The sequence below is a fragment of the Paraburkholderia phenazinium genome, assembly GCF_900141745.1.
GTDB classification, from domain to species: Bacteria; Pseudomonadota; Gammaproteobacteria; order Burkholderiales; family Burkholderiaceae; genus Paraburkholderia; species Paraburkholderia phenazinium_B.
Window position 1 is genome coordinate 4075114 of sequence record NZ_FSRM01000001.1, and the last position, 57671, is coordinate 4132784.

Here is a 57671-nt window from a genome sequence, read left to right on the forward strand (position 1 = left end):
GCGACGACCGCGTGCGCGCCGCCGCGCAGGCCGGCATCGACGAGCTCGATGCGATCCAGCGCCGCAGCGCAATCGCCGGCACGTTGTTCGCGGGCCTGTCGCTCGGCAGCGTGCTGCTGCTTGCGGCGCTCGGGCTTGCTATCACATACGGGCTGATCGGCGTCATCAACATGGCGCACGGTGAGTTCCTGATGATCGGCGCGTATGCAACTTACGTCGTGCAGAACCTGTTCCAGCGCTACGCGCCGGGCGCTTTCGACTGGTATCCACTGCTCGCCGTGCCCGCCTCGTTCGTCGCCGCAGCGGTGGTAGGCATGGTGCTCGAGCGGCTTGTTCTGAAGCACCTGTATGGCCGCCCGCTCGAAACACTGCTGACTACGTTTGGCGTCAGCCTGATCCTGATCCAGGCCACCCGGATGATCTTCGGCGCGCAGAACGTGCAGGTGAGCAACCCGGCATGGATGAGCGGCGGCGTCACAGTGCTGCCGAGCCTGATCCTGCCGTACAACCGGCTCGCCATCCTGGCGTTTTCGCTGATCGTGGTCGGCATCGCCTGGGCGGTGCTGACGAAGACGCGTCTTGGCCTCTTCGTACGGGCCGTCACACAGAATCGCCGCATGGCGGCGTGCGTGGGCGTGAAGACCGCACGGGTCGACTCATACGCATTTGCCTTCGGTGCGGGCATTGCAGGACTGGGCGGCTGCGCGCTGTCGCAGATCGGCAATGTCGGACCGGATCTGGGCCAGAGCTACATCATCGATTCATTCATGGCGGTGGTGCTGGGCGGTGTCGGGCAGCTCGCCGGTACGGTGATCGGCGGCTTCGGGCTCGGCCTCATCAGCAAGGCGATCGAACCGTTCTGGGGCGCCGTGCTCGCCAAAATTGCGGTGCTCGTCCTGATCGTGCTGTTCATCCAGAAGCGGCCGCAGGGCATGTTCGCCCTCAAGGGCCGCAGCGCGGAGGCATGAGATGACATCTGCAACCTCCCCTGCTTCGGTCACGCCCCCCGGCACCGCGCCGGGCACCGGGCGCTCCACGCAAAGCGGCTTTGCGCTCGGCCTGCCGCCGCGTCCGGCGCTGCTTACGCGGCCTGCGTGGATCGCGCTGATTGCGCTGATCATCGCGATCGGTCTTGGCGTGCCGCTCTCGGCGCTGGTACTGCCCGAAACGAGCGCTTTCCACCTGTCCGCGTACATGATGACGCTGATGGGCAAGTTCATGTGCTACGCGATCGGCGCACTGGCGCTGGATCTCGTGTGGGGATACTGCGGCATCCTAAGCTTGGGCCACGCCCTGTTCTTTGCGCTGGGCGGCTACGCGATCGGCATGTACCTGATGCGCTCGATCGGCCATCAGGGTGTCTATCAGAGCGATCTGCCCGACTTCATGGTGTTCCTTAACTGGCACGCGCTGCCGTGGTACTGGGAGGGCACGCAGCATCTCTGGTACGCGCTGCTGCTAGTGGTGCTGGTACCGGCCGTGATTGCGTGGGTGTTTGGTTTCTTCACGTTCCGCTCGCGGGTGAAGGGCGTGTATCTCTCGATCATCACGCAGGCCATGACATTTGCCGCGATGCTGCTGTTTTACCGCAACGAGACCGGCTTTGGCGGCAACAACGGCTTCACGGATTTCAAGCGGATCGGCAACTTTCCTATCACCCATCCGGGCACGCGCACAGCGCTCTTCCTGATCACATTTGCCGTGCTGGTGCTGGCGTTTCTGGGTGCGCGAGCGATTGTGACCTCGAAACTCGGACGCGTCGTGACCGGCGTGCGCGATGGCGAGACACGACTGATGTTCCTTGGCTACAGCCCACTTGGCTACAAGCTGTTTATCTGGACCGTCTCGGCGATCCTGTGCGGGATTGCAGGGGCGTTGTACGTACCGCAGGTGGGGATTATCAATCCGGGTGAGATGTCGCCGGGCAACTCGATCGAGATGGCGATCTGGGTGGCGGTGGGTGGACGCGGCACGTTGATCGGACCGATCATCGGTGCATTTGCGGTGAATGGAGCGAAGAGCTTTTTTACGGCGAACTTCCCTGAATACTGGCTGTTCTTTCTGGGCCTGATTTTCGTGCTGGTGCCGCTGCTGCTGCCACACGGGATCATGGGCCTGATCGACATGGCGATGCACCGGAGGAAGCGCTCATGAACGAAAACCCGATGGTGCCGGACCTGGCATTGCCGGAGGAGCCGGCCGAACACTCGCTGAGCGGCGTGGCGGATTTCGGGCGGGTGGTGACACCGGGCGAGATCGATGTATCGCACGGGACGATTCTCTATCTTGAGGACGTGACGGTCAGCTTCGACGGCTTTCGGGCGCTGAATGCGTTGACGCTATCGATTGATGTCGGCGAATTGCGCTGCATCATCGGACCGAACGGCGCCGGCAAGACGACGATGATGGATGTGATTACTGGAAAGACTGAGCCCGATTCCGGCAAGGTGTTTTTGGGGCAAACGATCGACCTGACGCGAATGAATGAGCCTTCGATTGCGCGCGCGGGAATTGGACGCAAGTTTCAGAAGCCGACGGTGTTTGAGCAGCATCCGGTGTGGGAGAACCTTGAACTGGCGATGAAGGCTGACAAGGGGTGGTGGGCTTCGTTGCGAGCACGGCTTGACCGGAATGCGCAGGCGCGAATCGAGGAAACGCTGGAACTCATTCATCTGGAGAGTGAAGCTCGCAGGCTCGCTGGGGAGCTTTCGCATGGGCAGAAGCAGCGGCTCGAGATTGGGATGTTGCTTATGCAGCAACCGGCGCTACTTCTGCTTGATGAGCCAGCGGCTGGGATGACTGATGACGAGACTATGCAGTTGGCTGAGCTTCTTAATCGTCTTCGTGGGACTTGTTCCATGATGGTGGTTGAGCATGATATGGAATTCGTGGCTGCTCTTTCTGGCGAGGCGGGGAAAGTGACTGTTATGGCCGAAGGGCGCGTTCTCGCCCATGGCACGCTTGATGAGGTCAAGAAGGATGAGACTGTGATCGAGTCTTATCTGGGGAGGTGAAGTTTGTCCACCGCGGGCCCCCGAAGCTAAGAAAGCACAGAAAGAGGAACGGAGCAAAATGCTAGAAGTAGAAAACCTGAACCAGTACTACGGCGGCAGCCACATCCTCCGAGATGTAAAGCTAACGGTGCCAGACGGCAAACTCACGGTACTACTGGGCCGCAACGGCGTGGGCAAAACCACGCTCCTGCGTTGCCTGATGGGCGTCGTCCCAACCCGCAGTGGCGCGATCGCCTGGCGCGGCACGCCACTCACCAAACTTCCAACCTACGCCCGTGTCGCGAATGGCCTCGCCTACGTCCCTCAGGGACGCGATATCTTCCCGCGCCTGACCGTCGAAGAAAACCTGATGGTAGGCGCCGCCAGCAAACAGGCACCGTCGAAAATCCCCGATCGCATCTACGAACTGTTTCCCGTCCTCAAAGATATGCGCAGCCGCCGCGGTGGCGACCTGTCCGGTGGTCAGCAGCAACAACTCGCTATCGGCCGCGCCCTCATGAGCGAGCCGCAACTGCTCATCCTCGATGAACCCACCGAAGGCATCCAACCGTCGATCATCCAGGACATCGGCCGCACCCTGCGTCAACTCGTCGAGGAAATGGGCCTTACCGTGCTGCTCGTCGAGCAGTACTACGACTTCGCCAAAGCCATCGCCGATCGATACTGGGTCATGAGCCGCGGTGAAATCGTCGCCGGCGGTGAAGGCGCCGACATGGACGCCAACGGTGTGCGCGAACTCATCGCAGTCTGAATGTTGACGGGCCACCGGGACTGGAACGCCTCATCTGCCAGCGTACGCGAGCTATCTCCGAGTGACGGCCAAAGACATGCAGAAGCACAGGCGTCCCGTGCGGCGAACGGCCCATGCTATCCTCGCCGCATCCATCCGGCGCGCTCATGTCGCTGCGAACCGGGTCACGTAGATCGCTCAGATCGTGCGTTGCCTGGCGTCGACGAGCAGCCGCCGGGCAGTCGCCACGCAAAGTCCAACTACATCGACCCGCATGTCGCTTCACGAAAACCATGCCACGCTCGCCTCGGCGGATTCCGCCGCGCACACCCAGTGGCAAGCTCGCCTCGAACTCGGCTTCGCCAGACACGCTGAACGCACGACGCTCGTCCATCGCCTGCACGATGGTCCGTTACGCGTCCAACGCCCCCTCTATCCCGAAGGCCACGCGATCTGCCACGCGGTGATCGTGCATCCTCCGGGCGGTGTCGCCGGTGGCGATCAGCTTCACATCGACGTAGCGCTTGGGGCGAGCACACATGCAGTGCTCACGACTCCCGGCGCCACCAAGTGGTACAAGTCCAACGATCGCGCGGCGCGGCAGCAGATTGATGTGCGCGTGGGCGCGAACGCCAGACTCGACTGGCTGCCGCAGAACAACATCGTCTTCGATCACGCCAACGCGACCCTCGACTTCACGCTGTCGATGGCCGAAGGCGCCACCGCGCTCGGCTGGGACGCCACGCAACTCGGCCGCCAGGCCGCCGGCGAACGATGGTCGGCGGGCACGCTACGCGCGGTCTCGCGCATCGTCGGCCCAGACGGCCAATTGCTGTGGCTTGAGCGCGCCAATCTCGCCGCCACCGATCCGCTGCGCGATGCCCCTCAAGGCCTCGCGGGATTCCCCGCCTACGGCACGTTGTGGGCCGTAGGGCCCGCTTGCGACGACACGCTCGCCGAACAGCTAACCGGGCAACTCCCGTTCACCGACACGCTACGCGCTGCCGCCTCGTGCGTAACTCCAGGCGTGGTACTTGTACGGGCCGTGGCGCGGTCAATGGAATCGCTGCAACGCGCGCTAACGCAATGCTGGCTACAGCTGCGCCCGATCGTTCACGGCGTCGAAGCGGTACCGCTGCGGATCTGGACGACCTGAGAGAGCGAAACAAACCAAACGTGCGCTGGTGCAATGCTGGCCGGATCTGCGCCGAATTAAACGCGGCGTAGATAAAGGAACAGTACGAGCCTGCACAACCTGAGCGGACCCGTTCAGGGGCGATGCAAGCAGACTAAAGCACACAGCATTAGCACCATCGCAGCGCATCGAAAAGCCCCACCAAGGTGCATCACCTGTAGAACCTCCCCGCCCATCCCCGCTGCACCGCATTGGCACACACCTTGCTCGCCAAACCCCTCACGATGCCCCCGCACCCGACGGAGGCCACCCGCTTTGCCCACCACCGCTGACCAACATGACCGAACTGTCTTCCCGCCAGTCACGCCGCACGTGGCTCGCCGCCCTGCTGCTCTCACCGATCCTTGCGTTGACAACGCCAGCAGCCCACGCTGACGCCCTCGACAACATCACCAAATCCGGTGTCCTAAAGGTCGCGGTCCCCGAGGACTATCCGCCGTTCGGCTCAGTCGGCCCCGACATGCAGCCGCAAGGCTATGACATCGACACAGCAGCCGTGCTCGCCAAGTCGATGAACGTCAAACTGCAACTCGTGCCGGTTAACAGCGCAAACCGTATCCCGTACCTTCAGACCGGCAAGGTCGACCTGGTGATCTCATCGCTCGGCAAGACGCCCGATCGCGAGAAGGTAATCGACTTCTCCACCGCCTACGCCCCTTACTACCAGGGCGTGTTCGGCCCCGCCGACATCAAGGTCAGCAGCCCCGCCGATCTCACCGGCATCACGGTCGGCGCGACGCGCGGCGCGCTCGAAGAAATCGCCCTCACGCAGATGGCGCCGAACGCCACCATCAAACGCTTCGAAGACAACAACGCCACCATCGCCGCCTTCCTGTCCGGCCAGGTGCAACTGATCGCTGCGGGCAATATCGTGGCCGCCGCGATCAATGCGAAGAATCCGCCGCGCCGTCCAGAACCTAAGTTCGTTATAAAGGATTCACCATGCTTCGTCGGCATGAATAAAAATGAAAGCCGGTTGCAGGAGAAGGTCAACGCCGCTATCGCCCAAGCCAAGGCCGACGGCACGTTCGACGCCATGTCGAAGAAGTGGTTCGGCGCGCCCTTGCCGAAGACGCTGTAATAAATCTGTTAGTTAGCCTTGATATCTTTGTAAGCTGATCTGGCGTTAAGCTTGTCGCGGTTTGTAGCGTACCCCTCAAGCGTTCGCGACAACGCGCGACCCCGATGGCATCCGACGCCTGTCCCGGCTGGGACGGGCGCAACCCAACCAGACATCCGATGAAGCTGACACCCCGCGAGAAGGACAAGCTGCTGATCTTCACGGCCGCGCTACTGGCCGAACGTCGCCGCGCACGCGGCCTCAAACTGAATTACCCGGAGGCGATCGCATTCATCTCGGCAGCGCTGATGGAAGCGGCTCGCGATGGCAAGACAGTCGCCGAAGTCATGCACTACGGCACCACGCTGCTCACGCGCGACGACGTGATGGAAGGCGTACCGGAGATGATTCCGGACATTCAGGTCGAAGCCACTTTCCCCGACGGCACGAAGCTCGTGACCGTCCACCATCCGATTCCCTGACCCGCCCCGGAGCCCCTGATGATTCCCGGCGAACTTCTCACCGACGACGGTGAGCACGAACTCAATGCGGGCCGCGCAACGGTCTCGGTCACGGTGTCGAACACCGGTGACCGTCCCGTGCAAATTGGTTCGCACTACCATTTTTATGAAGTGAATCCAGCGCTGTCGTTCGACCGCGAGGTGGCACGCGGCTTCCGTCTGAACATTGCAGCGGGTACCGCCGTGCGTTTCGAGCCCGGCCAGGAGCGCACGGTCGAGCTGGTCGAACTGGCGGGCAACCGCGTCGTCTACGGCTTCAACGGCAAGGTGATGGGACCGCTCTGACGCGTGGCATGAGCCCCGTCGTCGAACGTCACGAATACCCGCCCTGCCCTTTTCCGGACTTCACATCATGACATTACGTATTGGCCGCCGCGCGTACGCGGAAATGTTCGGCCCCACGACCGGCGATCGCGTGCGACTTGCCGACACCGAATTGCTGATCGAAATCGAGCGCGACTACACCACCTACGGCGAAGAAGTGAAATTCGGCGGCGGCAAGGTGATTCGCGACGGCATGGGCCAGTCGCAGCGCGTCGCGGCCGATGTCGTCGATACGGTCGTCACCAACGCGGTGATCCTCGATCACTGGGGCATCGTGAAGGCCGATATCGGCATCAAGAACGGCCGTATTGCCGCGATTGGCAAAGCGGGTAATCCCGACATCCAGCCGGGCGTGACGATTCCGATTGGTGCGGCCACCGAGGTGATCGCCGGCGAAGGCCTGATCGTAACGGCGGGCGGCATCGATACACACATCCACTTCATCAGCCCGCAGCAGATCGACGAAGCGCTGGCAAGCGGCGTGACGACGATGATCGGCGGCGGCACGGGTCCGGCTACCGGCACCAATGCCACCACCTGCACGCCTGGACCGTGGCACCTCGAACGCATGCTGCAGGCCGCCGATGGCTATCCGATGAATCTCGGCTTTCTCGGCAAGGGCAACGTGAGCCTGCCGGAGCCGGCCACCGAGCAGATCGCCGCGGGCGCGATCGGCCTGAAGCTGCACGAGGACTGGGGCTCGACGCCCGCGGCCATCGACAACTGCCTGTCCGTTGCCGACGACACCGACACCCAGGTCGCGATCCACACCGATACGCTGAACGAAGCAGGCTTCGTCGAAGCGACCGTGGCCGCGTTCAAGGGCCGCACGATCCACACGTATCACACCGAAGGCGCGGGCGGCGGCCACGCACCGGACATCATCAAGGTCTGCGGCGAGGCGAACGTGCTGCCGTCGTCGACCAATCCGACCCGCCCGTACACAGTCAATACGCTCGACGAGCACCTCGACATGCTGATGGTGTGCCACCACCTGGACCCGTCGATTGCAGAGGACATCGCGTTTGCCGAATCGCGGATTCGTCGCGAGACGATTGCCGCCGAAGACATCCTGCACGACCTTGGCGCGCTGTCGATGCTGTCTTCCGATTCGCAAGCGATGGGCCGCGTGGGCGAAGTGATCATCCGCACGTGGCAGACCGCGCACAAGATGAAGGTGCAACGCGGTGCGCTGCCGGAAGATAACGCTCGCGCCGACAACTTCCGCGCCAAACGCTATGTGGCGAAATACACGATCAATCCGGCTATCACGCATGGTATTGCGCACGAAGTCGGCTCGATAGAACCGGGCAAGTGGGCTGATCTGGTGTTCTGGGAACCGGCGTTTTTCGGCATCAAGCCGTCGCTGATTCTCAAGGGCGGCATGATCGCGATGGCGCAGATGGGCGATCCGAACGCGTCGATCCCGACGCCGCAGCCGGTGCACTACCGCGACATGTTCGCCACACGCGGAGGCGCTTTGGCGCGTACCTCGCTGACCTTCGTGTCGCAGATGGGCGCGGATGCGGGCATCGCCGAGCGGTATGGTTTGACCAAGCGTATCGTGCCGGTGAAGAACTGCCGCAACATCAGCAAGGCCGACATGATTCACAACGCGTGGCGTCCGGCCATCAGCGTCGATCCGGAAACGTATCAGGTGATCGCGGACGGCCAGTTGCTGACCTGCGAACCGGCCACCGTGCTGCCGATGGCGCAACGTTACTTCCTGTTCTAATCATGCGCACTATCGACAAACTGATCGATCCGAAGATCAAGCTCGCAGCGGTGCTGGTCAAGCGTGCACCGACGCTGACGCTCGACTTCGATGCGCGTCGCAAGAGCCGTCTGGCGGCGACGCTTGATAATGGCAAAGAGGTGGCGCTAGTGTTGCCGCGTGGCACGGTGCTGCGCGATGGTGACGTGCTGGTCGCGCAGGATGGTGCGCTGGTGCGGGTGGTCGCGGCGCCTGAGGCCGTTTTGATGGTCACCGCGCGGGATGCGCTGACGCTTACGCGCGCGGCTTATCACCTTGGCAACCGGCATACGCCGGTTGAAGTTGGGGCCGATTATCTGAAGCTCGAATATGATCGGGTGCTCGCTGATATGCTCAAGCGGATCGGCGCGATGGTCGAGCAGGTGACGTTGCCGTTTCAGCCGGAGTCCGGCGCTTATGGCGGTGGGCATAAGCATGGACATGACGAGACGTTTGCCGAGGACTATGCGCTGGCGCAGCAGGTTTACGGCGAGCATCATGGGCATGATCACAGCCATGGACATGACCATGGTCACGCGCACGATCACGGCACCGGGCATGCGCACGCACATGGCGAGAATCACAGCCACGAACATGATCATGATCATGATCACGAGCACGGTCACAGCCACGACCACACCGACTGCGACGCGTCCTGCGACCACGATCACGACCACACCAAACATGCGCATCGCTGAACTCACAGCCTTGCTGCATCTCGCATCGCCGGCGTTGCCGATCGGTGCGTTCAGCTATTCGCAGGGACTCGAAGCGGCCATCGAAGCGCAATTCATCACCGACGCCGATAGCGCCCGCGACTGGATCGCCAGTGGCCTCACTGAAGTCCTGGGGCTCGGCGAGCTACCGTTTCTCGCGCATCAGATTGAACGCTGGCATGCCCATGACGCGGCGGGCCTCGCCCTCGCCAACAGCGAATTCCTCGCAAGCCGCGAATCCGCGGAACTGCGCCGCGAAACCGAGCAAATGGGCTGGTCGCTGCGGCAGTTGTGCGTCTCGCTCGAATGGGGCGATGCGGAGCGCCGCACGACGCTCGCGGCACTCACACCGTTGGCACAACCGACAGCCTTTGCATTTGCTGCCTTCGCCCACGACGTCTCCGCAGACGCCGCGCTCGCCGCGTACGCATTCAGCTGGGTCGAGAACCAGGCCGCAGCCGCACTGAAGGCCGTCCCACTTGGGCAACTCGCAGGACAACGCATCATCGTGGCGCTGCGTGCGCCGATAGACGCTGCCGTCCAGCGCGCACTCGCCACAACTCCCGACGACATCAACACCTTCGCGCCGCAGCTGGGCATTTTGTCGGCGCGTCACGAGTCGCAATACTCGCGGCTCTTCCGCTCATAGAAAAGATCGATCATGAAAGCACCTCAGCACCACACCGCTCATCGCACCAAGAAACTGCCGCCGCTGCGCGTAGGCGTCGGCGGCCCGGTCGGCTCCGGCAAGACCACGCTGCTCGAAATGCTCTGCAAGGCGATGCGCGACCGCTACGACCTCGTCGCCATTACCAACGACATCTATACGAAGGAAGACCAGCGTCTGCTGACGGTAGCGGGCGCGTTGCCGGCCGAACGGATCATGGGCGTGGAAACGGGCGGCTGCCCGCACACCGCGATCCGCGAAGACGCCTCGATCAACCTGGAAGCGGTCGATCGCATGCTGACGCGCTTTCCCGATGCGGACATCGTGTTCATCGAATCGGGCGGCGACAATCTGGCGGCGACGTTTAGCCCCGAGTTGTCGGACCTGACGATCTACGTGATCGACGTCGCCGGTGGCGAGAAGATTCCGCGTAAAGGCGGCCCGGGAATTACGAAGTCGGACATTCTGGTGATCAACAAGACGGACCTCGCACCGATGGTCGGCGCGAACCTCGACGTAATGGCGTCCGATGCGAAGAAAATGCGCGGCGAGCGGCCGTTCGTGATGTGCAATCTGAAGAAGCTCGATGGCCTCGATGAAGTGATCGCGTTTATCGAGAAGAAGGGGTTGCTGACGGTTTGATCTGCCGCGCGCATCGCAACGCGGCCCGCCTCATCAAGTTTCCGGATGGCATTCCGCCAGGAATGCCATCATCTCCGTCGCGTTCTTCGACGTATAAAAACCCACCATCTTTTCGTTGAATTCGCCGGCGCGCTGAGCCGGTACGCTGATAGCATCAATGCCGTTCGACATCAGCACGCCGTTCATCATGAAGCGCGACGTGCGCTTGTTGCCGTCAAAGAAGAACTGTTGCAACGCTCCGAAGAGAAAAAAGGCGCAACCTCGCTCGAAGACGTTGTCGACCTGATCGACGAGTGCGGTTGTGCCAGCAGCAAAGACGCGATTCAGTTCAGGAGCACCAGCAATGGTAGCCAACGGCGTATAGCGTCCCTTCTCGCCCAACGCTACATCCGGCGTGTAATGGGTTTCCTCTCCCTCGCCCCGAAACACGCCCCACTCGAGCGCTTCGTTCCGCGCAACGATGCGATGCAAGTCGCAGAACGTCGCCTTGTCGAGTGTGAACCGCTCACGCTGAACGAGCGCAAGCAGGTACTTCGAACTGTCCGCGAGGTTCAGGATTTGCTCCTGATCCGAGATCTTCCGGCCACCCACAGTCACGCCATCAAGCAACGTCTTGACCTCGGGAAACGTAAAGGGATTACCTTCGAGCACGCTCGCATCCCAGACGAATTCGGGCAGCATCCGATGAAAGCGGAAGGAAACGCGTTTGATCGAATGGATCGGCAGATCTCGTGGAACCGCGGTGCGGTCCCAGTGAAAGCCGAGGTCAGTGAAAAGCGTCATAGGCGGATTATCGGAAAAACGTTGGGTCTCGCGAGAAAACAAGCGGCACTTCCTGCTCTTCGCAGAATATACGATTTATCGCCGAACAAAAGGATACCGCCGGCCAGGTACCGCCACTTTCACTCCACCACCTCCGGCAACAACGCCATCAACACATCCACCGTGCGCGCCGTCGCTCCGCGATGGCGCGCGGCAAACGCCGACGCCGCGCCGCTCATTGCCGTGCGCCGCGCCTTGTCGTTGAAGAGTTCACGCAACGCTCTCGCCAGATCCGCCGGATCCTGCACCTGCACCGCCGCGCCCGCCGCCACGGCATCGGCCGTGGCCTGCGTGAAATTGAACACATGCGGCCCGATCAGCACCGGCACGCCCACCGCGCACGCCTCAATCAGATTCTGTCCACCCAGCGGCAACAGACTGCCGCCGATAAACGCCAGATCGGACGCCGCATAGTAAGCACCCAACTCACCCATCGAATCGCCGAGCAACACGGTCACGCTCGCCGGCAACGCCCGGCCCACGCCCTGTACCGACGCCCCTGCTGCGCCCGGTGCCCAAGTCGAACGACGCTCATAGCGCAGCCCGGCCTTCTCGACCAGCGCCGCCACTTCGTTAAAGCGCTGCGGATGACGCGGCACCAGAATCAGCAACGCATCCTCGACACCTAACGCCGCGAACGCCTGCAGCACAAGCTCCTCTTCATTTTCACGCGTGCTCGCGGCCACCCACACCGGCCGCGAACCGATCGCCGTGCGCCAGGCATGCCCACGTGCCGCGAGTTCCGGCGGCGTGCTCATATCGAACTTCAGATTGCCGAGCACCGCCACGTTACGCGCACCGAGTGCGGTCAAACGCTCAGCATCCGACGGACTCTGCGCCAAGACCCGCGCAAAGCCACCGAACACCTCACGCGTCCCCTTACCGAACCGCGCGGCACGCTTGAACGAGCGCGCCGACATCCGCGCATTGGTCAGCACCAGGGGCACATCGGCCCGCCGGCATTGGTCGATCAGCGTCGGCCACACTTCGGTCTCCATCACGAGTCCGAGCGTCGGACGCCACGCGCGCAAGAAACGTCGCACTACATGCGGCATGTCGTATGGCACGTAGCTGCGCATCACGCGATCGCCGAAGAGTTGCTCGCTGGTGGCGCGGCCGCTCGGCGTCATATGCGTGAGCAGAATGCGCGCATCGGGGCGCGCTTTCATCAGCGCCTCGATCAACGGCTGCGCCGCGCGCGTCTCGCCCACCGATACCGCATGCACCCAGATCAGCGGCGCATCGTCCTCGGGCACGCGGCCACGCGTGTAGCCGAAGCGCTCGCCGATATGCTCGCGATAACCGCGCTCCTTGCGTGAGCGGATCAACAGGCGCAGCACCGCGAGCGGCGCGACGAACCACCAGAGGGCATTATAGATTGCCCTCAGCATCCGCACTCCGCACTCGCGTCCAAAGGGAAGTCGATGAAGTCGAAATCGGCGCAGCCCCGCGCAAAGCCGGCGGCGCTCAAACCAGCGCCCTGCCCTTGAGGCGTTCGAGAATGCCGAGCGGCGCGCACTCGGGTTGCGCCATCGCCTTGACCGGCAGGAAGAAGGTCTGCTCCATCATGAACTGACCGGACATCACGGCGTGCGAAGTCTGATCGGAGAAGCACACCCACACGCAGCCCGGCGGAAACGGCATGGTCTCCTGCGGACTCGACTTCTGGTACTCGAGATCGGCCTTCATGCTGTCGTGCAGATTCAGCATCAGATGGTCGTATTCGCTGCGCAGCGATTTGGTCACGTGCAGCAGGTTCATCAGCCACGCGGAGCCGGGCATCTGCGGCTTGATGCTCGGCAGAAAGCGCCTGGCCATGTCCTCGAACGGTTCACCCACGCGCCACACGCGCGGCGCGCCGGCCGGATTGATGTTGGTGAAAACGCGCAGGATGCGCTCGCCGTAGTTCGGGCGCGACGGGAACGCATCCACGTGAAGGCGGCTATCGTCCTTGCGCCACGAGGTCTGACGCGTTTCCACCTGATGCAGCCGCAGGCTCGTCGGCGCGACGCGCAGCTTGCCGTCGTACTCGGGAAAGAGGCCGTCCACCAGCGTGCGTGCATTGGTCTGATAACGTGCGATCAAAGCGCGTACGGCCGATTGCGTCACCGCATCGCCCACCACGCCATGCAGCGCGCCGCCGTTCGGCTCGAGACTGATGTTCTTGCGATTCGGATCGGCCAGCGCGGGATCGAGCAGCGCCTGCTCGCCCCCTTCGATCGCAAAGCGCAGATTGGGAAAATACAGCACCTTGCCGCGTTCGACGCCGGCCAGCAGCGTCTCGCGCGGCACAGACAGGTTGTGTCCGTGCCAGTCAGCGCTTGCAACTTCGATGATCTGGGTTTCGTTCATGGTCGCCCTTGAAAGCGGATGGAGCGTAATTCTGGTGGCTTGCAGCGTGGTTGCTGTCCTGCAGCATCCTGCCCTCTGGTCAAGCATTGCTGCGCGCGTGGCCCGGCAGGCTGGTCGGTGAAGGCTATAACAACCCGAAACCGGTCAGCGCGGACTTCACTTGCTGCAGCGTCGGCGGCTGGCCAGCGGTGCCGAGATTGATGACATTCGGCGACCAGTAGCCGCCGGTGCGCCACGCGGTGGCGAAATTGTACAACTCGACCGTGGGCCGCTTCAGCGCCGCCGCGATGTGGACTAGACCTGTATCAACTCCGACGGTCGCAGCAGCACCGTCGATCAGTCCCACCACCGCAGGCAACGACAGACGCGGCGGCACGATGGCCGCAGCACCGAACTCCCTGGCAAGCCGCTCGCTGGTCACGCGTTCCGCGTCACTGCCCCACGGCAGCACGATCGAGGCGCCGCGCAGCACCAGCGCCTGCCCCAGTTCGATCCACGCGGCGTCCGGCCATTGCTTGTCGGCCCGCGAGGTGGCGTGCACGAACACCACGTACGGCACGGGCAGGTTCAGATTCGCCTCGGACAGGGCCAGCGCAGCGCGGCCGGTATCGAGGCCGAAGTCGATCTCGTCGGTGGGTTCGGGCTTGGGGTCGTCCAGCGCGGCGGCGACCAGTTGACGCGTGCGCTCCACCACGTGAGTACGAGCTTCGATCGGCACACGCTTGTCGTAGAAGAAGCGCACTGGCCATTCGTAGCCGGCGCCGTCCGTGCGGTTGCCGAGGCCCACCACCGGGCCGCGCGCCATGCTGGCCACCCACGCGGTCTTGATGAGCCCCTGGCAGTCGATCACCAGGTCGTAATTCTCGGCGGCGAGCGCGCGCCGGAACGCACCGATCTCGCGCCAGTTCTCAAGCGAAAAGAGCCGCTTGCGCCAGCGCCGCAGGGACACCGGAATCGCCCGGCGCACGCCGCTCACGAGCTGCACCAGCCCCACGAAGCTCTCTTCGACGAGCCAGTCGATCTGCGCCTCGGGATGGCGGCGATGGATATCCGCGATCACCGGCATGTTGTGAACGACGTCGCCTAGCGACGACACCCGCACGATCAGTATCTTTTGCACGCTCAAGTGGGGATCGCCGGCAATCCGGCGATAAGATGCGTTGAAAGGACGGCAATTTTAGCGCGTCACGTGCAAAAACCATGAAAAAACGCGGCGGGGTAAGTGAATACCACGCCGCGCGAGGGTACGGCTCAGAGAAGCCCGGCGCAAAGCATGGTGACGATGCACCCGATCACGAGCACCGCGCCCACCGTCTTGCGACGGTTCAGTTCGGTCCACAGCAGCACGCCGGTCAGCGACAGCAGGATGAGGCTGCCCGCCAGCGTATCGACCACCAGCACCCACCCGACGCTCATGCCCACGCCCTTGTGCAGGTTGGTCAGCGTGGCGAGAAAGGCGTTTTCCGTGCGCTTGACGGTCACGAAGTCGTTGCCGACCCAGTAGTCCGCCGCGGCGTTCTCGTGCGGCGAGGCGAAACTGATTTCCCAGTGTTCCGGCTGCATCATGCTGCGCTCGCCCCATGCCACCCGATGCGCCGGCTCGTTCTGCATGCGTCCTGGCTTGCCTGCCAGCTTCAGTTCCTGCTTGAGCCACTTTGCCAGCTCGCGCGGCGTTTCAGGCGCGGGTTGCGGCAGCGGCACCTGCACCGTGGAGACCACGGGCTCCCCCGTAGAGACGCGCAAGGGGCCGCCACGATGATTCAGCAGGAACCCGGTGGTGCCGAACAGCAGACCGAGCGCCGCACCCCACAGCCCAATCCAGCCGTGCACCTTGCGCAGCCACTTGATGAAGGTGATACGCCCTGCGCTTTTCGGTTGCCGGGTGGTTTCGGCACCCTGCGGGCCGGTCGCCCGCGCAGGCTTGTCGGGCACGGGGCTCGAACCAACGCCGGCATCGTCGATAACCGGTGTACTCATGTTTCACTCCAAAGACGCAACAGGTTGTGATAGCAACCAACGAGACTGCGGCGTGCCGCGTCGTCGGCCTGGATTGAGTTGAGGCGTTGGATCGCCGTGTCCATATCGAACAGCAGCGCGCGTTGCGTATCGCTGCGCACGAGGCTCTGTGCCCAGAAGAAGCTCGCGAGCCGCACGCCGCGCGTGACGGGCGCGACCTGATGCAGACTGGTGGCCGGATAGACAATCATGTCGCCGGCCGCCAGCTTCACCTGCTGCACGCCGTAGGTATCCTCGATGATCAGTTCGCCGCCATCGTATTCATCCGGGGCGGAGAGAAAGAGCGTCATCGACACATCCGTGCGCACCTTGCTGCCGTTCGGCAACAGACGCACCGCACCGTCCACGTGGCTGCCGAACTGCATGCCGCCTTCGTAACGGTTGAACAGCGGCGGATAGACCTGGTTGGGCAACACTGCGCTGATAAAGAGCGGGTGCCGCTCGAGCTCGGCGAGAATCACATCGCCCAGCTCGCGAGCGAGCGGCGAGAACTGCTCGATCTGCTGGTTGCGTTTGACCGGCGCGCCCTGATAGCCGGCGGTAGCCCGGCCATCGACCCAGGCATCGCCCGCCGCATCGAGCCGTTCGCGCACGAAGCGCAGTTGCTCCTCGTTAAGCACATTCGGAATCTGCAACAGCATCAGTCAATCCTTTCGCGGAGTCGCCGCATTGTACGAACAGGGTGCGTCAACACGGTGACCCCGGAAGTTCACGCAAGTCTGCGTCAGAACCGGTAATCGACCGTAGCCAGCAGCGTGCGGCCAATGCCTGGCACGGAACGGCCACCGTCGGACGGAATCAGCGCATCGTAGTACGTCTTGTTGGTCAGGTTCAGCAGGTTCAGGCGCACATCGTATTTCTTCGCGTGATAGGCCGCCGTCATGTCCCAACGGGTATAGCCGCCGACCTCGACGAAGTTCGTGTTCGAGGCGTAGCGCGCCGACATGTAGCTCGGACCGCCGCCGATTTCCCAGTGCGGGGTTAGCGAGTACGTCGTCCAGAACGTGAGCGTGTTGCGCGGCGTGTTGGCCGGGACGTTCCCCTGGGTGCCGTCGGCCGCCTGCACGATGGTGGCGTCCATGTACGTGTAGCCGCCGTAGACCTGCCACTTGTCGGTGATGTGCCCGGTTACGCCCGCCTGGAAACCGTCGACGCGAACGTCGCCATCAAGCTCGTACTCGGTCGGCGAGACCTGGGTTCGCGCGTTGGTCATTTCCTCGCGGAAGAACGCGGACGTGACCGACAGGTTGCCGCCGAGCAGATCCCACTTGCCGCCCACTTCATACGAACGGGTCGATTCGGGCGCCAGATTCTGCGTCAGGTTGGTCACCGTCAGCGCTTCGAGCGAAGGATCGAACGAGGTGCCGTAGGAGACGTAATACGATTGCCAGTCAGTCGGCTGGTAGATCACGCCAGCGCGCACGCTGGTGAAAAAGTTGGTCTGGCTGGCGTACGACGGCGCGCTGACCGTATTGTGGATCTGCGCCTGGAAGCGATCCCAGCGCAGACCACCAATCAGCTTCCAGTGATCGCCAAGCGAGGCCGTGTCGTTGAAGTAGCCGGCAATTTCGTTGGACCCGGAGTCCGCGTAATTCCCCGTCGTGGTCGTCACCCCTGCCGGGTTGGACAGATAGGCCGGGTTGACCATCGACACGATCGGCAGGTTGTTGCGCGTGTAGGCCTGGTTCGTGTAGCTGTCGTGTCCCACTTCGACACCGGCAATCAGGTCATGCTTGATGAACCCGGTGTTGAATTTGTACTCGAGCGTCGTGTCGTTGTAGATCGAGTGATTCTGGATCACGCGGTCGTGGCTCTGCAGCTTGATGAACAGGTCCGACGGCGACAGCGACGTGTAGTTGCCGTTGGTCAGCGCCGGGCTCGTCGCGAGCGGCCCCGTCAGCACCGATTGCGGCGCGGTTTCGCGCGCGTCCGTCATCGAATGCGAGATTTGCGTCTGGTTGCGCAGCGTGAGGTCGTCGGAGAACCTGTGCTTGATGCCCGCGTTGAATGTCTGCACATCCTGGATGGTGCGGTCCGTCGTGAGGCCGTAGAACGTGTTCTTCGGCACCGGCGACGGATGGCCGTTCAGCGCCTGGACACCATAGTCCGGCATGTCGTAGTTGTGCTGGATCAGCGCGGAGAGCGTGACCTCGGTCGGCGTGCCGATGCCGAAACGCGCTTCGGGCGCGATACCGTAGTCCTTGTTCTTCTCGACGTCGCGCGTCGAACCGAGGCTCTGGCCGAACGCATTGATCCGGATCGCGGACGTATCCGTCAACGGATGATTCAGGTCGACGGTGGTGCGGTAACGGTCGTTGGTGCCGACGGTTGCCGATACGTCGCCCGACTCCTGAAGGTTGGCCTTCTTGCTGACCTGGTTGATCACACCGCCCGTCGAGCCGCGTCCAAACAGCATCGACGACGGGCCATACAGCACCTCGATCTCTTCGAGGTCGAAGGTATCGCGGTAGTACTGGTTTCGGTCGCGGAAGCCGTCGAGATAGATGTCGTTCTGCGCCGTGAAGCCGCGCAGGTTGACGTTATTGCCGATCTGGCCGCCTTCGGCTGCGCCGATCGTCACGCCGGGCGCATTGCGCAACGCGTCCTGAAACGAGGTCGCGCCTTGCGACTGCAGCACGGCCTTGTTAATGACCGTGACCGTCTGAGGGATGTCGCGTAGGGCCGTGGGCGTTTTGGCGCCTACCGTCGAGCGCTCGGCCTGGAAATCCTGCTGAACGCCCTGGCCCGACACGGCGATGGTCGGCAGCGTGCCGCTAGTCGATGCTGCGCTGGAAGACGCGTCTGGAGACACGCCAGGCGATGCATTGGACGACGCGCCCGAAGGCGCAGCCTGCGCGGGAGTCGTCGCTGTGGTCTGCGCCAACGCAGGCGCCGCAAATGGAACGGACAAAGCTAGCGCCAGCGCTGTTGCCAGCGGCGTTTTATTGAACATAGGAATCTCGTCGGTGGAAGTCCTTGCCGGAAACCGCATGCGATGACGGTTTGTGTGACGAAGGAATCGGCGGCTGGCTGGCCGCTCTCCAGTCGACGGGACGGAAGCGGTGGGCTGGCGTTAGTTGTTAATGAGAATTACTATCATTTCATATGTTTCAAAACATTTCAATCGTAAGGAATTCATGCGGGCCGAATAAATCGTTTCGAATTATTACAGAAAGTTATTTGAAAGAATTTTCTGCCGGTGAAATTGGCCCGTGCTGCGGGCAACACGCCGCTCGTGCGCCCGCACGCCCACGCAGCGCGGCCGGACGAGCCCGTCGGTCTGCGCCTCGCAACAGCGATGTATGTCCGGGGTCCCCGGCAGGTCTCGAACGACCCTGGCGGGCCAATACGACGCATCAACAGGACAGCGATCCCTGCGCGTTGCGTGCAAAAGCCCGGCAGACGCGGTGCGGCGGTCCTGCCAACAGAAGGTAGACATGCAAGCCATGTGAAGACCGGGCGCCCGGCGTGCACAGGCCGCAGACTGTCCGCGGCCCGTGAACCGGGTGCGTCTTCCACCTCGCTGCCCTGCTCACTCCCGCATGGCCCGTCTGGCAGTGCCTGCCCGCGCGTGCCGGAAGAAAGCAGGCAGCGCCGTGGGGGCTGCGCCGCGCGCCCCTGTCCCGACCAGCTAAGCACACGGACACCGGTATGACATCCCCGGTGACGTTGTTCACCTCAGCGGTGTCCTCCCCGCCCGTGTGAGCGTTCAGGCGCCCGCAGGAGGGGGCGAGGCAAAACCGGCTGCTTCCTCGAGCCACTCGGCCGGGCTGATGGACGTCAGGCCCAGCGAATCAAGAACCTGGGCGACCCTGTCACGAACGATGGCGAATTTGCGCTGCAACATCACCTTGTGCATGAGCTGGCTCAGGGCTCCTTCGCCGGCCCCCTCACGCCGCGCTTCATCCAGCAGGGCCTGGAAATCGGTTTTACCGTGCAGCCAGTCGCCAAGCCGCTCGCCGTCGCGCTGGATGCGCAGGAGCAGTTCCGTTTCGTGCAGAACCGCAGGTGCGCTCCCCTCTTCCTGCACCCCATGCTCCTCGTAAAATTTCGCGACGAGCGGGTAGGCGGTCTTCGCTGGGTCAAATGGCCCGGCAACATGGATAAAGCGAACCTGGCCGGGAGACATCCCGGCGCCCACCACCGCGTTTGCCATGTTGAAGGCGGCGAGCTGGCATTCTTCGTCCCGCGAGACGGTCAGCAGGCAGAGCTGGTAGTCCGCGGCCGTCCCGGGGTAGTCCGTGAGCAGGCGGATGAAGGCGTCCCGGCTGTCAGCGGCGATGTCCACCAGCGCCCGGGAGGCACTCGCCGCGGCGACGTGGGCGCTCTCGATCAGGTTCGCGCGACAGCGCCGCGTGCCTGGGGGAGTGGGGCCCTGCAAGCGCTGGTCGACGTACAGGATCTGCCCGCCGGTACGGGTCTGGACGAGCGGGGCACTGAGCGCCTGCACGGCAGCGGGTGAGGTACGGATGTGCGCGACCGGTTTCTGGCGTTTCTGGATCATGCTGTTTCTCCTTGGTGTTGCGGTCTGGTTGAAATCGTGGCGGCCCTGCGTCATCGGCAGGCCGCGCGGTGTGGTGCGTCAGACATTGCGCGTCAGACTTGCGGCGGGTCTTTGCGGTCCCTGGGCACCAGCACAAAGCGGTATTTGCCCGTGGCACTGTTGGCGATGCGCAGCCGCCGGCGCGGCGCGGCAAGTCCTGCGAAGCGTGCGGGCTTCCACCCCGAACGGGAAAGGATCATGCGCATGCCCGCGAGCATCAGGTGCAGTTCGTCATCGGGCATGCCGCGCGCCTCGCAATGCTGAATAAAGGGCGCGAAACTCGCCTCCGGGACCGCCGCAAGGGTCGCCGGCAACGCTCCGGACTGCTGCAGATAGGTTTCGTAGATGATCCACAGCGGCATGATCGTGTCACGGACCGCGTTGCCGCCGTGAATGCCGTCAAACGCCGCGGCGGCCTGCCGCGCCAGGGTACTCGGCTGCATGATGCTTCTCCTCAGGTTGTGCCCCGCACGACACCGTGCGGCGCGGTTTCAGGTCATGGATGCACTGGGAGCACGCTCATGCCCGGTTCGATGTCACGTTTGCCCTCGCCGGCGCGCCGGTTGCGTATATGGGCACGCCAGTACGTGCGTGCGCCGTTCTCCTTCACGCGCGGCGGCGGGCGAAACCGCTCGTCATCAGCAATATCCTTCGGTATGCGAATCAAACGGCCATTGTTGAGAATCCTCTGGAAGCGTGGAAGCAGGCCAAGAAGATAAGTCCGCAGGGTGAACAGGCAGCGACCAGGACCGTGCCCCAGATCTGTGCTCACACCCAGCAACACCTCATGCTCGTCCACACCCCGATCGAGCTCCGCGCTCGCCATCTGGTGGCCATATGAGTAACGCAGGCAGTGCCCGGCAATCTCACCCTTGAGGCCAACCGCCCGGTACCGCGCGGAGAGGCTGCCCCTTGAGCCCTCGAGATTTTTGCGCCGCCCCTCGACGAGGCGCCCGTGGTGGGCTCGACAGTAGAGGACTGCCTGCCGGAGTACGGAGACGGTCTCCTCGCGCCGGTGCTCAAGAATCCGGAATCGCCGTTGCCGCCCGCACTTGCCACCCCTGCGAAGCGGCAACGCCTGCGCGCCGCCCAGAAGCAGATGCAGCCATGTTTCAAAATCACGTGTGCTGCGCAGCACCTCGATACGCCGCAATCCAAAAAGCTCCTGCAGACACAGGAGCAGATAGAAACCCTCGTGAACGGCACGCGCGCGAGTGAGTGCCTGGTCCAGTTCCTCAGGCGTGGGTGGCCGTTTCTTGCCATCACGGCACCGCGTCGCGAGTCCGAACGCCTTGTTGGTCATGCTCGCAACGTTACGGCCCAGGCGCGCCATGACGACGCGGATCTCGGTCGCGTAGTTTTTAACCGTGGAGCGCGCCACACCCCTCGCCTCGCAATCATGAAGATAGAGCTCGATCGCGGCGACGGACACGTCCTGGACGCGCCGGGGCAACAGCGCGCGCTCGTGAAGAAAACGGGCGAATCCTTGCCAGACGTCCTTGGTGTTCTCCCAGCTTGCGAAGGCCCCCTGCGGTCCGCGGCGGACCTCACAGGCCTGATGTACCAGCTTGCCCTTCCTGCTCATTTCAACTCTCCTTTGGCTGACGACATGTCCCGCAAGCGCTCTCGCGGGTCATTGCAGCATCAGACGGTCTCGCCAGCGCTACGCGCCGGGCGCACAACACACGACAGGCGATCATGCAACCTCATCGTTAGGACTACAGCACAAGTGGGTTATCCACCTGGCCGGGTGACGCAGCGCCCATGAATAGCGCCAGAAAAGGGGCGTCGGCACCCAGGCCAGGCACGGAAAACCGACAGGCGCGCACTCCCCCCCAGGCGCTGCAAAAAGGGGAGTCCGGGAATGAATCGTTGCTACCAGGGCTGTGAGGCCGGGCCTGGGCGGGGTATCCGGTTAAGCTGAAGGAACCGGCGAACCAGCCGGCTGTAAATCTGGATACCTTTGGGTTTCAGATAATGAGAGCCGCACGGCACGCCTGACATCGGCATGGTCTGGTACGCGTATCCCCCGGCATGGCGGAAGGACCCCAGAGGGCTCACTGGACACCTGTGCAGGCGTGGTTGATATCTGTGCCAACGCGCGGAGATCCGCAACGGCACGCCGACCAAAGTCCGGCGCAACATCGCGTGACCGCAACCGCCCGGTGCCCTGGCAGCAGATTTGATTGATAAATGAAGGGACAGCCATGCGACCCCGCCAGCAGGCGTGGGACGGCAGCCCTGAGTGCTTCACCCCGGATCGGGGGAGCCATCCGCAGACAGGAGCAAGCTGTCCGCGAGCCGCGGCGCACACATGCGTGCAGCGCTGCGACAGTTTTCCAAAAACGGGATGTAATTACGGTTTGATGGCAACGGCGTCAGCGTCGTGCCTGGCGGCACAACGACCTGCTTTCAGCGCACCCAGGACTGACGTCGTGAGGCTGAAACTGCCTGCCTGAGGCGAGCGGTGACATGCGGGCAACGTGCCCGGACACTGCTGTGCCTGCTGTGCTGGTGTTCATCTGACTGAAACTTTCATGCCTGGATAGGCGGAGGCGAAATCTACATAAGCCAAGCGTCTTTATAGCGCGAGTATGGGAATTTAAGCAAGATCTTTTTTAAATCTGCGCGCGAGCAGGACACTGCTGCACGGGCCCGGGCAGGCCGGAGGGCTCTCTGTCACCCCTTGCAGCCCGCATCCCCACCCCGTGCGCACAGGGTTCTCGCGCACTGCGGCCGCCACGCGCGTTGCGTCGACGCAACGCGCGTGGCGCCTTTTACAGATGGCGCCCAACACATCCGACAAGCCAGCCGTTTGGCACCCCGTTGCAGGAAAATCATGGAAATGAAACGCGGGCACCGGTTGACTTCGAAGAGCAGGGCGAGCCGGTACCCGCGCTCTCCGCCAGGGGGGCCGTCAGAACGGCAGTCTGGCGTCCGGCTTCTCGGCCAGAATCACACGTCGGAAGTCTTCCTGGATGCGCGTCAGCGCGGCGTCGTTATCCGCCTCGAAGCGCATTACGACGACCGGCGTAGTGTTCGAGGAGCGCGCCAGACCGAAGCCGTCCGGGTACTCGACGCGCAGGCCATCGATCTTCACGATGTCGTCCGCGCCGGTGAACTGCGCATTCTTCTGCAGTCCCGCAATCAGCTCGAAGTTTTCGCCTTCTTCGAGCTTCAGTTGCAGCTCCGGCGTGGAATGCGAATTCGGCAGCGAGTTCAGCAACGCGCTCGGATCGTCGACGCGCGCCAGGATTTCCAGCAGACGCGCGCCCGTGTACAGGCCGTCGTCGAAGCCATACCAGCGGTCCTTGAAGAACACGTGGCCGCTCATTTCACCAGCCAGCGGCGCACCGGTTTCGCGCAGCTTGGCTTTCACCAGCGAATGGCCGGTCTTCCACATCAGCGGTTCGCCGCCCTTCTCCTTCACCCACTTCGCCAGATTGCGCGTGCACTTCACGTCGTAGATGATCTGCGCGCCCTTGTTGCGCGACAGCACTTCTTCGGCGAACAGCATCAACTGACGGTCCGGATAGATGATCTGGCCGTCCTTGGTGACGACACCCAGACGGTCGCCGTCGCCGTCGAACGCGAAACCGATTTCAGCGTCGGTTTCCTTCAACGCCTTGATCACGTCCTGGAGGTTTTCCGGGTGAGCCGGGTCCGGGTGGTGATTCGGGAAGTTGCCGTCGATCTCCGTGAACAGTTCGACCAGCTCGCAACCGAGCTTCCTGAACAGCTTCGGAGCGAGGCCGCCGGCGACGCCGTTGCCGGTATCCACGACGATCTTCAGCGGACGTGCCAGCTTGATGTCGCTGACGATGCGATCGAGGTAAGCATCGGAAATGTCGTAATCCGTGTAGCTGCCGCTGCCGCTCGCGAAGTTGTCGTCGACGATGCGCTGATGCAGCGCGAGGATCTGCTCGCCATAGATAGCCGCGCCGCGCAGCACCATCTTGAAGCCGTTGTAGTCCGGCGGATTGTGGCTGCCTGTCACGACGATGCACGAGTCGACACGGCGCTCGCCACCCGGCAGTTGCAGCGGCACGCTCGCGCCGAAGTAGCCGACCGGCGTGGGCACCATGCCGACGTTGACGACATCGACACCCGCCGAGCGCAGGCCATCGGACAGCGCCCCGATCAGTTCGGGGCCCGACAGGCGGCCGTCACGGGCCACCACGACGGCGTCGCCGCCTTGTGCACGCACTTCGCTGCCGAACGCGCGGCCGATCAGACGGGCGGTGTCGGCGTCGAGTGTCTTGCCGATCACGCCACGAATGTCATACGCCTTGAAAATGGATTTGGAAATCATGGTTGGCTCACTTGCGTGCATTGGAAAAGTTGACCGGCACCTTGTGTGGTTATCGGCGGTCGTGGGTGGTCATCGCGCTGCGCCCTTGCCGGAGGCGCTCCGGTTCCAACTTATAATTGCGCTTTTCTGTCACGCCTTACAGCCGACTATTCTAATGCTTAGACGCCCTCCGATCATAAAGTTGCCGCTTCTGCCGGCCGGGTGGGCAATCGCACGGACAGGCTCGTCGGATCTGGATAGGCGCACAGGGCGAACCGGGCGAACTGAACGGGCAGGCGCTGGATGCTGACGCTCAAACGCTTCTCCGGGCGCTTTGCCAATCCCGATGTGACGCGAGCGTTTGCGAATATCGTCTGGCTCGGGCTTGAACGGGTGACGCAGATCGCCGTCGCCATTCTCATCAGCGGCATGCTGGCGCGCTACTTCGGACCGGATACCTTCGGCAAATGGCAATACGCCAATACGCTGCTGCTGGTGCTCTCGCCGATCACCTGGGTGTGCGGCGCCGAGATCCTCGTGCCGACCATCGTCAACCGGCCGCCGGCGCAACTGGGCACCGTGCTGGGGAGCGCCTTCGCACTGCGTATCTCGGTTTCGGCCGGGGCCTTGCTCATCACGTGGATCGGCATTGCCGCAGGGCTCACCGATCCGCTCGTCGGCGCCATGCTGGCCGGGCTGGCAGTGACGATGCTGTTCCGCGAGCCGTTTGTCGGCGTGATCAATTCGTGGCTGCAGAGCATGACCTACAGCAAGCCGCAATTGCTCACCAGCATGAGCACGGCCATCGTCAAGGCTGGGCTTGTCTACCTGCTGGTGCGGGCTGCCACGACGCCCGCCCGCTTCGGCTGGCTATGGGCGCTGGAATCGGCGGCGATCGGCGCGGTGCTGCTCGCCTATTACATCCGCCGCCATGGCGGCAAGCTCGGCTGGCATGTCGACCGCTCGCTCTTCAGGCATTTCGCGAGCGCGGGCACCGTGTTCTGGCTCGGCCTGATCTGCATGTACCTGTTCCTGAAACTCGACCGGCTGATGCTGGAGCGGGCCATCTCGTTTGCCGATCTCGGCCGCTATTCGGCTGCCCAGCAACTCAACGAGAACTGGATCACGCTCGCGCTGATGCTGGCGCAAACCATTGCGCCCGCTTTCGTTTACCGCGTACAGGAGCCCGCTCACCTGCGCCGCAATATGTGGCGGCTGACGGCGATGACGGCGGCGCTGATGATCGGCGGCGCAATCGTGCTCGATCTGCTGGCGGGCATCATCATCCGGCGCGTGTTCGGGCCTGCCTACGAAGGCGCCATCGAGATTTTCCGCTGGGCCGTGTGGCTTTCCGTGCCGGCCGGGATCGAGGCGATCGGCAACCTGGTTGTGCTGAAATATCAGGCCAAGTTCGTGTTGCTGGCGAAGTGGCTGCTGGCGCTGGCCGTGGCGTTCGCCGTCAATCTGCTGGCGATCCCACGCCTCGGGCCTTATGGCGCGCTGGTCGGACTGGCGGCCGGTTATCTGGTCGCCGCGTCGGTCAACCTCTATTACATCCGCTTCAAGTTGCGCTCATGACGAATTCATCCGCCCCGGCGCAAAGCCCGCGAACACCGCAATGGCCGCGTGGGCCGCAAGGCTCAGTGGGTCAGCAACTGCGTGCGTCGGACAAAGCCCTTGGCGACGTCGCCGTGCTGTTGCCGGCATATAACGGCCAGGCCGACGTCGACCGTACGCTGGCATCGTTCAGCGAGGACGACGCGCTGGTTCACGTGCTGATCGTCGACGATGGCAGCACGCCGCCGATCGTCGCCCCGGCCCTGCCGAACCTGGAGATCGAAATCTTGCGCATGCCGCAAAACGGCGGCATCGAGAAGGCGCTGCAGACCGGCATCGACGCGCTTGCCGAACGCGGTTTCCGCTATGCCGCGCGAATCGACGCGGGCGATCTGAGCGTGCCGCGCCGGCTCGCGAAACAGCGCGCGTACATGGACGCAAATCCTCAAGTAGCCGGTCTCGGCATGTGGACCCAGGTGGTGACGCGCGACGGCAAGCCGCTCTTCATGCTGAGGCCACCCGCCGCGCCGGATGCGATCCGCCGCCTGCGCTTTTACCGCAGTTGCCTCGCGCACCCTTCGATGATGTTGCGCATCGACGCCGTGCGCGCGGTGGGCAACTACCGCGCCGATTACCGTTCCGCCGAAGACCTCGATCTTTTCCTGCGTCTGATGGAACGCCATGACTGCGCGAACCTGCCGGAACTGGGCCTGTATTACGAGCTGAACGAAGGCGGCATTAGCGCCACCAAACGGCGTGGCCAGGTCGCATCGACCCTGCGCCTGCAACTGCGCTACTTCAACGTGCTCAACCTGTATGACTGGTTAGGGCTCGCGAAGAATCTGCTGCACCTTGTCACGCCGTATCGCACCCTGCAGGCTGTGAAGCGCAGGTTGTATGCGCCCGACGCCGGACACTGAAACCTTGATGCACCCTCGAAGCCCCTGTCAAACCGCCATGAAGCCCAACGTTTCAACCGTGCCAGATGTTGCCCACGTGCCCGACATCGCCGGCGTTGCTGCTGGCCCCGCTGTTTCGTTGCGCATTACACTCGTCTGCAACACTGCCTGGGCAATCTACACGTACCGGCAAGGGCTGATCCGCGAACTGGTCGCACGCGGCGTCGAGGTGACGGTGCTGGCACCGCACGACCGCACTTTCGACCTGCTGGGCGCCATGGGCTGCCACTGCATCGAATTGCCGGTGGCCTCGAAAGGCACCAGCCCGCGCGACGACCTGCGCACGCTATGGGCGCTCTACCGCCACTACCGGACAATCCGCCCGCATATCGTGTTTCACTATACGATCAAGCCGAACATTTACGGCTCGATTGCGGCCAAGCTGGCGGGCGTCGATTCGGTCGCGGTGACCACAGGGCTCGGCTATGTGTTCATCCAGCACAGCCGTGCAGCGCAGGTCGCCAAAAAGCTTTACCGCTTCGCGTTTCGCTTTCCGCGCGAAGTGTGGTTTCTGAACCGCGACGATCAGGCCGCTTTCGTCGATCAGAAGCTGCTCGTGCATCCGGAACGCGCGCGCCTGCTGCACGGCGAAGGGGTGGATCTCGAGCAGTTCGCCTTTACGCCTTTGCCGGACAAGGCGAATTTCGACTTCGTGTTGATTGGCCGGTTGCTGTGGGACAAGGGCGTAGGCGAATACGTGGAGGCCGCGCGAAGCTTGCGCGCACGCTATCCTCAGGCGCGTTTTCGTCTTTTGGGACCCGTGGGCGTGGATAATCCCAGTGCGATCACCCGCGAAGAAGTGGCCGCCTGGGAGCACGAAGGCGTCATCGAATATCTGGGCGAGGCCCACGACGTGCGGCCATTTATCGCCGCAGCCGATTGTGTCGTATTACCCTCGTATCGTGAGGGGGTGCCGCGCACGCTGATGGAAGCCTCGGCGATGGGTCGCCCGATTGTGGCGACCGATGTGCCAGGCTGCCGGGAAGTGGTCGCGGATGGCGTGAATGGTTTGCTGTGCGAAGTGCGCAACGCGGAAAGTCTCGCTGCGCGGCTCGCACAGATGCTCGACATGAGCGGCGTGGCACGCCGCGCCATGGGCGAACGCGGCCGGCAAAAAGTCGCCGCCGAATTCGACGAGCGTGTAGTGGTAGAAAGATATAAAGACCTGGTTCGCAACCTGACAGGCGTTTCACTCTAACGGAGCACAGCATGACCACGAAGGGCACGATTCTGGTAACGGGCGGCGCGGGTTTCATCGGCTCGCATACATCCGTCGAACTGCTGAACGGCGGCTATGACGTTGTCGTGATCGACAATCTCGTGAACAGCAATCGCGAGTCGCTCAGGCGCGTCGAACAGATCGCCGGCCGTGCCGTGACGTTCTACGAAGCCGACGCGCGCGACGAAACCGCGCTGAACCGCATTTTCGATGCGCATCCGGTAACGGGTGCGATCCACTTTGCGGCGTTGAAGGCGGTGGGCGAATCAGTAACGAAGCCGATCGAGTACTACAGCAATAACGTCGGCAGTCTGCTCACGCTGCTCGGTGTGATGCGAGATCGCAATGTGAAGCAGTTTGTGTTCAGCTCGTCCGCTACCGTGTACGGCGTGCCGGAAAGTTCGCCAATCGACGAGTCGTTTCCGCTGTCGGCGACCAACCCTTACGGCCAGTCGAAGCTGATCGCCGAGCAGGTGCTACGCGATCTCGAACTATCGGACCCGAGCTGGCGCATTGCCACGCTGCGCTACTTCAATCCCGTGGGCGCGCATGAGAGCGGGCTGATCGGCGAAGACCCGGCTGGTGTTCCGAACAATCTGATGCCGTACGTCGCGCAGGTGGCGGTGGGCAAGCTCGAGAAACTGCGCGTGTTCGGTGGCGACTATGACACGCCGGATGGCACCGGCGTGCGCGACTACATCCATGTGGTCGATCTGGCGCGCGGGCACCTGGCTGCACTCGACGCGCTGGTGAAGCACGATGCGAGTTTTGTGGTGAACCTCGGTACCGGCCAGGGGTATAGCGTACTCGACGTGGTGCGCTCGTTCGAGAAAGCCTCAGGCCGCCCCGTGCCGTACGAAATCGTGACACGCCGCCCCGGCGACGTGGCGTCCTGCTACGCGAATCCGGCAGCCGCAGCAAAGCTGCTCGGATGGCAGGCGCAGTTTGGTATCGAGCGTATGTGTGTGGATCACTGGCGCTGGCAGGAAAGCAACCCGCAAGGATACAAGGTGTAACGTCTCAAACCGCCCGGTTGACCAGCGCTGACGCGCCCCGGCAGGCCCGCGCTGCGTGAGCTTGTCCGCTTGCCCGCCCGGGCGCAACCACTGTCGTGTTCGGGCGCCGCCCTGGAAGGGGCCGCCGAAAATAAATTCCCGGCTGCTTGCGCGCGGGCAGATCCATGCGATATCAGCGAACTGACCTTGCCCCCGTTTGTCGAAACCCATGACCGGGGATGTTATGCGTCCTTGCCTTGCTGTGCTGCGCACCAGTTCTGCCCGAAAGTCATCGGGCTAACGTAGTTGAGCGTCGAGTGTAACCGGCGTGCATTGTAAAGGCCCAGCCGGTCAATCACCTCGTCCATTGCGGCACGCCGCGTGGCGAAGCGCCGCCCGTGCATACGTGCAACCTTGAGCGAACCCCACAGACTTCCATTCGGTGCATTGACGCTCCTATGTCAGGTGGCAAGCGTCGAACCGGCCAGATCGGCGAGGATGAGTGGGTACAACCTCCTCACCATATAGCGCTTCAGGTAGCGGCGAATTTCCTTGCTGGACATACCTTCCTGCGTCCGGCGCTCGACGTGAGCCCGGGTCCGGGGATCGCTTCTCATGCGGACCATTGCGATGGTCCACAAGGCATTGTTTGCAGACCGGTCGCCGCCCCTGTTCAAGCGATGCCGGACCGTCTTGCCGGACGACACCTGCGACGGACCTGTGCCGCAAAGTGCAGCCAGCGCAGCTTCACTTTTGAGGCGTTCGGGATTGTCTCCCGCCACAGCAGCCAATACCGCAGCGGTCTGAGGGCCGACGCCGAATCTTTCGCGAAGGCGTCTGGCATGCTCGCTGGTCAGACTTTCAAGCACGCTATCGAGAGCTTTGAGCTCCTGCGCCAGCGTCAGCCACCGCTTCGCCAGCAAACGCAGCGAGGTCGTGAGCGTTTGCAAGATTGGCGTTTGGCCCAACGAACGAAGACGGGCACATCCGGTTGTCGCAGCCTCATGTTGCGCAATCCGGATCGGGCAACAGTTGCTGTCGGGGATTTCTGGTTGATAACGTTGGACGAAACGGAGAACGGCGAATTCGAGTAGGCGGGTAAGGCCACACTCCGCTCAAGGGCACTTCGACTCCACCACTGCAGCAACTGGGCGCGGTGGCCCAAAACTCAACTCGGCGCGAACAGTACTCGACGACCGGCACGGCCTGTGCTCCACAGTCATCACCCGCCACCGCCAGATCGCTGCCAGATCGCTGTTGAAGGCTGGCATACCGCCAGCGGTGATCCAACGCTCGCCCACGCTATCCTCGACCTGCTGGTTCACATCGCCTCACGTTCCCAGGCGAGTCGATGCGCAAACGCCGAAATGGTTTGGCCAGCAAAAACCGGAGCCGGAGTTAAGGAACTCACTCCGTGTTGCCATGTCCATGGCGCTCGCCTCGGCGTGGAAACACTGCTCGGTTTCGCGTGGAATGCCGGCTCGCATTGCCGCGGATCGGTCGCCCGATTTGCGCCGAATACGCACCCTGTCAGGCACGGTTGTGCGGCGTCGCAAACCGTCACTGCGACGCAGCGCTCATACCAGACGCAGCATTGCAACGCCGCGGACTAGCTGGCCAGATCGTGGAGAAGATCGGGTAGTCACGTAAGTCATGCGACGTCTCGCCGCTGGGAAGACCGACAGTCATCTCATGGGCGCCGCATTAGCGACACCCCCGTGATCGAGCCGAATCGATCCGCAGCAGACACGGGGGCGGAGCCGGGAATGTCAGATCCTGCTCGCGCTGATCGCTGAGATCCATTCTTCGCGGGAGATCTCAAGACGCTTCAATATCTGACCAGCAAGGAAGCTTGGAATTGCTGGATTGACGCCGTAATGACTACCAAGGCGGAACGGGTGCGCACCGCCGCGCAGAAGCTTAATCTCTGAACCCTTGCCTTGCACGATCTCCACGCCGCACATACGCAGGATCTTGAAAAAGCGGCTACGCCGGATTTGAGGCAAAAAGGGGCCCCGCCCCGCGTTCACCGCGACTGCCGGAATGCTGGCGCCAGCTTCGAAGTGGGGATCAGCATCAATCGGCTCCCGCAATGCTTCGGCATACTCGGCATGGACGAGAAGATCGTTGGCACCGTTTGCGACGCCTGACCCAGAATCAGGCACACCGTCGTGCTGTTTGCGCTGCAGAAAATATCGGTTGATCTTCAGGTAATCTTCGACGATCCGGTCATGCACCTGGCTAATCAGCCAATGCGACACGCGCAGCGCGTCTGTCGCGCCCAGGAAACGTTCAACAGTTAGCCATGGATGCATCAGACAGCCCAAGGCCCCGTCAAAATCGAGGGTGAGGCCTGCCCGGCATGCTCCAGTCTCAAGACCGGCGTGGAGCTCCTCTTCGCTGTCAAAGAATGCAAACATGCCGAATCCATGCGGTCCGAGAAAGCGAAAGACTGCGACACACGTTGAGCCGCGAATGGGGAACGTATACCGGGACGTTCTTTTCGATGAGCAAAGGTACGGAAACGCCTCCAGCAGATCGCCCACGCAGGAATGAAAGTCTGCTCGAAGAACGACGTCGGGATCCATGGCCTCGACATCGACCAGAGCCGCGGAGAGAGGTCTCAGGACAACATCCCGGGTGTACAGCGCGGCGTCCACCCCGTAGAGATTCATGTGGTGGCTCACGCAATTGGCAACATGTTTATTGCGCAGGCACGCTCCTTCCCACTTCAGCAGGTGAAATGCGTCTATACCGTGCCGGCAGACGATGTGTCCCGGTTTGAGGAAGCAGCCCTCAATGAGCTGATAGCACATGCAATCCATGGCCCGTGACCAGATTTCCTGATACATGCGGTCATCGCCATGCGCAATGCGTGTGTCGATCTCGCGGATAAACGTTTCGAAGAGCTTGCCGTAGGTGACGAATGGTTCGTTCTCTACCCCTCGCCGGCGCTTGTACAGCACCTCCTGCATGGCTCGCTCGCACCAGTTCAGGACCCGGGCCTTGAGGTCCATCAATTCGACGTCGGCAAAGAGCTGCACCTTAACGGCCTGCGTCCAGCATCCGGCGTAGCGGTTGTTCAGCGCTCTCGTTGCCTCTATGAGACCATTGCCCTCGTCGCGCAAATTCATGGTGAGAAAGCACGCGAGGCTGAGCGGCAATTTCATGAGGGGCTGCTCCCTGATGATACAGTCACCCGCTTTCACGATGCCCTGTGAATACACGTCCAGCGCGCTCGCCGGTTTGAGATTCAGGATTTTGGCATCTTCCTCTGCCAATCGGCGTGCAACAACGGACGCGGGCAGCTCGATGAGGCTGCTTTCTAACTGTATGGTGCACCCGCCTGCCTGGCCTTCTGCCCGTTGCCCCAGTTTTTTGATGAACTTCGTCACAGCTAAACTCCGATAAAAAGCGCTATCAATGCGTTTCGACAGTCATATGAACTTGGGCGCCACGGCTGGCGAGCCCGTCCACGCTGTCCCTCCACACCGGTGATCGCACGCTTCCATCGGCCTCAACGCATAGCGTCCGTTGCATCGCATCCCGCCACCGGTGGAGCGGGAGAAACCACCTTGCGCGGTCCCGGTAGAACCTATCGGTCATCCCGGGAAGAAATTTAGGTAAAAATTCACGGTGCAGAGCATGGGGAAGGTCGCACTTCGACCGGAATCCGCCGCCCGATGAAGTGCACATGACGTATGAGAACGCAATACGTGCGGCGCAGGCCGTGGTGGCCAAAGGCCGACATCGTCGACGGGAGCCTCGTGTCGGGCCCGTACAATGCGAGAAGACGCAATCTTGACTGGAAGCACGCCATCGCCGTGCAGGTGCAGGCGCCTTTCTCATCACTTGCCGCAGGCCCCATTGACGGACCCGGTCCGTGCTGCCGTGGAGACAACCCGGGGACGCAGTCTTATCACGCAGAGCTGCGAGCTTGGGCCGCCAAGGGTGAGCGCCGCCGCCCGCGCTTTTCAGAAACTGCGGCGGAAGTTCACACTTGGCTGACACAGCTTTCGCTTTCCGTGGCACACGACGTCCCGGTTGCCGGTCCGCCAATCGCGCCTCGTCAGTCATGGAAACTTTTTACACATAATTGCGTGTAACACATAAATGCGCGTTATACTTTGCATTCATTCTGGATGGAGGGTCCTATCATGGCCGAAACCGTTAATTTCACCGGAGCAGTCGATCGCGACCTGCTCAAGCGCGCCAAGATCCTTGCAGCCAAATCGGACACGTCCGTGAATGCGCTGTTCAACGCCGAGTTGCGCTATCTGGTCGAGACGTTTGAGGCAGCGGAAGCCAGCGACAACCAGAACTTTCGTACCCTGGTCGATTTCTCGCTCGGCCGCATCGACGACAAGCAAGCGATGAACGCGCTGGGCATCGACACCGACGAAGACCTGTTCCTGCTCATGGCTCAGGCCCACCTGCCGATGCCGCGGCTCCCGGAGTTGAGCACACGCCGCATGCTCGACGACCTGAACGCGCTGCGCAAATAGCGGATGGCGACCAATACGGCGGTTACCCTGCTTCCTGATGCGGGGCCCCTGATCACGCTCGCCTACGCCGATGCCCTCGATCTGCTGCTGAAACCCGGCTGGGCAATCGAGCTGGTCGACATGGTGCTGCACGAGGTCACACGCAATGAGACGCCGACAAGCGCACGTATCGCTGCATGGATGCGTGACAGTGGCGTTCCGGTTGTCGAAACGAAGGTCTGTCACCATTACTGGCAATCCCGCACCCTCTCACCCGGTCGCAAGGCGAATCTCGGTGAACTCGCGATACAGGAAGCGATGAACGAGTTTGGCCTTGTTGCCGAACGAACCGGCGTCTTTCTGTTCGAGGACCACAAGATCGCTCGCACCAGCTTCCTGTTGCCGGATAACTGCCGCAAGGTCTCAACCCGCGCGTACCTGCTGTTCCTTGAGCAGCACGGTCTGATCGAATCGGCAGCCGATATCGAGCGCCGGGCAATTCGGGCCGGGCGGCATTTCTCGCAGATCCGGTTTCCGCCGGAATAACGCTACTGTCGCCGGTCGCACACGGGCGACAGCAAAGGCCCCTGTCGCAGACTGCTGGATTCAAACATTGGATGACTTGAAGAACCGCGAAAACGAGTAAGCGGCTCGGCTAGCGACGCATCCTCGCACGGCACTAAAGCGCTCGGTGGACCGCGTATGGTGCGGACTTAAGATGGCGGCAACCTACATGCCTGTCTCTTACCACGCAACCGGCGCGCAAGAGCAATCAAGGGCTAGATGCAATCAAGAAAAAGGCGCGGCACCCAGTCTAGAAGACGTACCAGTATTTTCGAACATTTTGCATGATTTATCCTCGACGGATTGGAAATTCTCACATGACGCCGCTGCTAGCGAACATATTCGCAACGCACATTCAGGCAGCTTTCGAGACATGTCAGGTACGCGACATTCGCCCTCGGCAATGCCGGTGGGGTATGCGAAATCGATAACGCCGCGGCAACGATGCCGCTACCAGACGTCGCGGCCGCGACCGCAAGCTCCAGCAGCGATATCTCGTGATCGTCGTGATAAAGAAACACCCCACAGCCTGCGAACCCGTTTCATAAGGACTCCCACCTATCTACCATAGGAAATACAGCCATCAGATAGCGGATGCTCCACTGCCTGTCGCAATACAGGCGTCCGCCACCGATTGCTAAACGCAAATGCACGCGCGCTTCGCCCTGGTTCAGAACCGTGGCCCGACACATTCGATCTCACAGGAAGGAGCGATACAACGGTGTGGCTGGAGCGGTCCGTCCGCCGACATGACGACTCAAACGTCGGGGGCACCCAGACAACGGGCATTCACCGCTTCTATTGTTTCGTTGTGCCGTCGGTCGAAGCGGTCGTTCCGTTAGTAGATGGCGAGGCATGGTGTGTTTCGTGCGGGGCAAGAGCAAGAGCCTCAATGCCCGCGATATCCAACGGTTTGAGGCAATGCCACATCTCGGTCAGAATCGCGTCGCATGAGGGGTAAATCGTGATCATGTTTTCGATCCATCGCTCTACGTCAGTCAGGCGTCCGTCCTTCGCAAGAACTGCGACTTCCCGCGATCGCTCTCTGGCGGCATGCCAACGGCGAGCCGGTGATTGAGTCGTGAGCGGTTCGCGCGCCTTAACTCCTGACCCGCAAAGCTTGGTGCGCGCACAGCGCGAAAGCGAAGCTGCGTCGGCTTCGGACAGGCCGGTTTTTATGTTTTATTGCCTCCGGATATGCGTTTTGCGATTGCCCAATTGTTAAATGTTCTGGTGCTTCGATTTCAATAGGTTTTAGTAGACAAATGAAAAAGCCTATGCGAGAGTTTCGTCTAATACTTACAGGAACTTACCTGCCTGGAACTGCAACACGGAAACCCGACTTTGACGGGAATATTTTCCGGTTGTCAGCTCGCGTAGTGCGGGAAACGGTGCTGAAACAGGAATAGCTTACAGCGCGACATGAGCGTTCGCCATGCTGCGCCGAAAAACGACGCAGTACTTCATTGGGGCGGAAACTATGAGTATTCCGGACACGACGGCGCAAGGCAAACGTTTGCCAAACCAGCCATCGAATTTAGACCGGCAATTTACGCCTTTTCGCGTAATTGGCACCGATAAGCCGTCGCTGTTCGGACCTTCATAAGCCTATGGCCCTCTGCGGCCTGTACTGCCAGGGTGCCAGAAAATAGAAGCGTCCTGGTCGTCCCTCATCGATAACTTTCTCATGTGAATTCTCCAGACAGGAGGATGGCGCTCGTTCGTATTTAGGATGTCTAAGTGTTTGTGTCAGACGTGTGTAAATTTATTTACCCGTAATAAATCAATTCAACACCAACAATTACCTTTCTGCTTATATGTGTAGTTATCCTAAAGAAAGGTGATGGTGAATACACGCAATATTGAACAGGAAAAAATATGAACAGGATATACCGGTCGATCTGGAATAAGGCACTAGGCGCCTTTGTAGCTGCATCGGAGCTGGACAGGTCGCGCGGCAAGTCGGGGGCCAGCGCGGCTGTATGCGACGCACGCAGCAGCCGGCGCAGAGAGCTCGGCGCTTTATCGACATATGGCTTGGCGCCACCGATGATCCCCTTATCGTTGCTGTTGGCTTTCAGCACGTGGGGTGGACAGGCCCATGCGCAGTCCGTGAGTTGCGCGTCGACTCCCTACAATTTCTATGACGGCACTGCTTCGTGCATGGGGTTTCAGGCGTCGGCCACCGGGGCTGGGACCACGGCGCTAGGCGCAAGCGCGATTGCGTCGGCGGTGCAAGCTACGGCGGTTGGTTACCTCGCCACTGCGTCGAATCTCTACGCGGTGGCTCTCGGCTATCTGGCAACGGCTTCAGGCCAAGGCGGAGTGGCGTTGGGCTCCCAAACAATCGCAAGCAACATCAACGCGGTCGCAATCGGCGTTGACGCTGCTGCCACCTCGGCTGGCGCCAGTGCGCTGGGCACCTTCGCCACTGCTACGGGTGGGAACTCAACCGCGGTCGGTGTCAGTTCCGCAGCCAACGGCAACTATGCGTTCTCCGCGGGCTGGTCGTCCGTCGCCACCGGGCCAAACGCGATCGCAATCGGTAGAGGCGCCCAATCCACGGAAGGGATAGCAACAGCGAGCACACTTGCCGTTGGCATGAACGCCATCGCCAGCAGTACTTCCGGTGCAAGCATTGCCGTGGGCCAGGGCGCGAATGCCTCTGCCACAGGTACCGGAGGAGGTTCGCCTATCGCCATTGGCGTCAATGCCACAGCAAGCGGAGCCGGTAACGTGGTGCTTCCGAACGGCAACACCGCCACGGCCTTCGAGGCGCTTGCGGTAGGCAATGGCGCAAGTGCCGCGGGAGAGCAAGGTGTAGCGATCGGCAACTCCACGAACGCTGGCGCAACGTGGAGCACGGCCGTCGGCAGCCTCGCCGGCGCAACGGGTGTCCAATCGACGGCCGTTGGGGTATGGTCGAAGGCTACGGGTGTCGGTTCCACCGCGTTGGGTGGCGGCGGCATCAGCGCCGCTACGGCGGTCCGGGCGACCGCTGACGGTGCAACCGCCATCGGCGGCAATGCGGGAGCAGGCGCTGCGGCAACGGCCACCAATACCGTCGCCATCGGCGGACAATCGACTGCAAATCAGGCCAGTGCCATCGCCGTCGGGTTGCAGACAAATGCAACCGGAACCAACGCCATTGCTATCGGTGCGGCGTCCAACGCGACGGCCAGCGATACAGTTGGCCTGGGTTATAACGCACTAGCGAATAGCACAAACGCGGTTGCGATTGGCCTCAATACCGTCAGCAGTGGTGCCAACGCGGTCGCCTTGGGCAATACTTCAGAAGCGCTCGCCGCCTCGACGGTAGCGTTCGGTGACAGCAATACCGTAGCGGCAGCAGCCGGCACCGGTTCGATTGCCGGTGGACACAACTCGCAAGTGGTAGGCGGGACAGGCGCGGTTGCGCTCGGTGAGGGGCAAACCGCGAGCGGCAACGGCGCAGTGGCCATTGGCGATCCGAACACGGCCACCGGTAACGGCGCAGTGGCGATGGGTGCCGACAATATCGCAAACGGCAATGGCGCGATCGCGTTGGGTAACACGAACGTGGCGACGGGAGCTGGATCGGTCGCGCTCGGCAACGCATCGCAGGCCAATGTCGCGGGCTCGGTGGCGATTGGTAATGGCGCCATTGTCCAGAGCGCCGCGACGAGCGGCGTGGCGCTCGGGTCGGGCGCCACGGCAAGCAGCGCCAACGGCGTGGCGCTGGGCCCGAACGCCGTGGCGAACAATGCCAACGATGTGGCACTGGGGGCAGGCTCGACCACGGCGGCGGCCAATACAGGGACGACTGCACTGTTTGGCGGTACCGCAGCAGGCATCGCGAAGACAGCCTCCGGGGTCGTCTCCGTCGGCAGCGCGGGCAACGAACGTCAGATCCAGAACGTGGCGGCAGGCGTGATCTCGTCGAGCAGCACCGACGCGATCAACGGATCGCAACTGTTCTCGGTCGCGACCGGCGTAAACAATCTGGGCAGCGCGACGGCGAGCGCACTGGGCGGTGGAGCGACATACAACAGTTCGACAGGAGCGATCAGTGCACCGAGCTATACGGTCGACGGCAATACCTACACAAACGTGGGCAGTGCGCTGGAAAGCATCAACAACTCACTTACCGGCGGTGGGATCGAGTACTTCCATGCGAACTCGACGCTTGCAGATTCAACGGCGAACGGTACCAATAGTGTCGCTGTCGGTCCGGTTGCGGTCTCCACCGGAGCGTCTTCAGTTGCAATCGGCAATGGTGCGCAAGCCAGTAATGCGAATGACGTCGCTCTGGGGGCGGGATCCACAACGGCGGCCCCGCATACCGGAACGTTCGACATGACGGGTGGTACAGCAGAGGCGACTGCACCCACGTCTGTCGTGTCGATTGGCGCAGCCGGATCGGAGCGGCAGCTCCAGAACGTCGCAGCGGGTGTCCTGTCAGCGACGTCGACCGACGCCGTTAACGGCTCGCAACTGTTTTCGGTGGCGAGCGCGGGTAACACGACCGGGTCGACGGTCGCTTCGGCGCTGGGCGGAGGTTCCACTTACACACCGGGCAGCGGTGTCTCGGCACCGAGCTACACCGTGCAAGGCAGCACCTATAACAACGTCGGCGGTGCGCTTGGCGGGTTGAACACCAGCCTCACTAACATCGAGAACTCCCTCACTAACATTAATAACGGCGCGGGCATCGAGTACTTCCATGCTGACTCCACAGAAGCGGACAGCCAGGCAACGGGCACCAACAGTATCGCCGTGGGCCCCGAGGCGGTAGCCAGTGGAACTGCCAGCTTCGCGGCAGGCAACGGTGCGCAGGCAACCGCTGACAACGCCATGGCGCTGGGAGCGCAGGCCACTGCTTCTGTCGCGGGCGCAATTGCAATAGGCTCGGGGTCCGTATCTAACCGCACGATTGTCCCCGCGCAAGGTTCGATTGCGACCGGCAGCTACGTGATTCCCTATAACACCACCGACGAGACGCTGCTGGGTGCGGTGTCGTTCGGAACCACCAATGCGTATCGCCAGTTGACCAATGTCGCAGACGGGACGCAACAGCAGGATGCCGTCACCGTGCGGCAACTTGCCGGAGCATTGTCCTCGTTCGCAGTCACGCCCATTGAGTACTTTCACGCCAACTCGACTGAAGCAGACTCGCTGGCCGTAGGCAGCAATTCAATCGCAGTTGGACCGACCACGGTGGTCAATGGCGACAATGGTGTGGGGATTGGCAACGGCGCCATCGTCAATTCGAACGCGCCGGGTGGTGTCGCGATCGGGGAAGCAGCGAGTTCGAATCAGGCCGACGCGATCGCGCTGGGTAGTGGTGCTAACGCAAGTGGCGCACAGTCTGTCGCGCAAGGTGCGAATGCCAGTGTCACGGCTGTGGGAGGCATCGCGCTGGGTTCCGGCGCGCAAAGCAGCGCCACCGATGCAGTGGCGCTAGGCGCCGGTGCATCCGCAACCTATGCGAACAGTGTCGCACTGGGAGCCGGGTCGGTGACGACGGTCGGTGCATTGTCGAACTACATTGCTTATGGTCTGAGCAGCCCCCAGTCCTCAGCAGGGGAAGTCAATATCGGAAACCGGCAGATCACGGGGGTTGCAGCAGGGAGCGTCGGGACCGACGCAGTCAACGTGAGCCAACTCCAGGCAGTTCAGCAGCAGTTGACCACGCTGATCAACAACGCGAACGGCGGCAATGGTGGTTTCCCGTCCACGTCGGGAACAACAACAACCCCGCCTGCGTCAACGGGATCCAATTCGGCCGCGGGCGGACAGGGGGCAGTTGCTTCGGGAACCAGTAGCACGGCTGTAGGCAACAACTCGCAGGCTACCGCCACCGGGTCGACGGCCCTGGGTCAAGGGGCGACGTCGACAGGATCCGGTTCGGTGGCCATCGGTGCCGGTAGTAACGACGAGGGTCGCAGCAATGTGGTCTCGGTGGGGTCGGCCGATTCACCACGGCAGATTACCAATGTCGCTGCCGGCACCGCACCCACTGACGCCGTCAACGTGCAGCAACTGGGAAGCGCCGTCGCACAGGCAAATGCATATACGGATAATCAGATTCAACAGCTGAAGCGTGACGCGGATGGGGGAATCGCAACTGCGATGGCTGTCGCAGGATTGCCGCAACCTTCCGGGCCGGGAAAAAGCATGGTATCGGTCGCCGGCAGCGTTTATCGGGGCCAGTCAGGCCAGGCGGTCGGCATTTCCACAATCTCGGATAACAATCACTGGATCTATAAGGCTGCGGTTTCGACCAATACGCAAGGCTACTATGGCGCGGTCGTGGGTGCAGGTTACCAGTGGTAATGGACATAACGAAGCTTCCAGGTGGCGTCAATGCAGCAACTATGGGTGACGTCATTCCGTTTCTCGCTGCGGCCCATCTCGCGTGCCGCCGCCTGTTCGATGAGAGATGCAAACATGAAAAAGCAATGGAATCTTGCGCTGTCTATCACGTTACTTTCACTGATCGCGGGCTGCGTTGCCGATGGTCCGCCGAAGTTTCCGGATTCTCAATCCGCGACGCAGGCGGGCGGCACCTTCGTCAACCTGGATAACCTGCGCAATGTGGAGCCAGGCCTCACGAAGGACCAGATGTTCGACCTGCTCGGACCGCCTCATTTCCACGAGTGGTTCGTCGGAGGGCATGTCTGGAACTACCTGTTCGATTTTCGTCAAGGCGGAAAGATCGTTACTTGCCAGTATCAGGTGCGATTCGACAAGCAGATGAAGGTGAGCGATACGTACTGGCGCGACCCTTCATGCGCGGATTTTCTTTTGACAGCGGGCGGAACACCGGCGCCGTAGGCTCCCGTTGCCGGACATTCGTCGACGTCGCCTTGCCGTCGCGAATGTCCGCTCCCTCCGAACACTTGCGTCCCCATGCGAATCGACGGACGGCCGCTGTACGTTGGAAGCTGCCGTCAGGTCGCGCTGAGGCGACAGACCGAAGCGGGTCGCATTCTGTCCGTCGCGAAGCTTGGCTCCCGCGTCGCGATGCTGATTGCATGAGACGCCGCTCGTCCATGAAAGGACATCGACGTGTGCGACCGAAATTATCAACGGACGAGATGCCGCCGCCGACGAATTTACTCTCCAGCATTGACGCAAGGCAACCGTAGCAAACGTTGTATGCGCTGGATTACGGTGTAAAGGTGTGTGACGTTGTTAGAGCCCCGCGCATGCGATTGGGGTGACCTTGCCCCCGTTTGACGAATCCCATAGCTGGGTGAATTATGCGGCTTCGCCTCTATGAGCCGCGAACCAGTTCTTTTCGAATGTCATGGGGCTGACGTAATCGAGCGTTGAATGTAACCGGCGCGCGTTGTAAAAACCCAGCCAGTCAATCACCTCATCCATTGCTGCCCGCCGGGTGGGGAAGTGTCGTCCGTGCATGCGTGCTACCTTCAGCGAACCCCATAGACTTTCCGTCGGCGAGTTATCCCAACAATTTCCACGTCGGCTCATCGACGAACGCATGCCGTAGGCCTTCAACGCGTCCTGAAACAGGCCGCTGCAATACTGGCTGCCCCTGTCGCTATGCACGATTACGCCGGCGTCAGGGCGACGCCGGAACCACGCCATTCGCAATGCGTCCGTGACCAGTTCAGCCTTCATGTGCGGCTGCATCGACCAGCCCACCACCTGCCTGCTGAACAGGTCGATGATGGCCGCGAGGTAGACCCAGCCTTCGGCTGTCGCCAGGTACGTGATGTCGGTCGTCCAGACCTGGTTCGGTGCGTTAGCGGTGAAGTCGCGCTCCAGCAGATTCGGCGCCACCGGCAAATCGTGGTTCGAGTTCGTCGTCGCGATGTACTTGCGCTTGTGGCGGGCTCGAATGCCATGCTGCGCCATCAGTTTGCGAACCCGTTCTTTGCCCACGCGCACGCCTTGCGTGAGCAACTCCTTCCACATGCGAGGCCAGCCGTATTCGCCCTTGACCTGCATGTGAATCGCCTTGACTTGCGCGAGCAGTGCATCGTTGCTTACGCGGCTACGGTGCGGCTTGTCGTGCGCGGTGCGTTGCCGGCGCTGATGATATCCGCTGGGACTGACTTCCAGCACTTCGCATAGCACCGAGACCGGCCAGTGGTGTCGATTGCGCTCGATGAACGCGTACTTCACATCGATTCCTTCGCGAAGTACGCTGCGCACTTTTTTAATATGTCTCGCTCCATCTTCAGGCGCGCTACCTCCGCACGCAGCCGCGCCAGCTCCATCTGCTCCGCGCTCACAGGCTTCGTGCCTGCTCTTGCCAGCTTGCCTTCCCGGTCAGCCTTCACCCAGTTGTACAGCGTCTGTTTAACCACACCCAGGGTCGCCGCCACTGCTGCCATGCTTTGCCCGGCTTTGACCAGTCGGACCGCTTCCAGCTTGAACTCGAGCGTGTACTGTGCCCGCTTTGCCTTGCTTGTCATCGTTCTTCTCCTTGCTTGAGTTTACCTGCTCAGCAAGGGATTCGTTTTTCGGGGGCAAGCTCAGGGCGATATCTATGGTATCCACAGTCCAAAGCTTATGCTGGAGTCTCACTCTTTCTATACACGTAGACGGCAATAATCGTTGCCGCGTGCGAACGCAATCAACCGGAACGGAGCCTGAGCATTCGAATCCGTCTTTTGACAACGCCGATATCGCCTCCGAAATTGGCATGCCGACAGTCACCCGTTTATGCACCGTTTCCACCAGTGCCTCCTGATTTGGTGTATAGCAAGAAGTCAAGGTTAGGCAAATAGTCAGGGCGATAAGGAAAGTTCGCACCATGTCATGTCGTCGGGCCTGTGAGGATGTAAGCAACTTTCTGAAGAGCGAGTTCGAAATTGAGTGGAGACTCCAGCGCTGCCCAATCATGACGCGCTTCCCGTTGGTTGTCGATTGCGAAATATGGGAGGGGTGTCCTGATAAAGTCCGTACGCGCTTTGCACGCACTGCTGACGACTGCTTCCGGGAATCGCAACCGACCGTTGTGGGCGCCCTGAGCCGATCGCCGCTGGGCTCAGTGCGGCCGCGTCCAGTGGTCCGGCATTGTTGCCCAGACCGTCGACAATTGGCTAGCGACGGCTAGTGCTCTGCCGGAACGATGCTGGAGATCAAAATCCGTCCCTTAGAGTCAGCAAAGCAGTTGACTGCAACATATTCGCCCGGCGCAGCACGAAAAGAGGCCTGAAACTCGACCTCTTGGCCCTCGACGCGACAAACCAATGCTTCCCTCAGCGCAAATCCTTCTTTGGGACCGGGTCGCAAATGATCTATGCGCTCAATTCTAGCGACGGCAGAACGCATCGACCGATCGGGAATGTTGTTGCTGAAATAGGGTCGCCATATCGCCAGTCACGCGACAAGAAACAAAGCTGCGAACACCCCTACGTAGCGCACGAGGTACTGAGGCCTGCGAGGATAAGGTCCCCACTGATGAGATATGGTCAAGAGTGGTGTTCGGGCGGTTTGATGAGCGGCGATTTCAAGCGGCGGGTTCCTGCTGATCCGGTCGATCGTCTTGCACCGGTTCGCCGTCTTTGAAGGCAATGCCCTCCAACAACAGCTTGATCTGTTCGGGGCCGTTGATACGGCCCCAGGTTTTCTCGGCTTCCTCGATCAGCTTGAATACCAGACCGAGGAAGGTGGGTCGTGATACGCAGTTGCGCGTACGCGTAGTACGGTGTCAACACTTCGCGTTCCGGCAAATAACCTTTGCGCACCACGGCGCGCTGCCCGTGCAATGTCTTGACGTTCTCGAACCGCTCCAGCAGCGCCAACAACTCCGCTTAGATTGCCTGCTGAATCACCTGCCGAGCCCCGTGCCGAACCAATTCGTCCAGCCCCAGACCGACTCCCGATAGTCCGACGACTTCTTTTTCTGTAAACTTGCTCATGGTGGATGGTTTGTTGTTTGCTAGTTTCCGATTTCGACAATCAGATTCTCAGGTAAAACCTCCACCGCCTTCAATCTCCCGCTCCCAAACTTCCCCGCACACCAGAATCGAGCTTATCTCACGGGAGACTGGGTTCGCCAGATGAGCTGTTCGGTCGACAGGCGTATGTTGGTCCGTCGAGCGACAAGGCCGGCACGGTTACGTTCGGTCGTCAATACTCGCCCCTTTACGACACAATGGGCGATGTGTTTGACCCGTTGACCGTGGGCGACTACTGGCAAGACAGCTGGGTGTGGAATGGCATCGGCCCGTACCTGGAAGTAAACAACTCGGTTAAGTACAAGGCGACGTTCAATGGCCTGACTATTGATGCCATCTACGGCTTCGGCAAAAATGCCGGCTCAGTCGGTCTGGGCAGCACGTACGGCATGGAGCTTACGTATGCAGTCGGCCCAGCATCGCTCGACACAGGCTTCCAGCAAACTTCCGTTTCAACTGCGGAGGGCAGCCTGGTCAACGGTGCAAAGATTACTCGTTCACGAAGCGCACGGAGGTTTACGCCACCGTGGACTTCGCGCGCGGCAACGGAGCGTTTGCTGCCGACTATCCGGGCACAACCAACACGAGCACTGGTGTTGTCGAGAAGATTGGCCGTACCAACGACGTTGGCGCAACGGTCGGACTCCGGACAATGTTCCGATTCCCCAATCCGACAAGTTCGACTCCGGACCTGTCTGGACTATCGTCGTAGGCCCGGGCGAACCGGTGGGCGAGACGCAATACACGCGGAGCAAAACTCTTCGAAAACCGGCGTTGACGCGACCGCCCCGGGTATGATTTTACCCCGCCCGTTTGGGCGGCCTTTTTTGGTGCTCTCCGGAAAGCGCAATCGCAGAAACCGCGTGTCAGACTGGATCGAAGCCGCTTTCCCGCCGCGTGCTCTCCTGAAGCCCGGCTGTCAGGAACGCAGCAAAATCCTCAGCAGCCGGCGCTTTGTCGATGACCCCCAGCACATATTCCGTCGCAAGATGGAACGCTTCCGGCAATGGGCCGACGAACAATACCTCGGGGATTTGCAGAACTTCGCTACGCTGCGCGAAGGCAAGCACCCCCTTGCCTTCGACGCCAGCAAGAGCCGCGACCGCCTGTGCTCCACCCGGAAATTCGACAATGTCAGGACGCAGCTTACCTCGGAGATCAAACGCCTCAAGCACGTATATGAGATGACGCCCTACCGTCGACTGCCGCGTATCACCGGTGTAGACGGCATCCACTTCACTCAAGGTCCGTCGCAGCGCATCGACGGTGGAAACCTGGAACGCGCCCGCATCGCCCCTACAGGCGAAACAAGTCGTCGTCGAGCCGAGCGAGCCACCCGGTGTCACGCGTTGCGGAAACGCCTGCTGGAGGCGCTGAAAAAATGCGGAAGTCAGAATCGTTAGACCGCAATCCTCGTGCGTCCGCATAGCTTCGCTCACGCGGTCGAAGGTTGTCCCCACCGCAGCAAAATCCGAAGACAATTTGATTCCATGGCTAGCGAAAAATTCATCGCACACCCTCCCGATCAAACCGCGTGCCGCACCGGCACTTTTAATACTAAGCTGTTGCATCAATTCTCCGATTCATTGATTTTCCTGGGCGACGGGCAGCGCGGTTCTCTCTATGTCACTCCTCAAGGCTGACGGTGGCGAGCGCGGCCAGCGCGCATTTTTCATCATTGTCAGCAGTGTCTCCGCTAATTCCGATGGCACCAAGTACGCGTTCCACAGGGTCGAGAATGAGTACACCACCCGGAACCGGCACGACGTTGCCGTCAGTGAGTGCCGCAATCGCCGCGAAGAAGTGCGGCACCTGGCCGACCCGTTCAGACATTACGCGGGTCGACTGTCCAAGCCCCAATGCGCCACGCGCCTTGGCGGTCGCGATTTCGGCACGCATGTTGCCAGAATTGTCTTCGCGCTTTAACGCGGTCAGGTGGCCGCCGCGATCCAGTACTGCGACTGTTATCGGGTGCAGATTCAGTTTGCGCGCCTCGGACAATGCAGCGTCAATAATCCGCGTGGCTTGCGCCAAAGTAATGTCTGTCATGTTAGTACTCTTGGTGATGCCGGTTTAACGGCTTGATAAGTTTGCCTGGCGAAGCAGACAGTATTTCGAACACCGTGGACGGGTCCCCGGATCTCATACCCTGCTCGCATGTGAGCGTACCCGGATATGTTTGGACGGCTCGGAGAACGACAACGGGCCTCCTCGACAAGGCCGCCATTCTCATCCAAGATAATTGTCCAAGAAAGCAAGTGTGCGCCTCTGCGCGAGGTCGTAGTCAACCTGGCTGAACGGCGCACGAACATCGCAGCCGAAGCCATGCCTTGCGCCCGGATAGACGCAGATTTCAACCTCCGGCCGAGCCTGCCGCAAAGCTTCTACATCCATCATCGGCACGGACGCGTCCTGTTCGCCAAAGTGCAGCAGTGCAGGACAGTTTGGCTCTTCATCGCGCAGGGCTGCTATTCCACCGCCGTACCAGCCACAGGCGGCCTGAAAGACCCGCGTCCGGGTCGCGCCAAGCCACGCGACACAGGCACCGAGGGAATAGCCGACGATGCCGCACCGGGATGTCCCAGGTGCGACGGCAGCCGCTTCAATATCCGCGACCGTTTCGGAATCCTTCATCCGGGTGCGGGATTCACGGCCCCTGAGCCTTTCCTCCTCCGAATATCCCATCTCTATACCACGTTCGATACGGTCGAACATTGCGGGTGCTACGACCTTGTAGCCTTGCGCCGCGAAGCGATCCGCAACATCGCGGATGCGCGTATTGAGTCCGAAGATCTCCTGCACGATGACCAACCCGTAGGCAGCGTCCTCGGGGCCCGCCATATAACCCGACAATTCAAACCCGTCTTTCGCACACAACTGAACTCGGCCTCGCACGTTATCGCTCCATTTGACTTCAGCTATTGATGACCTGCGTACAGTTCGGGTGGTATCTCGCAGAATCCGCAACGCCAACCGACGTTATCCCTGCGGTGATCCAATGGAAAACTGGTGATTGCGGCAGAGTGATCATATCCATGCCCATTCCAGGCTGCGAATATCGCCGAACTCTTGCTTCACTTTTGTCCACGTGACGCCTCCGTCTTTAGAACGGAAAACCTGCCCGAGTTTGCTGCTGCAGAAGATTAGATCCGGATTCTCGGGATGAGGTGCAAACTTCCAGAGCGTGCTGTTGAGCTCGAACCGCATCGGAACCTTGCGCCACGTGTCACCGTGATTGTCGCTGCGGAACAGATTGCCCCAGGAGCCCGGCGGCCCGTTCCCATTCGTGACGAAAATCGTTTGCGGAGCATGAGGCATAACAATCACAGAGCGTGTGTACTGATCAGACGCATCCAGAGGAATGTGAGACCACGTCTCGCCCTGGTTACCGGTCATGTGCAGACCTTTGTCCGTCGCGGCGAAAACGCGCTCCCTGACCGGCGAGACAGCGAGGCCGTGAATGTCCCCGGATATCAGCCCGCACGTCGTCTGCTTCCACGTCTCGCCACGATCGCCCGAGCGCCAGATGTAATCGATCTCAACGCTACCCCAGATCGTGTTCTCGTCCTTCGGATCAAAAACAAACTTGGTGACGCGGGGATAGACTACTGCGGGGCAGCTCTGCGCCAGTCGTGCGGAAAGCCACGTCCACGTTTTGCCACCATCACTTGAGCGATAGAAAGCAGCCGGGTATCGTGTCCCGGCGAGGATAAAGTCAGGGTCCGAGGGTGCTTGGGCAAGTGCCCAAACGGGCGTCCTGCTGAACTCATTGAACAGCGGAACCCACTCCTCGTCTGCAGTACGCCAACGCATAATTCCATTATCGGTACCTGCCAAAAGTTCGCCTGGCCGTGCAGGATGCGAGCTCAATGCCCAGGCGGGCGTCACCGGGTAATGAATACCCTTTGTCATTCTTCTCCAACTCACGCCTTCGTCAGAGCTTGCCCATGCCATCATCGTTGCAGTACCGACCACGATTTGCATCCGCGCCTCCTGTGGGATCGTTTGGCCTCATTTCGTAAGATCGAGTTATAGACGAAGGTCCGAGGAAGCCGGTAACCAGAATGCTTGCAGAGTTACCCTTTTGTTTGATCGAAACCAGCCTCAAGACATTACCGGGCAAGAAGAAGAGCGAGCCGCGGGTACCCCGGTCACTGAACAATCCGTAGAGCCTTAAGCGTTGGGGCTCCACGGTGGAAATCGTGTTGCTGGAATTGCAAAGACATGGCAGCCTCTTCGTTTTGCTGTCTCCCCAGTTTCATTTTGCTGCCTCTCGCAACGGAGGTTGTCGAGCCGTATGCGCTGCAAGATCGTGGGTTTCGGGAGGCGAGCTCACGTGGGTGGCGCCAGGTATTGGTCATGTACCTGGAGTGCTCGCGCAGGCCTCTAAAGACGTTGGACTATCTGATCAGGATGAATCGCCCGCATCGGGCAGTGCCTCGTCCAATGATCCTGCTCAAAACGCTCGCACAACTCACCTCAGCGCGGGGACATTCGGTTCTGTTCGTGGCAAAACTGGGAGAGAAAATCACTGGTACCGTAGGCATGAGCCTGCTTGATACTCACGTGGGCAATACGGCACATCCGTACACGGCAAGTACGCTCGCCGCGTATCGCGGTCGCGGGATTCAGGTCGAACTGCTCCGCGCAACACAGGCCGCACCAAACGGTGCGCGAAGTCGGACGCCCGTCACGAGATGGTCGCTGCGGAGATTTCACGGTCTATACTGACCGAATCTCCTCCATGTCTCATTTGATATGGACTCAGCCCGCCGGCTGGCGGGTATCTTTTGAACTAACATTTTGTCGAACGTCGCAGATGTGCTCTTCGATGCACCTTCCGGCCGGTTTCTGGAATCCATGACACCGCGAAGCGCGCCAGAGCATCCTGACTAGCGATCCAGCCGCCCCCGAGTTGATCAGCTGACATTTTACGAGCCATCAATTCTCTGCCCTTCGGGCCGACCACCATCCGTTCTTCATCGCTAGCGCTGCAATTACTGCGGCTTCAAATGGATACGCGAGACGGATCCGGCTAAGCCGGATAGAGTCGAGTGAATCTGCCTTTATCACATCCAACACCGTGCCTCCTGTGCGGCGGACTCCTCTTCGCTATCGCCGACCATTGAACGCCCGAGCGCTTCGGACGACAGGGACAGGTATCCCGCGCGTCCCGAGCCATTAGCGGCGACGTTTATCCTGAGCGGTCACGGTACGCCCCGAAGGACGGAGATGAAAAGTCCTTTGCGCGCCGGGAAACCCGGCCCGCTGTGCTTTTAAAGAGAATCACAGGTGTGCCCGTGCTGAGGAACAATCGTGTCGGCACATGCAGCACACTATCCGCCCACTCCACCTCCGATTCAAGGACAGGCAAACACGTAATCGATGATGCTATGATTTGAAACCAACGCAACAGACCATGTCCCGTGCGGGTTTCCATGAAGACTGCAGATACTTCCGAAAAAGCAACGCCCGAGAAAGCGGCCGTTACGCACAGGCGCGTCATCAAATCAAATACGCGGGACGAGTCCCTCGTACAGGAACGGCGCAATCATCTGGTCAAGGCCGCAATCACTGTCTTCATTGAGAAAGGTTTTCACGAGGCAACCGTCCGCGACATCGGCAAAGCTGCCGACATGACGCAGGGGACGATCTACAACTATGTGAAGTCAAAGGACGATATCCTTTATCTGGTCTGCGACAGAATCATCACGGAATATCAACTGAAGGTCAAACGTGCTATCGATGAAGTCGATGATCCCGCAGCGCGTATCAAGGCAGCACTGCGCGCCACCAGCGAGATCGTTCACGACCACGAGAACGAAATCCTGTTGATCTACCAAAACAGTCACCTGCTCGACAAGCGCTCACGCAAGGTCATCCTCGCGCGCGTCAAGGAGTTTATCCAGATGTTCGAGGACATCGTGACACAGGCGTCATCCCAAGCAAAGATCACCGTGCGCAACCCGCGTATCACTGCCAATATTGTCACCTTTCTGCCCACCATGATTGCGCTGCGCCGCTGGTCACTCCGTGAGCGGGCAAAACCTGCAGAGGTAATCGAAGAACTCAGTAACTTTATGGCGCGTGGGCTCGGATTCTGACACGAGCTAACGACCAGCCGAAATTGTGTCCATTACTCCTCTCGCACTGAAAATAGTTGATACCGCACTCCAATACGGGCCCGAATCGAAACGGTGGCCGTAGAGTCCCAACAGGTTAAACCACCGTTTTGGATATCAGGACACGCTGGCGACAAGGTCCGTGCGCTTGATCTTGCCAGTCGGTGTCATCGGAAACTCGTTGACAACAACCAGCTGCTCCGGCAGTTTGTAATCGGCCACCTTGCCTCGCAGAAACGCAACCACCTGCTCCAACGTTACTTCATGACCGGGGCGCAACGTTGCAAAAAGGCAGCCCTTCTCGCCAACACGCTCATCAGGAACACCTACGACGGCGAGTTGCTGGAACGCTGGATATTCATAGAGAATCTCCTCGACCTCGCGCGGGAAGTACTTCTTGCCACCGCGGTTGATGATTTCCTTACGACGCCCCACGATTGCGACGTTGTGTGCATCATCGATGAACTTGCCAAGGTCACCCGTTAGAAACCAGTCATCACCGGGGAAGCTCTTGCTGTTTTCCTCCGCATTATTCAGGTAGCCGAGGTGAATCGAAGGACCGCGAGCTGCAATTTCACCTTCCTCGAACAGATCTGCACGCGTTCCATCCGGCCTGAAGATCTCGAGTTCCAGACCTTCCACGACCCGTCCGACGGTCCCGTTGACTGCCAGCGGATCGTCACCTATCCGCGTGTAGGAGTGAAAACCCGTTTCTAGCATGCCGTACAGTTCGACCAGCGCCGTTTCTGGAAGCCTTCGTTGGAACATCCGAATCGTCTCTACCGGAGCGGAAGCACCACCCGTAACTATCACACGCAACGAATCGAGTTTCCGGCTGTCTATCTCATCGTGCCCGAGCATCGCCATAATTGATGCGGGTGCTGTCGGAATATAGGTTACCTTTTCACGCTCGATCAACGCGAGTGCTTCTCCCGACGAAAATCGCTCCATCAGGTATGCCCTCGCGCCCGTCATGATTGTCTGCAGAAGTGTCAGGTAACCCCAGTTCAGACCAACGGGCAAATAGGCCAGGAGGACATCCGACTCGCGTACAGCCATGTCCTTGCTGAGGATCATTGCCGCATAGAGCGTCGTGTTAGTGCTATGAAGGACCGCCTTCGGGTTTCCCGTTGTCCCAGAGGTGAATGCCATCCGAATGATCCTGTCGGGGGACACTTTCACCCATTCCCCGGACGCTAGTGACTCGTGCCGCGCAAGATTGGCCATCGACGAAACGTCGGCGTCGGAAACATCGTCGACGCAGATAATTGTGAAATCCTGGCTGCGTGTTCTAACGTCCCGTGCCATTGGCAAGTACTCGAATCCGCGCATCTGTTTCGCGCACACATAGGCGACGGACTGCGAGAACTTCATGATGTATTCGAGTTCCGAAGCGCGAAAATCCGGACTGATCTGATTTGCGATCGCCCCGATGAGTTCAAGCGCGAAAAAGGCAACCGGAAATTCTACCCGGTTCGGTAGCTGTAACGTCACGACGTCGCCCGAGCGGATACCAACGCTTCTGAAGAACGTCGCACAACGGGTTACCTCATCCGCTAACTCTGCGTAGCTAAGGCGCCGATTTCTGTCAGCGAACACTTCCTTGCCGCCGTAACACTTCGCGGCTTCAAACAGGACATCGTGAAAGGACTGGTCAGCCCAATATCCAGCCGCTCGATATTGTCGAGCGCGCTCCTCGCATGGAAACTGTGTAGCCTCAATCATGATGCACCTCAACGAGTAGCCCGGAAAAGCCCGCCGTCGACCTGCGTCGTCGTGCCCGTAATGTACGAGCCCCGCGGTGAGACAAGTAACGCGACCAGATTCGCAATGTCCTGCGGGGTACCGATTCTGCCCAGTGGAACTTCCGCGCAGAGCTTGGCCTGTACGTCATCCGCCGGCTCATCACCGGCTGCGAATACCTTCTGCAGCCGCGGCGTGTTGATATATCCTGGACAGATCGTATTGATCTTGATCTGCTTGGCCGCCAGTTCAAGTGCCAAAGTCTTTGCCAATCCGATTACCGCCGACCAGGTTGCAACCGACAGGCCAAATTGCGGAATTGGCTGGATCGCGGAGATCGCGGTGATGTTGAGAATGCTGCCCCCTCCTCTCTGCTCCATTGAGGGAACGACCTGACGGATCATGCGGATGACGCTAAGCAAATTCTGTTCGACCGCTCTCTCCCACGCCGCATCGTCAAAAGAAAGAACGGGCCCCAACGGGGGCGCACCTGCATTGTTCACAAGGATATCGACGCCACTGCATTCGTCGAGGGTCCTACCAACGATTTCCTGGCAAGCGGACTCCGTTCGAAGATCCGCCGCGACTGGAATTACCCGGGCCCCGGTCTCCTCTGCGATCCGGCGAGCGCTCGCAAGGAGCGGCTCCTTGCGTCTTGCCGTGATGACCACGGTCGCCCCTTCCATCGCCAGCGTGTGTGCGATGCTATAGCCGATGCCCTGGCTGGCCCCTCCCACAATTGCGATCTTATCCTTCAGGTGCAAGTCCATCAGTTGTCTCCTTCACCGAGAAAATTGCTCGCATTGCGCCAGAAGACCTTCTCCAGTATTTCCTCGGAATATCCCTCCGCTTTCCAGTCAGTGACGAGCCGCTCATACGTGTAAAGCGGAATGTCTGCACCAAACATCACGCGGTCCTGCAGACGCCTCGAAATGTCATGTTTTAGTTCGTGCGTGAAGTACTTGGGCGACCACCCGTGCAGTTCATACCAGATATTGCGTTTGTGCATGAGCACCGCGATCGTCTCGGCTTGCCATGGCCAGCCCGGCCTTGCTGCAACGATTTTCAGGTCGGGATAGGTGGCCGCGACAAAATCAAGGTGCCTCGGATGGCAATTATCAAGAATGATGCCGCCACCGCCAGGCAGCCCCGCTCCCAGACCGGTAGTACCGACAAAAATCAGGGCTGGAATCCCGGCCTCGATACATAGTCTGTAGTACGGGGCAAAGGCCTCGTCGCTCGCCGGGGCCGTACCGGACGAAGAAACTGCAAAGCCAACGAAACCTGGAGCCTCGTCGATACAGCGTCTGAGTTCGTTCACACCGGCCGTTCCGCTTTTGTGCGGATCGATGTGAATCCAGTGTCCGACAACAGACGATCCGATTTCGCGCTGTGTCGCGAAGGCGTAGTCGTGCAATGCCTGCATCTCGTCGAGTGGCAGAAATTTTGCAAAACCAAAGTCAAGGATGGCGCGCGCATTGTTCTTCGTAAAGTACTCGGCCATTTCCCATTCGGACATGTAGCGCGGTTCAGAATTCCACGTCTTGCGCTGCTGGGCCAACTCCTGTTCGGTTCTCAACGGAAATCCGCGCCTCGTAGGCCAGTGTGAATGTACGTCGATGATCTTCATTCTTTCTCCAGTATCCGAAGAATACTTGCTCGCAGTACCACGGCCCTACGTGCGAACTCCCTGCTTCCAGCTGGCAAACCAATGTGACTGAGCGCTCAGTTTATGTCCGGAAATAGTAAAAGTCAATTTCACGGTCACCTCCTCCGTCACCCTGATCAACACGCCAGTCGACGCTCCGATCAACGTCGTGATCCTCTGAACGGCAGGGCTTCGGGACTCACGCGCCGCCCAGTCGTTGACGCAACGAGACTCGCACGGCAGTGGGGCAGACAAGCGCGTGTTTTCCAGCTAGCGCCCCTTGAAATGCCTTCTCGTTCAGAATTTCACCCAGCCAGACCCAGTGGCAGACCTCTGCAAAGCGCCAAACAGCCTGGTATCCTGAAGATCACTTCCATGGACCTCCCGATCGAACCACGACCGGGTCTGCCTGACGGCCGCCGGCCATCTCGCTCGCGCCCGTGATTCCGGGTACGCCTGAATACCAGGCATCACACTGAAAGTAAATTTCAAGAAAGCAACGACAGTCGGGGGCGGTTAGGGCCATTGTTGCGACTATAGAAGAATTATTTCCGAATCGAGCGATAAAGTCAGGTGCACTCTGTGTCGAAAACAGGTCTATCTTCCCAGCGTTTAATGCCTGGTTAGTAACGCGCGCTCATACAGCGTCCGGTCGAGTGCGACCTGGCCGTAATTCGCCAATCGTCCCAGTCGTTGACTCCAGCTTGCTCTTTTATTGAGCCGACCGAAGAGATCACAATCAATTCAATAGCATCAGCCTGATGGCAAGCTTTAGCGCTGCCTGCTGTTTTTTGAAGTAACAGAGGAGGTCAAACTTTCCGGATATTTCTTCAGCCGGTATGGCGAACACCGCATTAGCTCCCGACACCTCCAGGGTGTAAACCTCTTCCAGAGCATTGAGCTGCCGATAATGAAGACGAATGCCTGTGACATTTGTGTGCGGACTTGCTCGCACCTGCAATTGAAGGAGCTGCCCGACTGAAACCTGGCTGGGTGGCGTGTGGATAATGCTTGGGCGCGCGAGGGCCATCGGATAATGCTCCTCCGCAGGTGGTGCGGCTTTTCTCGCCAGGTTTCGGAGCAGCATACTTGCTGACCTTGCCCGTTTTCATGCTAGAAAGCAGGAAGCCGCAAGTCTAGTTCTGTACCGCGCCATTCCTGGTTACCTCCCAGTTTTGACCCTGCCCTTGATACCGCCGCCTCAATCTGCGAACCAATGCCGTCGAATAATTCAGCAGTCTCGTGTGGCCCCTGCTTTGCCGATGCATGGTTCTGTACGACGTTTCGAGCCGCTTCGGCTGGGCTAGCGATGAAACTCTGGTCGCTCGGGAGTACATCTTTATAGTCTGCGATTAATCCGCCTGGGTTGATTTCGGGCCAGATGTACATGTTTGGATCTGCGAGGTGAGCGGCAGCAATTTCGGAGACAACACACCTTCCGGCGTGGTAGGTCGTTGATACATCCGCGGCCGCATCCCCAAAGCGGCTGCGCAGCTCAGTCATCCACACATCTTCCGATGCGGTGGGGTTATAGCTCAACCGTCCCCAAAGCAAGTAAAACATCCAGTGACGCTCAAACTCCCAATTCCAGAATTTCCGATCGTTATGAGATACGTATTGATTCTTATCGAAGATTTCCCATTTTCCCGGTCCGTTGCCATAGCCTTTTTGCGCCAGAGGGGCATCGATCTCAAATCCAGTACTATCGGACAGCGAAAACGTAGGTACTGCGCGTCGTACATACGCGGGATCGCCCTATAGTAAAACTCGGTTCTTCGAACCCGTGGAACTGGACGTTGTGGCCGTGCGCCATTGTGCCTGGCGCGATATCGGACGTGGCACAGCCGATCACCACGTTGTCGTCGGGATGCAGTTCGATCATGGGGCCGCTGATGGTCTCGCTGGATAATTCGGTCATATATTTGTGGCCTCGAAAGGGGTTCTGTCGCAGTACGGTGGTTGAGCCTTACAAAGACGATATACTTAGGATTACTTATATTATCAATGAATATAACTGACAGGCTGTAGATGGCTTGATTTTGTCAGTGTGCTTCATCTTCCCTTTGGCGATCATATGTATGATCTCGATGCCACTCAGAATGACACTCGCGGCGGAAGTCCTTGAACCCGACTTTCGGTCCGTCGATGCGTTTGATCGCCCAATGGTCCTGCTCAATCACGTTATTCAGATACTTGACCTGACAAACCTTGGTGGGCGTGTCGCGCCCAGCGTTCACCACGCGCAGCGCGGCCAGGTTGGCTCCGCTTTTGTCGATAGACACCGTCTCGGGTACGCTGTTTTGCTAGAGCGATTTCTCGAAAAAAACTGGTCAGTCGCCTTGCTACGCTTGGTTCGCAGACGAAAATCAATGTGTTGTCTTCCCTGTCCACGGCCTGATAGAGACAATCCCATTCACGCAGGTTTCGTCCATCCTCTAGATCTTGCCAACTGGCCGATTGCGGCGGCGGAACACCGTCTCAAGCACCGGCAGAAACTTGATGGCCCAGCAGTGCACCATGGAGTGATCGACCGCAGCCCCACGCTCCGCCATCATTTCGTCGCGACGCGAGCTAAGCGGATAGGCAACGTACCAACGCACGCAGCTACCTCAGTTGGCAGCTCGCTACGTTGCTTTAAAAGCGTGAGGCGATTACCTAGGCCACTGTGGGCGGCAGCCCGTTGAACTTGTGCCAATGGGCGGGCCACCCACAGCGACCAATGCATCTGTTGCCATTTGCACATCCGATGGTTCAACGCCTGATTACCAGCCGAATTCGCCATAGCAGTTGAAATTGATCCTCCATCGCGATGCGACTTGCTTAGACGAGCGTGATGAACCTTTCTCCTTTCCGCGGCGTTCGCCGATTCGTTTCTTAAAGGCGAAGACATGAGGCGTTTCCCCTTTCGTAGTCAATCTTATAGTGAGGACTTCAAAGCTTTGGCACACCAATTTTGATTTCCGCGAACAAATCCGCCATCGACCTCCGGCGTCCATTTGGTGTCGCTGTCAGTGAGCCCACTGACAGCGACACCATCGATACGCATGCCGGCCCGTAATGTCCGGTTTTGCACAATCACATGGTTCAACGTTTCACTGACTGCCAGTGACGCGTGCGGTCTTTGGCTTTGCCAACGCTGGGGGCGCACCTTCGATGCCAAAACCCGCGGATTGCTCTGCCGACCAATCACCCGTGATACGGATGCCCCCGATAGTCTTCACATTCTTCAGCCTCGGTAGTTTGTGCTCACTAATGGGCTGCGGCGAGCGCCTTCAGGGATGACATGGCCGGCGCCCTCGCACACCGGAGCCGCGCCGTGTGCGTTTGCGCGCCTGCGTCGCTCACCTCGGCTTTGCGTCAGGCGTTCAGCCTGAACATCGAGACCGACGCTTTCAGATCCTTCGCCTGCGCCTCTAGCGAGCTGGCGGCGGCGGCTGCCTGTTCGACCAGCGCGGCGTTCTGCTGCGTGACCTCGTCCATCTGTGTGACCGCCTGGTTGACCTGGCCGATGCCCTTGCTCTGTTCCCGCGAGGCGGCGGTAATTTCCCCCACGATGTTGGTCACGCGCCGGATCTCGTGAGTTATCTCGCTCATCTTTGTGCCGGCTTCCAGTACATGGGCGGCACCTGCCCGAACCCGCTCCACGGAATCCTGGATCAGCTCCTTGATCTCCTTGGCCGCCGCCGAGGAACGCTGCGCCAGCGAACGCACTTCCGAGGCAACCACCGCGAAACCTCGCCCCTGTTCGCCTGCCCGTGCGGCTTCCACGGCCGCGTTCAGTGCGAGAATATTGGTCTGGAAGGCTATGCCCTCAATG

Annotated in this window: 44 protein-coding genes and 7 pseudogenes (2 of these 51 only partly in view); 23 read left to right on the forward strand and 28 right to left on the reverse strand. The window is 60.6% G+C overall.

What is annotated here, in order from left to right; translation table 11 throughout:
• From urtB to ureG, 12 genes are all read left to right on the forward strand, one after another.
• A protein-coding gene (urtB, locus tag BUS06_RS18265) for an urea ABC transporter permease subunit UrtB (RefSeq protein WP_074265540.1) crosses the window boundary here: on the forward strand, window positions 1–968 show its 3' portion. 658 nt of this gene lie to the left of the window's left edge; only the last 968 of its 1626 coding nucleotides appear in the window; the start codon falls outside the window, past its left edge; its stop codon occupies window positions 966–968.
• 1 nt (window position 969) lies between these two features.
• On the forward strand, window positions 970–2154 hold the full coding sequence (gene urtC / locus BUS06_RS18270) for an urea ABC transporter permease subunit UrtC (RefSeq protein WP_074265541.1): 1185 nt from the start codon (window positions 970–972) through the stop codon (window positions 2152–2154).
• Window positions 2151–3014: an urea ABC transporter ATP-binding protein UrtD gene (gene urtD, locus BUS06_RS18275; protein ID WP_074265542.1), complete on the forward strand. Its 864-nt coding sequence runs from the start codon at window positions 2151–2153 to the stop codon at window positions 3012–3014. The genes urtC and urtD overlap by 4 nt, the downstream gene beginning before the upstream one ends.
• Window positions 3015–3072: 58 nt before the next feature.
• Window positions 3073–3765 (forward strand): urea ABC transporter ATP-binding subunit UrtE, encoded by a 693-nt coding sequence (gene urtE / locus BUS06_RS18280; RefSeq protein WP_074265543.1) that lies wholly within the window; start codon window positions 3073–3075, stop codon window positions 3763–3765.
• Between the two features lie 253 nt (window positions 3766–4018).
• Complete coding sequence (locus tag BUS06_RS18285) at window positions 4019–4900, forward strand: urease accessory protein UreD (RefSeq protein ID WP_074265544.1); 882 nt, start codon at window positions 4019–4021, stop codon at window positions 4898–4900.
• 316 nt (window positions 4901–5216) lie between these two features.
• Window positions 5217–6020: a transporter substrate-binding domain-containing protein gene (locus tag BUS06_RS18290; protein ID WP_074265545.1), complete on the forward strand. Its 804-nt coding sequence runs from the start codon at window positions 5217–5219 to the stop codon at window positions 6018–6020.
• 158 nt (window positions 6021–6178) lie between these two features.
• Window positions 6179–6481, forward strand: a complete 303-nt coding sequence (ureA, locus tag BUS06_RS18295; RefSeq protein WP_074266173.1) for an urease subunit gamma — start codon at window positions 6179–6181, stop codon at window positions 6479–6481.
• A gap of 18 nt (window positions 6482–6499) precedes the next feature.
• Complete coding sequence (locus tag BUS06_RS18300) at window positions 6500–6805, forward strand: urease subunit beta (RefSeq protein WP_074265546.1); 306 nt, start codon at window positions 6500–6502, stop codon at window positions 6803–6805.
• Between the two features lie 67 nt (window positions 6806–6872).
• Window positions 6873–8579: an urease subunit alpha gene (gene ureC / locus BUS06_RS18305; RefSeq protein ID WP_074265547.1), complete on the forward strand. Its 1707-nt coding sequence runs from the start codon at window positions 6873–6875 to the stop codon at window positions 8577–8579.
• A 2-nt stretch (window positions 8580–8581) separates the two neighbouring features.
• Window positions 8582–9295 carry an urease accessory protein UreE gene (ureE, locus tag BUS06_RS18310; RefSeq protein ID WP_074265548.1) on the forward strand — a complete coding sequence of 238 codons (714 nt, stop codon included), beginning with the start codon at window positions 8582–8584 and terminating at the stop codon, window positions 9293–9295.
• Window positions 9282–9962, forward strand: coding sequence for an urease accessory protein UreF (locus BUS06_RS18315; protein ID WP_074265549.1), 681 nt, complete (start codon window positions 9282–9284; stop codon window positions 9960–9962). Before ureE ends, BUS06_RS18315 begins: the two co-directional genes overlap by 14 nt.
• A gap of 12 nt (window positions 9963–9974) precedes the next feature.
• Window positions 9975–10622 carry an urease accessory protein UreG gene (gene ureG, locus BUS06_RS18320; protein ID WP_074265550.1) on the forward strand — a complete coding sequence of 216 codons (648 nt, stop codon included), beginning with the start codon at window positions 9975–9977 and terminating at the stop codon, window positions 10620–10622.
• 33 nt (window positions 10623–10655) lie between these two features.
• On the opposite strand, the gene BUS06_RS18325 is transcribed toward ureG, so the two are convergent.
• The 11 genes from BUS06_RS18325 to BUS06_RS18375 all read right to left on the reverse strand — a co-directional run bounded on the left by BUS06_RS18325 (window position 10656) and on the right by BUS06_RS18375 (window position 24667).
• Window positions 10656–11405 carry a Fic family protein gene (locus BUS06_RS18325; protein WP_074266174.1) on the reverse strand — a complete coding sequence of 250 codons (750 nt, stop codon included), beginning with the start codon at window positions 11403–11405 and terminating at the stop codon, window positions 10656–10658.
• Between the two features lie 119 nt (window positions 11406–11524).
• Window positions 11525–12835, reverse strand: coding sequence for a lipid IV(A) 3-deoxy-D-manno-octulosonic acid transferase (waaA, locus tag BUS06_RS18330; RefSeq protein WP_074265551.1), 1311 nt, complete (start codon window positions 12833–12835; stop codon window positions 11525–11527).
• Window positions 12836–12911: 76 nt separating this feature from the next.
• The gene (locus BUS06_RS18335) at window positions 12912–13796 is read right to left on the reverse strand and encodes a Kdo hydroxylase KdoO (protein ID WP_074265552.1); all 885 of its coding nucleotides are present in this window, start codon (window positions 13794–13796) and stop codon (window positions 12912–12914) included.
• A gap of 124 nt (window positions 13797–13920) precedes the next feature.
• Entirely contained in the window at window positions 13921–14922 is a 1002-nt protein-coding gene (waaC, locus tag BUS06_RS18340) for a lipopolysaccharide heptosyltransferase I (RefSeq protein ID WP_074265553.1), read from the reverse strand.
• Between the two features lie 125 nt (window positions 14923–15047).
• Window positions 15048–15773 (reverse strand): PepSY-associated TM helix domain-containing protein, encoded by a 726-nt coding sequence (locus BUS06_RS18345; RefSeq protein ID WP_083611458.1) that lies wholly within the window; start codon window positions 15771–15773, stop codon window positions 15048–15050.
• Entirely contained in the window at window positions 15770–16453 is a 684-nt protein-coding gene (locus BUS06_RS18350) for a Fe2+-dependent dioxygenase (protein ID WP_074265554.1), read from the reverse strand. Before BUS06_RS18350 ends, BUS06_RS18345 begins: the two co-directional genes overlap by 4 nt.
• 83 nt (window positions 16454–16536) lie before the next feature.
• Window positions 16537–18765 carry a TonB-dependent receptor gene (locus tag BUS06_RS18355; protein WP_074265555.1) on the reverse strand — a complete coding sequence of 743 codons (2229 nt, stop codon included), beginning with the start codon at window positions 18763–18765 and terminating at the stop codon, window positions 16537–16539.
• 756 nt (window positions 18766–19521) lie between these two features.
• Window positions 19522–20316 carry a hypothetical protein gene (locus BUS06_RS18360; protein ID WP_074265556.1) on the reverse strand — a complete coding sequence of 265 codons (795 nt, stop codon included), beginning with the start codon at window positions 20314–20316 and terminating at the stop codon, window positions 19522–19524.
• A gap of 92 nt (window positions 20317–20408) precedes the next feature.
• On the reverse strand, window positions 20409–20798 hold the full coding sequence (locus tag BUS06_RS18365) for a hypothetical protein (protein WP_074265557.1): 390 nt from the start codon (window positions 20796–20798) through the stop codon (window positions 20409–20411).
• Window positions 20799–20851: 53 nt separating this feature from the next.
• Complete coding sequence (locus BUS06_RS18370) at window positions 20852–21940, reverse strand: integrase domain-containing protein (RefSeq protein ID WP_074265558.1); 1089 nt, start codon at window positions 21938–21940, stop codon at window positions 20852–20854.
• Between the two features lie 1332 nt (window positions 21941–23272).
• On the reverse strand, window positions 23273–24667 hold the full coding sequence (locus tag BUS06_RS18375; RefSeq protein WP_074265559.1) for a phosphomannomutase/phosphoglucomutase: 1395 nt from the start codon (window positions 24665–24667) through the stop codon (window positions 23273–23275).
• 282 nt (window positions 24668–24949) lie between these two features.
• Between BUS06_RS18375 and BUS06_RS18380 the strand changes: the two genes are divergently transcribed.
• From BUS06_RS18380 to galE, 4 genes are read left to right on the forward strand one after another with little or no spacing between them, the layout of a single operon-like run.
• Window positions 24950–26224, forward strand: a complete 1275-nt coding sequence (locus BUS06_RS18380) for an oligosaccharide flippase family protein (RefSeq protein ID WP_074265560.1) — start codon at window positions 24950–24952, stop codon at window positions 26222–26224.
• Complete coding sequence (locus BUS06_RS18385) at window positions 26221–27123, forward strand: glycosyltransferase (protein WP_083611459.1); 903 nt, start codon at window positions 26221–26223, stop codon at window positions 27121–27123. The genes BUS06_RS18380 and BUS06_RS18385 overlap by 4 nt, the downstream gene beginning before the upstream one ends.
• A 37-nt stretch (window positions 27124–27160) precedes the next feature.
• A complete protein-coding gene (locus BUS06_RS18390; protein WP_083611460.1) occupies window positions 27161–28360 on the forward strand; it encodes a glycosyltransferase family 4 protein in 1200 nt (399 codons plus the stop codon).
• 11 nt (window positions 28361–28371) lie between these two features.
• Entirely contained in the window at window positions 28372–29397 is a 1026-nt protein-coding gene (gene galE, locus BUS06_RS18395; RefSeq protein ID WP_074265562.1) for a UDP-glucose 4-epimerase GalE, read from the forward strand.
• 221 nt (window positions 29398–29618) lie between these two features.
• Here the strand turns inward: galE and BUS06_RS18400 are convergent.
• The 3 genes and pseudogenes from BUS06_RS18400 to BUS06_RS18410 form a co-directional block, all read right to left on the reverse strand.
• A pseudogene (locus BUS06_RS18400) lies at window positions 29619–29825 on the reverse strand (IS3 family transposase); the annotation flags it as partial.
• Between the two features lie 12 nt (window positions 29826–29837).
• Window positions 29838–30362, reverse strand: a pseudogene (locus BUS06_RS18405) (transposase); the annotation flags it as partial.
• 783 nt (window positions 30363–31145) lie between these two features.
• On the reverse strand, window positions 31146–32771 hold the full coding sequence (locus tag BUS06_RS18410; RefSeq protein ID WP_074265563.1) for a hypothetical protein: 1626 nt from the start codon (window positions 32769–32771) through the stop codon (window positions 31146–31148).
• A 762-nt stretch (window positions 32772–33533) separates the two neighbouring features.
• Between BUS06_RS18410 and BUS06_RS18415 the strand changes: the two genes are divergently transcribed.
• The 5 genes and pseudogenes from BUS06_RS18415 to BUS06_RS18435 all read left to right on the forward strand — a co-directional run bounded on the left by BUS06_RS18415 (window position 33534) and on the right by BUS06_RS18435 (window position 41240).
• Window positions 33534–33881 carry a hypothetical protein gene (locus BUS06_RS18415; RefSeq protein ID WP_074265564.1) on the forward strand — a complete coding sequence of 116 codons (348 nt, stop codon included), beginning with the start codon at window positions 33534–33536 and terminating at the stop codon, window positions 33879–33881.
• A gap of 3 nt (window positions 33882–33884) precedes the next feature.
• Window positions 33885–34406, forward strand: a complete 522-nt coding sequence (locus BUS06_RS18420) for a hypothetical protein (protein ID WP_074265565.1) — start codon at window positions 33885–33887, stop codon at window positions 34404–34406.
• Between the two features lie 1896 nt (window positions 34407–36302).
• Window positions 36303–36428, forward strand: a pseudogene (locus BUS06_RS38780) (ESPR domain-containing protein); the annotation flags it as partial.
• Between the two features lie 45 nt (window positions 36429–36473).
• Window positions 36474–40739: a YadA family autotransporter adhesin gene (locus BUS06_RS18430; RefSeq protein WP_429439812.1), complete on the forward strand. Its 4266-nt coding sequence runs from the start codon at window positions 36474–36476 to the stop codon at window positions 40737–40739.
• 30 nt (window positions 40740–40769) lie between these two features.
• Window positions 40770–41240 (forward strand): outer membrane protein assembly factor BamE, encoded by a 471-nt coding sequence (locus BUS06_RS18435; protein ID WP_254368871.1) that lies wholly within the window; start codon window positions 40770–40772, stop codon window positions 41238–41240.
• 426 nt (window positions 41241–41666) lie between these two features.
• On the opposite strand, the gene BUS06_RS18440 is transcribed toward BUS06_RS18435, so the two are convergent.
• The 3 genes and pseudogenes from BUS06_RS18440 to BUS06_RS38785 all read right to left on the reverse strand — a co-directional run.
• A protein-coding gene (locus BUS06_RS18440; protein ID WP_143787546.1) for an IS3 family transposase occupies window positions 41667–42850 on the reverse strand; the annotation gives its coding sequence in 2 pieces (ribosomal slippage) (window positions 41667–42586 and window positions 42586–42850; 1185 coding nt in all).
• Window positions 42851–43890: 1040 nt separating this feature from the next.
• Window positions 43891–44091: pseudogene (locus BUS06_RS38195) on the reverse strand (IS256 family transposase); the annotation flags it as partial.
• Window positions 44090–44302: pseudogene (locus tag BUS06_RS38785) on the reverse strand (IS256 family transposase); the annotation flags it as partial. The pseudogenes BUS06_RS38195 and BUS06_RS38785, both read right to left, overlap by 2 nt.
• 146 nt (window positions 44303–44448) lie before the next feature.
• On the opposite strand from BUS06_RS38785, the pseudogene BUS06_RS38790 reads away from it, so the two are divergent.
• Window positions 44449–44742: pseudogene (locus BUS06_RS38790) on the forward strand (porin); the annotation flags it as partial.
• Window positions 44743–45207: 465 nt separating this feature from the next.
• Here the strand turns inward: BUS06_RS38790 and BUS06_RS18465 are convergent.
• The 4 genes from BUS06_RS18465 to BUS06_RS18480 all read right to left on the reverse strand — a co-directional run bounded on the left by BUS06_RS18465 (window position 45208) and on the right by BUS06_RS18480 (window position 48325).
• Window positions 45208–45912, reverse strand: coding sequence for a substrate-binding domain-containing protein (locus BUS06_RS18465; RefSeq protein ID WP_074265570.1), 705 nt, complete (start codon window positions 45910–45912; stop codon window positions 45208–45210).
• A gap of 55 nt (window positions 45913–45967) precedes the next feature.
• Complete coding sequence (locus BUS06_RS18470) at window positions 45968–46390, reverse strand: GlcG/HbpS family heme-binding protein (protein ID WP_074265571.1); 423 nt, start codon at window positions 46388–46390, stop codon at window positions 45968–45970.
• Window positions 46391–46570: 180 nt separating this feature from the next.
• Window positions 46571–47236 (reverse strand): dienelactone hydrolase family protein, encoded by a 666-nt coding sequence (locus tag BUS06_RS18475; protein ID WP_217272811.1) that lies wholly within the window; start codon window positions 47234–47236, stop codon window positions 46571–46573.
• A 132-nt stretch (window positions 47237–47368) separates the two neighbouring features.
• Window positions 47369–48325 carry a WD40/YVTN/BNR-like repeat-containing protein gene (locus tag BUS06_RS18480; protein ID WP_074265572.1) on the reverse strand — a complete coding sequence of 319 codons (957 nt, stop codon included), beginning with the start codon at window positions 48323–48325 and terminating at the stop codon, window positions 47369–47371.
• Window positions 48326–49779: 1454 nt separating this feature from the next.
• On the opposite strand from BUS06_RS18480, the gene BUS06_RS18490 reads away from it, so the two are divergent.
• Window positions 49780–50445: a TetR/AcrR family transcriptional regulator gene (locus BUS06_RS18490; RefSeq protein WP_074265574.1), complete on the forward strand. Its 666-nt coding sequence runs from the start codon at window positions 49780–49782 to the stop codon at window positions 50443–50445.
• Between the two features lie 135 nt (window positions 50446–50580).
• Here BUS06_RS18490 and BUS06_RS18495 read toward each other — a convergent pair whose 3' ends face one another.
• The 7 genes and pseudogenes from BUS06_RS18495 to BUS06_RS18530 all read right to left on the reverse strand — a co-directional run.
• Window positions 50581–52188, reverse strand: coding sequence for a class I adenylate-forming enzyme family protein (locus tag BUS06_RS18495; RefSeq protein ID WP_074265575.1), 1608 nt, complete (start codon window positions 52186–52188; stop codon window positions 50581–50583).
• Between the two features lie 8 nt (window positions 52189–52196).
• Complete coding sequence (locus tag BUS06_RS18500) at window positions 52197–52976, reverse strand: SDR family NAD(P)-dependent oxidoreductase (protein WP_074265576.1); 780 nt, start codon at window positions 52974–52976, stop codon at window positions 52197–52199.
• Window positions 52976–53836: an amidohydrolase family protein gene (locus BUS06_RS18505; RefSeq protein WP_074265577.1), complete on the reverse strand. Its 861-nt coding sequence runs from the start codon at window positions 53834–53836 to the stop codon at window positions 52976–52978. Before BUS06_RS18505 ends, BUS06_RS18500 begins: the two co-directional genes overlap by 1 nt.
• Before the next feature lie 757 nt (window positions 53837–54593).
• Window positions 54594–54941, reverse strand: coding sequence for a hypothetical protein (locus BUS06_RS18510; protein WP_143787547.1), 348 nt, complete (start codon window positions 54939–54941; stop codon window positions 54594–54596).
• 26 nt (window positions 54942–54967) lie between these two features.
• Complete coding sequence (locus BUS06_RS18515) at window positions 54968–55417, reverse strand: hypothetical protein (protein ID WP_074265579.1); 450 nt, start codon at window positions 55415–55417, stop codon at window positions 54968–54970.
• A 430-nt stretch (window positions 55418–55847) separates the two neighbouring features.
• Window positions 55848–56457 (reverse strand): annotated as a pseudogene (locus tag BUS06_RS18525) (IS6 family transposase); the annotation flags it as partial.
• Window positions 56458–57211: 754 nt separating this feature from the next.
• Window positions 57212–57671, reverse strand: partial view of a methyl-accepting chemotaxis protein gene (locus tag BUS06_RS18530; protein WP_074265581.1) — the 3' portion only. 1088 nt of this gene lie beyond the right edge of the window; the window shows 460 of its 1548 coding nt (coding positions 1089–1548); the start codon falls outside the window, past its right edge; its stop codon occupies window positions 57212–57214.

What these genes read in the sequence shown, in the direction of transcription:
- waaA (WP_074265551.1), bottom strand. Translation starts at nt 12,835, where the DNA reads ATGCTGAGGGCAATCTATAATGCCCTCTGGTGGTTCGTCGCGCCGCTC.
- BUS06_RS18435 (WP_254368871.1), top strand. Translation starts at nt 40,770, where the DNA reads ATGCAGCAACTATGGGTGACGTCATTCCGTTTCTCGCTGCGGCCCATC.
- ureG (WP_074265550.1), top strand. Translation starts at nt 9,975, where the DNA reads ATGAAAGCACCTCAGCACCACACCGCTCATCGCACCAAGAAACTGCCG.
- BUS06_RS18480 (WP_074265572.1), bottom strand. Translation starts at nt 48,325, where the DNA reads ATGCAAATCGTGGTCGGTACTGCAACGATGATGGCATGGGCAAGCTCT.
- BUS06_RS18385 (WP_083611459.1), top strand. Translation starts at nt 26,221, where the DNA reads ATGACGAATTCATCCGCCCCGGCGCAAAGCCCGCGAACACCGCAATGG.
- BUS06_RS18495 (WP_074265575.1), bottom strand. Translation starts at nt 52,188, where the DNA reads ATGATTGAGGCTACACAGTTTCCATGCGAGGAGCGCGCTCGACAATAT.
- BUS06_RS18490 (WP_074265574.1), top strand. Translation starts at nt 49,780, where the DNA reads ATGAAGACTGCAGATACTTCCGAAAAAGCAACGCCCGAGAAAGCGGCC.
- BUS06_RS18335 (WP_074265552.1), bottom strand. Translation starts at nt 13,796, where the DNA reads ATGAACGAAACCCAGATCATCGAAGTTGCAAGCGCTGACTGGCACGGA.
- BUS06_RS18360 (WP_074265556.1), bottom strand. Translation starts at nt 20,316, where the DNA reads ATGATCCAGAAACGCCAGAAACCGGTCGCGCACATCCGTACCTCACCC.
- urtC (WP_074265541.1), top strand. Translation starts at nt 970, where the DNA reads ATGACATCTGCAACCTCCCCTGCTTCGGTCACGCCCCCCGGCACCGCG.
- BUS06_RS18500 (WP_074265576.1), bottom strand. Translation starts at nt 52,976, where the DNA reads ATGGACTTGCACCTGAAGGATAAGATCGCAATTGTGGGAGGGGCCAGC.
- urtD (WP_074265542.1), top strand. Translation starts at nt 2,151, where the DNA reads ATGAACGAAAACCCGATGGTGCCGGACCTGGCATTGCCGGAGGAGCCG.
- BUS06_RS18370 (WP_074265558.1), bottom strand. Translation starts at nt 21,940, where the DNA reads ATGAGCAGGAAGGGCAAGCTGGTACATCAGGCCTGTGAGGTCCGCCGC.
- BUS06_RS18285 (WP_074265544.1), top strand. Translation starts at nt 4,019, where the DNA reads ATGTCGCTTCACGAAAACCATGCCACGCTCGCCTCGGCGGATTCCGCC.
- BUS06_RS18345 (WP_083611458.1), bottom strand. Translation starts at nt 15,773, where the DNA reads ATGAGTACACCGGTTATCGACGATGCCGGCGTTGGTTCGAGCCCCGTG.
- BUS06_RS18290 (WP_074265545.1), top strand. Translation starts at nt 5,217, where the DNA reads ATGACCGAACTGTCTTCCCGCCAGTCACGCCGCACGTGGCTCGCCGCC.
- urtE (WP_074265543.1), top strand. Translation starts at nt 3,073, where the DNA reads ATGCTAGAAGTAGAAAACCTGAACCAGTACTACGGCGGCAGCCACATC.
- BUS06_RS18350 (WP_074265554.1), bottom strand. Translation starts at nt 16,453, where the DNA reads ATGCTGTTGCAGATTCCGAATGTGCTTAACGAGGAGCAACTGCGCTTC.
- BUS06_RS18415 (WP_074265564.1), top strand. Translation starts at nt 33,534, where the DNA reads ATGGCCGAAACCGTTAATTTCACCGGAGCAGTCGATCGCGACCTGCTC.
- BUS06_RS18430 (WP_429439812.1), top strand. Translation starts at nt 36,474, where the DNA reads ATGATCCCCTTATCGTTGCTGTTGGCTTTCAGCACGTGGGGTGGACAG.
- BUS06_RS18505 (WP_074265577.1), bottom strand. Translation starts at nt 53,836, where the DNA reads ATGAAGATCATCGACGTACATTCACACTGGCCTACGAGGCGCGGATTT.
- BUS06_RS18390 (WP_083611460.1), top strand. Translation starts at nt 27,161, where the DNA reads ATGAAGCCCAACGTTTCAACCGTGCCAGATGTTGCCCACGTGCCCGAC.
- BUS06_RS18365 (WP_074265557.1), bottom strand. Translation starts at nt 20,798, where the DNA reads ATGCAGCCGAGTACCCTGGCGCGGCAGGCCGCCGCGGCGTTTGACGGC.
- BUS06_RS18510 (WP_143787547.1), bottom strand. Translation starts at nt 54,941, where the DNA reads ATGCTGCTCCGAAACCTGGCGAGAAAAGCCGCACCACCTGCGGAGGAG.
- BUS06_RS18315 (WP_074265549.1), top strand. Translation starts at nt 9,282, where the DNA reads ATGCGCATCGCTGAACTCACAGCCTTGCTGCATCTCGCATCGCCGGCG.
- BUS06_RS18355 (WP_074265555.1), bottom strand. Translation starts at nt 18,765, where the DNA reads ATGTTCAATAAAACGCCGCTGGCAACAGCGCTGGCGCTAGCTTTGTCC.
- BUS06_RS18375 (WP_074265559.1), bottom strand. Translation starts at nt 24,667, where the DNA reads ATGATTTCCAAATCCATTTTCAAGGCGTATGACATTCGTGGCGTGATC.
- ureC (WP_074265547.1), top strand. Translation starts at nt 6,873, where the DNA reads ATGACATTACGTATTGGCCGCCGCGCGTACGCGGAAATGTTCGGCCCC.
- BUS06_RS18420 (WP_074265565.1), top strand. Translation starts at nt 33,885, where the DNA reads ATGGCGACCAATACGGCGGTTACCCTGCTTCCTGATGCGGGGCCCCTG.
- BUS06_RS18300 (WP_074265546.1), top strand. Translation starts at nt 6,500, where the DNA reads ATGATTCCCGGCGAACTTCTCACCGACGACGGTGAGCACGAACTCAAT.
- BUS06_RS18380 (WP_074265560.1), top strand. Translation starts at nt 24,950, where the DNA reads ATGCTGACGCTCAAACGCTTCTCCGGGCGCTTTGCCAATCCCGATGTG.
- BUS06_RS18325 (WP_074266174.1), bottom strand. Translation starts at nt 11,405, where the DNA reads ATGACGCTTTTCACTGACCTCGGCTTTCACTGGGACCGCACCGCGGTT.
- BUS06_RS18470 (WP_074265571.1), bottom strand. Translation starts at nt 46,390, where the DNA reads ATGACAGACATTACTTTGGCGCAAGCCACGCGGATTATTGACGCTGCA.
- galE (WP_074265562.1), top strand. Translation starts at nt 28,372, where the DNA reads ATGACCACGAAGGGCACGATTCTGGTAACGGGCGGCGCGGGTTTCATC.
- ureE (WP_074265548.1), top strand. Translation starts at nt 8,582, where the DNA reads ATGCGCACTATCGACAAACTGATCGATCCGAAGATCAAGCTCGCAGCG.
- BUS06_RS18515 (WP_074265579.1), bottom strand. Translation starts at nt 55,417, where the DNA reads ATGTTTTACTTGCTTTGGGGACGGTTGAGCTATAACCCCACCGCATCG.
- BUS06_RS18465 (WP_074265570.1), bottom strand. Translation starts at nt 45,912, where the DNA reads ATGCAACAGCTTAGTATTAAAAGTGCCGGTGCGGCACGCGGTTTGATC.
- ureA (WP_074266173.1), top strand. Translation starts at nt 6,179, where the DNA reads ATGAAGCTGACACCCCGCGAGAAGGACAAGCTGCTGATCTTCACGGCC.